This is a genomic window from Glaciimonas sp. GNP009 (assembly GCF_054343755.1).
This window is the reverse complement of the sequence record NZ_JBTGUV010000004.1, coordinates 3860897-3918567: the sequence shown is the minus strand read 5'-3', so window position 1 is coordinate 3918567 and position 57671 is coordinate 3860897. Positions and strand designations below refer to the sequence as shown.

43 protein-coding genes and 1 riboswitch (2 of these 44 running past the window's edge) are annotated in these 57671 nt (G+C 51.0%); of the genes, 8 read left to right on the top strand and 35 right to left on the bottom strand.

Annotation, left to right across the window (positions count from 1 at the left end; all coding sequences use genetic code 11):
• From ACXX82_RS18215 to ACXX82_RS18165, 11 genes are all read right to left on the bottom strand, one after another.
• On the bottom strand, window positions 1-48 hold the start of the coding sequence (locus ACXX82_RS18215; RefSeq protein ID WP_458563430.1) for an acyl carrier protein. Its footprint begins 261 nt before the window's first position; only the first 48 of its 309 coding nucleotides appear in the window; it begins with the start codon at window positions 46-48; the stop codon falls past the left edge of the window.
• Window positions 38-586, bottom strand: coding sequence for a hypothetical protein (locus ACXX82_RS18210; protein ID WP_458563429.1), 549 nt, complete (start codon window positions 584-586; stop codon window positions 38-40). The genes ACXX82_RS18215 and ACXX82_RS18210 overlap by 11 nt, the downstream gene beginning before the upstream one ends.
• Window positions 587-940: 354 nt before the next feature.
• Entirely contained in the window at window positions 941-1729 is a 789-nt protein-coding gene (locus ACXX82_RS18205; RefSeq protein ID WP_458563428.1) for an SDR family NAD(P)-dependent oxidoreductase, read from the bottom strand.
• Window positions 1730-1928: 199 nt separating this feature from the next.
• Window positions 1929-3506 (bottom strand): aldehyde dehydrogenase (NADP(+)), encoded by a 1578-nt coding sequence (locus ACXX82_RS18200; RefSeq protein WP_322237117.1) that lies wholly within the window; start codon window positions 3504-3506, stop codon window positions 1929-1931.
• A gap of 50 nt (window positions 3507-3556) precedes the next feature.
• Window positions 3557-4552, bottom strand: a complete 996-nt coding sequence (gene araD1, locus ACXX82_RS18195; RefSeq protein ID WP_322237115.1) for an AraD1 family protein — start codon at window positions 4550-4552, stop codon at window positions 3557-3559.
• A 104-nt stretch (window positions 4553-4656) separates the two neighbouring features.
• Window positions 4657-6405 carry an IlvD/Edd family dehydratase gene (locus ACXX82_RS18190; protein ID WP_322237114.1) on the bottom strand — a complete coding sequence of 583 codons (1749 nt, stop codon included), beginning with the start codon at window positions 6403-6405 and terminating at the stop codon, window positions 4657-4659.
• Window positions 6406-6565: 160 nt separating this feature from the next.
• Complete coding sequence (gene mmsB / locus ACXX82_RS18185) at window positions 6566-7771, bottom strand: multiple monosaccharide ABC transporter permease (protein WP_416186871.1); 1206 nt, start codon at window positions 7769-7771, stop codon at window positions 6566-6568.
• Window positions 7772-7784: 13 nt separating this feature from the next.
• Window positions 7785-9323 carry a multiple monosaccharide ABC transporter ATP-binding protein gene (mmsA, locus tag ACXX82_RS18180; RefSeq protein ID WP_458563427.1) on the bottom strand — a complete coding sequence of 513 codons (1539 nt, stop codon included), beginning with the start codon at window positions 9321-9323 and terminating at the stop codon, window positions 7785-7787.
• A 241-nt stretch (window positions 9324-9564) separates the two neighbouring features.
• Window positions 9565-10626 carry a multiple monosaccharide ABC transporter substrate-binding protein gene (chvE, locus tag ACXX82_RS18175; RefSeq protein ID WP_458564023.1) on the bottom strand — a complete coding sequence of 354 codons (1062 nt, stop codon included), beginning with the start codon at window positions 10624-10626 and terminating at the stop codon, window positions 9565-9567.
• Between the two features lie 929 nt (window positions 10627-11555).
• Entirely contained in the window at window positions 11556-13610 is a 2055-nt protein-coding gene (gene ppk1 / locus ACXX82_RS18170; protein ID WP_323506216.1) for a polyphosphate kinase 1, read from the bottom strand.
• A gap of 173 nt (window positions 13611-13783) precedes the next feature.
• Window positions 13784-14092 (bottom strand): DUF1272 domain-containing protein, encoded by a 309-nt coding sequence (locus tag ACXX82_RS18165; protein WP_322237105.1) that lies wholly within the window; start codon window positions 14090-14092, stop codon window positions 13784-13786.
• Between the two features lie 312 nt (window positions 14093-14404).
• Here ACXX82_RS18165 and ACXX82_RS18160 point away from each other — a divergent pair, with 312 nt between their 5' ends.
• Complete coding sequence (locus ACXX82_RS18160; RefSeq protein ID WP_323506215.1) at window positions 14405-14743, top strand: YnfA family protein; 339 nt, start codon at window positions 14405-14407, stop codon at window positions 14741-14743.
• 79 nt (window positions 14744-14822) lie between these two features.
• Entirely contained in the window at window positions 14823-15137 is a 315-nt protein-coding gene (locus tag ACXX82_RS18155) for a hypothetical protein (protein WP_458563426.1), read from the top strand.
• Between the two features lie 143 nt (window positions 15138-15280).
• Here ACXX82_RS18155 and ACXX82_RS18150 read toward each other — a convergent pair whose 3' ends face one another.
• Window positions 15281-16285 carry a sodium:calcium antiporter gene (locus ACXX82_RS18150; protein WP_323506213.1) on the bottom strand — a complete coding sequence of 335 codons (1005 nt, stop codon included), beginning with the start codon at window positions 16283-16285 and terminating at the stop codon, window positions 15281-15283.
• A gap of 107 nt (window positions 16286-16392) precedes the next feature.
• A riboswitch (yybP-ykoY riboswitch) is annotated at window positions 16393-16605 on the bottom strand.
• Between the two features lie 261 nt (window positions 16606-16866).
• Between ACXX82_RS18150 and lpxO the strand changes: the two genes are divergently transcribed.
• Entirely contained in the window at window positions 16867-17769 is a 903-nt protein-coding gene (lpxO, locus tag ACXX82_RS18145; protein WP_322237098.1) for a lipid A hydroxylase LpxO, read from the top strand.
• Window positions 17770-17832: 63 nt separating this feature from the next.
• Here lpxO and fahA read toward each other — a convergent pair whose 3' ends face one another.
• The 3 genes from fahA to ACXX82_RS18130 form a co-directional block, all read right to left on the bottom strand.
• Complete coding sequence (gene fahA, locus ACXX82_RS18140; RefSeq protein WP_323506212.1) at window positions 17833-19110, bottom strand: fumarylacetoacetase; 1278 nt, start codon at window positions 19108-19110, stop codon at window positions 17833-17835.
• Between the two features lie 83 nt (window positions 19111-19193).
• Window positions 19194-20567, bottom strand: a complete 1374-nt coding sequence (gene hmgA / locus ACXX82_RS18135) for a homogentisate 1,2-dioxygenase (RefSeq protein ID WP_458563425.1) — start codon at window positions 20565-20567, stop codon at window positions 19194-19196.
• A gap of 18 nt (window positions 20568-20585) precedes the next feature.
• On the bottom strand, window positions 20586-21974 hold the full coding sequence (locus ACXX82_RS18130; protein WP_322237092.1) for an MFS transporter: 1389 nt from the start codon (window positions 21972-21974) through the stop codon (window positions 20586-20588).
• Window positions 21975-22133: 159 nt separating this feature from the next.
• On the opposite strand from ACXX82_RS18130, the gene ACXX82_RS18125 reads away from it, so the two are divergent.
• On the top strand, window positions 22134-23051 hold the full coding sequence (locus tag ACXX82_RS18125; protein WP_458563424.1) for a LysR family transcriptional regulator: 918 nt from the start codon (window positions 22134-22136) through the stop codon (window positions 23049-23051).
• Window positions 23052-23152: 101 nt separating this feature from the next.
• Here ACXX82_RS18125 and ACXX82_RS18120 read toward each other — a convergent pair whose 3' ends face one another.
• The 7 genes from ACXX82_RS18120 to ACXX82_RS18090 all read right to left on the bottom strand — a co-directional run bounded on the left by ACXX82_RS18120 (window position 23153) and on the right by ACXX82_RS18090 (window position 44442).
• Window positions 23153-25363: a TonB-dependent siderophore receptor gene (locus ACXX82_RS18120; protein WP_323506209.1), complete on the bottom strand. Its 2211-nt coding sequence runs from the start codon at window positions 25361-25363 to the stop codon at window positions 23153-23155.
• A gap of 81 nt (window positions 25364-25444) precedes the next feature.
• A complete protein-coding gene (locus tag ACXX82_RS18115) occupies window positions 25445-26818 on the bottom strand; it encodes a lysine N(6)-hydroxylase/L-ornithine N(5)-oxygenase family protein (protein ID WP_323506208.1) in 1374 nt (457 codons plus the stop codon).
• A gap of 175 nt (window positions 26819-26993) precedes the next feature.
• On the bottom strand, window positions 26994-27389 hold the full coding sequence (locus ACXX82_RS18110; protein WP_458563423.1) for a hypothetical protein: 396 nt from the start codon (window positions 27387-27389) through the stop codon (window positions 26994-26996).
• Window positions 27390-27508: 119 nt separating this feature from the next.
• The gene (locus ACXX82_RS18105) at window positions 27509-28567 is read right to left on the bottom strand and encodes a GNAT family N-acetyltransferase (RefSeq protein ID WP_458563422.1); all 1059 of its coding nucleotides are present in this window, start codon (window positions 28565-28567) and stop codon (window positions 27509-27511) included.
• Window positions 28564-33603, bottom strand: a complete 5040-nt coding sequence (locus tag ACXX82_RS18100; protein ID WP_458563421.1) for a non-ribosomal peptide synthetase — start codon at window positions 33601-33603, stop codon at window positions 28564-28566. The genes ACXX82_RS18105 and ACXX82_RS18100 overlap by 4 nt, the downstream gene beginning before the upstream one ends.
• Complete coding sequence (locus tag ACXX82_RS18095; protein ID WP_458563420.1) at window positions 33600-41813, bottom strand: non-ribosomal peptide synthetase; 8214 nt, start codon at window positions 41811-41813, stop codon at window positions 33600-33602. The genes ACXX82_RS18100 and ACXX82_RS18095 overlap by 4 nt, the downstream gene beginning before the upstream one ends.
• Before the next feature lie 4 nt (window positions 41814-41817).
• A complete protein-coding gene (locus tag ACXX82_RS18090; RefSeq protein ID WP_458563419.1) occupies window positions 41818-44442 on the bottom strand; it encodes a non-ribosomal peptide synthetase in 2625 nt (874 codons plus the stop codon).
• 285 nt (window positions 44443-44727) lie between these two features.
• Between ACXX82_RS18090 and ACXX82_RS18085 the strand changes: the two genes are divergently transcribed.
• The 3 genes from ACXX82_RS18085 (at window position 44728) to ACXX82_RS18075 (ending at window position 47200) form a co-directional block, all read left to right on the top strand.
• Complete coding sequence (locus ACXX82_RS18085) at window positions 44728-46464, top strand: cyclic peptide export ABC transporter (protein ID WP_458563418.1); 1737 nt, start codon at window positions 44728-44730, stop codon at window positions 46462-46464.
• A gap of 224 nt (window positions 46465-46688) precedes the next feature.
• Window positions 46689-46949, top strand: a complete 261-nt coding sequence (locus tag ACXX82_RS18080) for a type II toxin-antitoxin system RelE/ParE family toxin (RefSeq protein WP_322237072.1) — start codon at window positions 46689-46691, stop codon at window positions 46947-46949.
• Window positions 46950-46960: 11 nt separating this feature from the next.
• Entirely contained in the window at window positions 46961-47200 is a 240-nt protein-coding gene (locus ACXX82_RS18075) for a HigA family addiction module antitoxin (protein ID WP_458563417.1), read from the top strand.
• Window positions 47201-47386: 186 nt separating this feature from the next.
• Here ACXX82_RS18075 and ACXX82_RS18070 read toward each other — a convergent pair whose 3' ends face one another.
• The 4 genes from ACXX82_RS18070 to ACXX82_RS18050 form a co-directional block, all read right to left on the bottom strand.
• Entirely contained in the window at window positions 47387-47707 is a 321-nt protein-coding gene (locus tag ACXX82_RS18070; protein ID WP_503421165.1) for an RHS repeat-associated core domain-containing protein, read from the bottom strand.
• Window positions 47708-47835: 128 nt separating this feature from the next.
• Complete coding sequence (locus ACXX82_RS18060) at window positions 47836-48018, bottom strand: hypothetical protein (RefSeq protein WP_458563416.1); 183 nt, start codon at window positions 48016-48018, stop codon at window positions 47836-47838.
• 43 nt (window positions 48019-48061) lie between these two features.
• A complete protein-coding gene (locus ACXX82_RS18055) occupies window positions 48062-48355 on the bottom strand; it encodes a hypothetical protein (protein WP_322237067.1) in 294 nt (97 codons plus the stop codon).
• Between the two features lie 433 nt (window positions 48356-48788).
• Entirely contained in the window at window positions 48789-49001 is a 213-nt protein-coding gene (locus ACXX82_RS18050) for a hypothetical protein (protein WP_458563415.1), read from the bottom strand.
• On the opposite strand from ACXX82_RS18050, the gene ACXX82_RS18045 reads away from it, so the two are divergent.
• Window positions 49000-49185 carry a hypothetical protein gene (locus ACXX82_RS18045; RefSeq protein ID WP_458563414.1) on the top strand — a complete coding sequence of 62 codons (186 nt, stop codon included), beginning with the start codon at window positions 49000-49002 and terminating at the stop codon, window positions 49183-49185. The two genes, ACXX82_RS18050 and ACXX82_RS18045, sit on opposite strands and share 2 nt — an antisense overlap.
• A gap of 376 nt (window positions 49186-49561) precedes the next feature.
• Here ACXX82_RS18045 and ACXX82_RS18040 read toward each other — a convergent pair whose 3' ends face one another.
• The 9 genes from ACXX82_RS18040 to ACXX82_RS18000 form a co-directional block, all read right to left on the bottom strand.
• Window positions 49562-50515: an ABC transporter substrate-binding protein gene (locus ACXX82_RS18040; protein ID WP_458563413.1), complete on the bottom strand. Its 954-nt coding sequence runs from the start codon at window positions 50513-50515 to the stop codon at window positions 49562-49564.
• Window positions 50515-51327, bottom strand: coding sequence for a siderophore-iron reductase FhuF (gene fhuF, locus ACXX82_RS18035; RefSeq protein ID WP_458563412.1), 813 nt, complete (start codon window positions 51325-51327; stop codon window positions 50515-50517). Before fhuF ends, ACXX82_RS18040 begins: the two co-directional genes overlap by 1 nt.
• Window positions 51324-53363, bottom strand: a complete 2040-nt coding sequence (locus tag ACXX82_RS18030) for an iron ABC transporter permease (protein ID WP_458563411.1) — start codon at window positions 53361-53363, stop codon at window positions 51324-51326. The genes fhuF and ACXX82_RS18030 overlap by 4 nt, the downstream gene beginning before the upstream one ends.
• A gap of 5 nt (window positions 53364-53368) precedes the next feature.
• Entirely contained in the window at window positions 53369-54319 is a 951-nt protein-coding gene (locus tag ACXX82_RS18025) for an ABC transporter ATP-binding protein (protein WP_322237059.1), read from the bottom strand.
• Between the two features lie 137 nt (window positions 54320-54456).
• The gene (locus tag ACXX82_RS18020) at window positions 54457-55428 is read right to left on the bottom strand and encodes a TauD/TfdA family dioxygenase (RefSeq protein WP_323507600.1); all 972 of its coding nucleotides are present in this window, start codon (window positions 55426-55428) and stop codon (window positions 54457-54459) included.
• Window positions 55429-55464: 36 nt separating this feature from the next.
• A complete protein-coding gene (locus ACXX82_RS18015) occupies window positions 55465-56139 on the bottom strand; it encodes a 4'-phosphopantetheinyl transferase family protein (protein ID WP_458563410.1) in 675 nt (224 codons plus the stop codon).
• Window positions 56140-56165: 26 nt separating this feature from the next.
• A complete protein-coding gene (locus tag ACXX82_RS18010) occupies window positions 56166-56900 on the bottom strand; it encodes a thioesterase II family protein (RefSeq protein WP_458563409.1) in 735 nt (244 codons plus the stop codon).
• 9 nt (window positions 56901-56909) lie between these two features.
• Window positions 56910-57122, bottom strand: coding sequence for an MbtH family protein (locus ACXX82_RS18005; RefSeq protein ID WP_458563408.1), 213 nt, complete (start codon window positions 57120-57122; stop codon window positions 56910-56912).
• Window positions 57123-57263: 141 nt separating this feature from the next.
• Window positions 57264-57671: the 3' portion of an RNA polymerase factor sigma-70 gene (locus ACXX82_RS18000; protein ID WP_322237049.1), read on the bottom strand. The gene runs 162 nt beyond the window's last position; only the last 408 of its 570 coding nucleotides appear in the window; its start codon lies beyond the right edge, outside the window; it ends in the stop codon at window positions 57264-57266.

Here is a 57671-nt window from a genome sequence, read left to right as displayed (position 1 = left end):
ATCCATGATTATTTCGAGGACTTCTTCACGGGTCTGATTATTTGCCATCACGTGCCTCCAGTGCGCACATCCCAATACTAACAACATCGTAAATGGCAAATCCCACTGCGACAAAGGGTAATGCCCTACCAATGACGCCAAAAATACGAACCGAGCCAAAAGTGGCTTTAGCTGATTTTCGAAAATTAGTAGGGACTTTTGCCATTGGAAAAAATTTAAGTCCGAAATGACTAACAAGATTAGTATTTTTGCTAGAGTCCCAATATTGGGTATAACCCAACATTGATTTAGGTACCGGCATCCCACCAATACCAGCGCTCACAGAAATAGCAGCCAGTCCGTAATGGTCTTTCGCACAATCCCATAGTTGGTCAAGTGATAGATCCGGGATTTTTACATCGGGCCTTGAAATTTTCGTAAGTTGATATTGACCGTCATCGCCGAGCATTGCTATTGCGCCGCTGTAACCCTCCAATGATGAAAAGTCGTTCGCCAATCTACCTGTGTGAAGATTGTTGGTCAGACTACGATTATTTATTTTTTGTACGCCTTCAAAAATAGCGGCGTCAATAGTACATTCTTTCATGAGGCTGATCCCGGTAGATGCATCTTTACGCGTTGTGCGTAAGAGCGATCTATTGTGCTTCAAAAAAATTGTAATTATTAATTGGCGAAAGAGTACTTAAGGTTTTGTCTTACCATTGAAAATCAAGCGAAAATGTTTCTGCCATGCGCTTATCAAAACGTATCGACGAAATCGGCGAGCGTGATCTGCCCGACAGAACGGTTTGTGTGGAGGACCTTGATATGGGAAGAAAATAGGGGATTTTTTAACTTGGGCTGCGGGCCAAGTTGAACAGATTACTCTGATCGGCGACACCGTCGGAGCAATTTTGCGCAATGACCATACCGCACGTTGCGGTATCATTTCAGAAAAAAATTAACTCCAACCAGCATCAACCACAAATTCCTGCGATGTACACATCACACTATCGTCCGATGCCAAAAACAGCACCATCCGCGCCAGGTGCCAGGGCAATAATTTTCCAGACAGACATTGGTTGCGTTTGATGTCAGCCTCGCCTTTTTCATCCAGCCACAAATTATTCTGTCGTTCAGTAATTACCCAACCCGGCGTGACAGTATTGACCCGAATATTATGTGGACCAAGTTCCCGCGCCAGTCCACGCGTTAATCCGATCACCGCCGACTTAGCCGTGACGTAAGCCGGATAGCCACCGTTTGCTATGTGCCAGCTAATCGAACTAAAATTAATAATTGAACCACCGCCTTTTTTCTTCATGCCAGCTAACACCGCCTGACAAGTAAAAAATAACGGTCTCTGATTAATCGCAATACTGTTATCCCAAAACTCTACACTGACATCTTCAACGGCGTGCCGTGTATCATTCGCAGCGTTATTCACCAGAACGTCAAAATCACCAATCTCTTTGGCCATTGCTGCCATCGTTGCCTGCAACAGGCCGATGTCGCGGATATCGCAATGCCGAAACAACGGTGCAGGGAAGCCCGCTGCAGCCAATCTAGCGCATAATGCCTCGCTCGCTTCCGTTGCGATATCGACGAAGGCAACCAACGCACCCTGCCCCGCAAATGCGCTGACCAGCGCCTCGCCAATTCCGGTACCGCCGCCGGTAATGAATATGCGCTTCCCCTTTAAGCTCGGATATTGTGCAAGACCCTTAATCGCTTTTTGACTCGCTGACATGCTTACTCCAAAGTGTGAGGATTTACGTAAAATCGCTCCGTTAGGATTGTACATTCCTGACGAACTGTCTTCATCGCCAGGTTTGACAACCGCGTATCCGGAGCGATTTTGTGTCAGTCTGATAGAACTGTTCCGTCATCTAACATAAATAAACCTCACCGACTGTTTAGGGATCGACCAAGTATCCACGGATTGAACGTTATTTTGATAGTTTGCCATCCACGCGCTGCCAGATTCCCAATGGATTGCTATCCTGAATAGCGCTTGGCAACAATTGCTGCGGCAGATTCTGATACGACACCGGGCGCAAGAAGCGCTCTATTGCAGCACTGCCAACGGATGTACTGCGACCATCGGAAGTCGATGGGAATGGTCCGCCATGCACCATCGAATAGGACACTTCCACGCCAGTTGGAAAACCATTTGCCAGAATACGGCCAACTTTTCGTTCGAGGATGGGAAGCAATGTTCCCACTGCTTCATAGTCGCCCTCATCCATTTGCAATGTTGCGGTCAACTGACCTTCAAGATGTTCTGCAACTTGCTGCATTTCGGCGATATCCGCACAACTGATCAATAACGATGTTGGGCCAAAAATCTCTTCCGACAAATGCGCATCGACCAAAAAATCTGCCGCGCTGGCAGAGAATAACGATGGCGTACCTTTACAAGCACCATCAACGGCAACACCGCGACTAAGATCGTGCACCTTAGTATTTGCTGCCAGGCGACTAACCCCTTTTTGATAGGAATCATGTATCCCTGCGGTCAACATCGTGGCCGCAGTGCGTTGCGATAATTGCTCGGCTGCGAGTGTCGTGAAGCGTTCGAAATCAGCGCCCGCTACACCCAGTACCAAACCAGGATTGGTACAAAACTGACCGACGCCCATCACCAGAGAATCGACGAAACTGGTCGCCAGCGTATCGCCGCGGGCGGACAATGCTTGGGGCATCATGAAGACCGGATTAATACTACTCATTTCGGCATATACAGGAATCGGTTGCGGACGCGCAGCCGCAACTGCCATCAACGCCAATCCGCCTTGTCGTGAGCCGGTAAAGCCAACAGCCTGAATGGCAGGATGACGGACCAGCGCAGTGCCAAGATCATTGCCAACACCTGTCAATAGAGAAAATACGCCTTCCGGCAAGTTGCACTCGGCGACCGCTTGTTGTACCGCACGCCCCACCAATTCGGAAGTACCAGGATGCGCAGGATGTGCCTTAACAACTACCGGGCAACCGGCTGCCAGCGCCGCGGCCGTATCGCCACCGGCGACGGAAAATGCCAGTGGAAAATTGCTAGCGCCAAACACCGCAACCGGACCCAATGCAATCATCCGCATGCGCAGATCAACACGCGCAAGCGGCTTACGTTCTGGCAATGCCGGATCAATGCGCGCATCCATCCATGAGCCTTCGCGCAACACCGCAGCAAATAACTTTAGTTGTCCGACGGTACGACCGCGCTCGCCTTCAAGACGCGCTTGCGGCAAACCGCTCTCGGCCATGGCGCGTAGGATCAACGGTTCGCCCAGATCAATAATTTTTTGGGCAATCGTTTCCAGAAAGCGTGCACGGGTCTCCGGATCGGTCGCCCGATAGGGATCAAAAGCTTTTTGGGCCAGAGTGCAAGCTTGGTCAATCTGTGCGCTATTGACCGTATGAAAAACTGGCGCGATGTCCGTGCCCGAGACCGGACTGAATGCCGAAAATACTTCACCGTCGCCGGTAACGCTTTTAGCGCCGATGAGCGCCTGACCTGTGATATTCAATGGAGATTCCTTGGCCGATAACGGCAGATGTTTAATGGCTTAGCGAAAGCTTAAAGAGAATGAATTATAGGACGCGATAGTTCTTCCACGGCAAGTCGATTGCGCAAAGGTGGTCCGAATGCGGCTACGTCGATCTCAAAGGTTTCGCCCGCTGATACTTCAATTCCATCCACGCAACTTAGTGTCGCTGTGCCGAAGAAATGCACGTGCACGTCACCTGGACGGCAAAATAATGGATATTTAAAGTGATGATATTCCAAATTGGCGATGGTATGCGACATGTTGTCCTCACCGCTGACGAATGGTTTCTCCCAGCGCACTGCGCCTGCGGTGTCGAGAATTCGTGACATCCCTTCTACGTGGGAGGGTAATTCTCCCAACAATAAAGCCGGTCCCAGTGAACACTGGCGTAACTTGGAATGCGCCAAGTAGAGGTAATTCTGGCGCTCAGTCACGTGGTCTGAAAATTCGTTACCAATTGCATAACCCAAACGATACGGGGAGCCATCGACACCGATCACGTACAAGGCCGCGATTTCAGGCTCTTCGCCGCCATCTAACGCAAAGTGCGGCATGGTTAACGCTTCGCCACTGGCGCGTACGATCGAGCCATCACCTTTGTAGAACCATTCTGGTTGAACGCCCAACTTTCCTGCTGCGGGTTTTCCACCGTCGAGTCCCATACGAAACATTTTCATGCTATCGGTGAGCGTATCGATAGCGCTGACTTTTTTATGCATGGCGTCACGGCCATCAGCGCTGCCGAGATGCGTTAAGCCAGTGCCAGTAACAAAACAATGCGCGTGATCGGAATGATCCAACGGCGCTAAAAGTCGACCTTGTTCAGCGACGGTTACATAATCCACAACAGTCTCACCCAATGCACTGGTGGCGAGATCTTTTAGGGATGTTTTTTTGGCGATAGCTGCTTGCGCCAACGCATAAGTCGTCGCGTAACCGTCAATCAGGCGAATGGTCTCACTGTCGCTATCTAAAACGCCGATATGGCGGCTGTTGTCTGGTTGCTTGAATTGAACTAATAACATGGCTGTTCCGATTAAAAAATGCTTTTTAAAACGGTACAAACCTCGCCAAAACCACATAGTTCTTTTGATTAAAACAGCGAGACCTGACCGATTACGTTCATTGGTTAGTGTGAGTGCTTTGGCACTGCCGACCCCCGACAACCAACCAGGAAATCGAAGTCGCAACCTTCATCTGCTTGCAGCACACGGTCAATGTAAAGCTGTTGATAGCCACCTTTCATGGTCGGCGCATTGGTATCCACTGCTGCCGCCCGTGCGGTCTGGCGCTCCGCCATTTCTGCGTCGCTGATATCCAGATGCAAGCGTCCTGCATGACAATCCAGCTCGATCCAGTCGCCATCCTGTACGATGCCCAGCGGGCCACCGGCGGCTGCCTCCGGCGCTACGTGCAACACCACTGTGCCGTACGCAGTACCGCTCATTCTTGCGTCCGAAATTCGCACCATATCTTTGACCCCTTGCGCTAACAATTTTGGTGGAAGCCCCATATTGCCGACTTCAGCCATGCCCGGATACCCTTTAGGGCCGCAGTTTTTCATCACCAGCACCGAGCTTGCATCGACGTCCAGATCAGGATCGTTGATACGGATCTTATAGTGATCGAAATCCTCAAAAACAACAGCGCGACCACGGTGCTGCATCAATTCCGGCGAGGCAGCTGAAGGCTTTAGTACTGCCCCGCGTGGGGCCAGATTACCGCGTAGAATACAAATTCCGCCATCAGCAATCAGCGGATTATCCAACGTTCGAATCACCTCATCGTTGTACACCGGCGCACTTAATGTGTTTTCCCAGATCGATTTGCCATTCACCGTTAATGCATCCTTGTGCGGCAGCAGATTGCCATCACCAAGTCGACGCAAAACACCGGGTAAGCCACCAGCGTAATAGAACTCTTCCATCAAGAAGCGGCCGGACGGTTGCAAATCAACGATCGTGGGTGTGCCGCGGCCAATGTTAGTCCAATCTTCCAACTCCAGATTGACCCCGATACGGCCCGCAATCGCTTTCAAATGAATCACCGCGTTGGTGGAACCACCGATGGCGGCATTCACACGGATCGCATTTTCGAACGCTTCACGCGTTAGAATTTTGGATAGGCGCAGATCTTCCCATACCATCTCCACAATCCGCATTCCCGACATATGTGCCAGCACATAGCGTCGCGCATCAACAGCGGGAATGGCAGCATTGTGTGGCAATGACGTACCTAGTGCTTCGGCCATACAGGCCATGGTCGACGCCGTTCCCATAGTGTTGCAGGTGCCGGCCGACCGCGACATACCTGCTTCTGCCGACATAAATTCGTGCATGGTAATCTGGCCTGCCTTGACGGCTTCGCTCAACTGCCAAACCGCCGTGCCGGAACCAATATCTTTGCCATTATGTTTGCCATTCAGCATCGGGCCACCCGTGACGACGATGGCGGGAATATCGCAGCTGGCCGCGCCCATTAGCAAAGCGGGCGTGGTTTTATCGCAGCCGACCAACAACACCACCGCATCCATCGGATTGCCACGGATCGACTCCTCTACATCAATACTTGCCAGATTACGGGTTAGCATTGCCGTAGGACGCAGATTGGATTCGCCGCTGGAGAAAACCGGAAACTCAACCGGGAATCCGCCCGCCTCTAAAATCCCGTTTTTTACGTGTTCCGCAATTTTGCGAAAATGGGCATTACATGGCGTTAGCTCGGACCAGGTGTTGCAAATCCCGATGATGGGCTTTCCTTGAAACTCATGATCAGGAATGCCTTGATTTTTCATCCAGCTACGATACATGAAGCCGTTTTTGTCATTGGTGCCAAACCATTCGGCGGAGCGTAATGGACGTTTTTTGTCGATAGTCATGGTTGGCCTTCTTTTAAAAGATGAGCAGCATCCACTGGATCGCCGGGATACAGGATGCAAATGAAAAAATTGATCTAGGTTGTAAAGCGACCTCAGGTCTTGAAACGTAAGACCTGGCGCTTAAAAGGTCTTGCAATAATTCTTACAATAAGCGTTGCGCTTATTTGTTCTTGTTGTAGACATCGACACAAACAGCAGCTAGCAATACAAGACCTTTAATGACTTGCTGATAGTCAATTCCGATACCCATTATCGACATGCCGTTGTTCATCACACCCATCACAAACGCGCCGATCACAGCGCCCATAACTTTGCCGACACCGCCGGATGCCGAAGCGCCACCGATGAAACAGGCAGCAATTACATCTAGTTCAAATCCGGTACCGGCTTTTGGTGTCGCAGTATTCAGGCGTGCGGCAAAAATGAGTCCCGCCAAAGCAGCCAGCAAGCCCATGTTGACGAAGGTATAAAACGATACACGTGTTGTTTTGATACCAGATAATTTTGCGGCCTTTTCGTTACCACCGACAGCGTAGACGCGGCGACCTAGCGTCGTGCGATTAGCGATAAAGGTGTACACGACCATCAATGCAAACATGATGATCAATACGTTTGGCATCCCTTTGTAAGTCGAAAGCAAGTAGCTGAAATAAATGATGATGGACACAAACACGATATTTTTAATGATAAAAAACGTCAGCGGTTCGTCCTCCATTCCATGCTTGGTTTGGCTTAACCGCCCCCGAATTTTGACAATGATCAAGATTGCAGCAACAGCAACGCCTGCAAGCAACGATGTAGTGCGCAAGTCGACACCGTTTAGTGGATCAGGGATAAATCCTGAGCTGAGTCGCTGAAATGTATCAGGAAACGGTCCTACCGACTGTCCGTCCAGCAACGCCAGTGTTAATCCTTTAAATACCAACATCCCGGCAAGCGTAACGATAAACGACGGTATCCGAAAAAATGCCACAAAATAACCTTGCGCGCCACCGATAACAGCGCCAGCAATCAGGCAAATTACGATAGTAAGAATAAAGTTAAGGTGAAAATTCACCATCAGAACAGCCGCCAGCGCACCAACAAAACCGACTACCGAACCCACCGATAAATCGATGTGTCCCGCGACAATCACCATCAACATCCCAAGAGCCATGATGACAATATAACTATTCTGCAACACCAGATTGGTGAGGTTCAATGGCCGCATCAGCGTGCCATTTGTCATGTATTGGAAGAACGCCATGATCGCTATCAACGACAGCAACATCCCGTACTCACGCATATTCTTTTTGAGAAAACCTGCGTAGTCTTTGGTTTCCGCGATTGGTATAGGGCCAGGAAGTTGTGTCTCTGCTGCTGCCATTTTTGAGTTCATATTAGTTATCTCCGATCTTCGCGTTTTTTACAATCGCGCGCATAATTTTTTCTTGAGACGCTTCTGCCGCCAAAAACTCACCAACGAAGTTTCCTTCGTTCATGACATAAGTACGGTCACACATTCCCAGCAATTCGGGCATTTCCGATGAGATCATGATGATGCATTTTCCCTCAGCAGCCAATTGACTGATGATGTTGTAAATCTCGTACTTTGCACCGACGTCAATCCCGCGCGTCGGCTCATCGAGAATTAGCACATCAGGGTGGGAGAACAGCCACTTACTCAGCACCACTTTTTGCTGATTTCCACCCGATAAATTCAACACTTTTTGAAACACACTGGCGCAGCGAATCCGTAATTTGTTGCGGTAATCGGCAGCGACTTTATATTCCTGCCCTTCATCAATCACCAGCATCTTAGACACGCCGTCAAGATTCGCCAGAGTGATATTTTTTTGTATATCCTCATCCAGAATCAGACCGTAACCTTTTCGGTCTTCGGTGACATACGCGATGCCGTGGTTAATTGCTTTTTGGACTGTGCCGACATCAATTTCTTTGCCACGCAAAAAAACCTTGCCACTGATACGCTTGCCGTAAGTCCGTCCAAAAATACTCATCGCCAGCTCGGTACGACCCGCGCCCATCAATCCGGCGATGCCGACAATTTCGCCTTTTTTTACATGAAAATCGACGCCTTTGATCACTTCCCGATCAGGGTGCAACGGATGATGCACGCGCCATTGCTTTACTTCAAATATGGTTTCGCCAATGTCAGGTGTGCGCTTCGGATAACGATCAGCCATTTCACGACCAACCATGTTCTGGATGATGCGATCTTCGCTGATCACTTCTTTGTGGCAATCCAGCGTATCGACTGTCGTGCCGTCGCGCAAGATCGTAATCGAGTCCGCTACCTTCGAAATTTCGTTGAGTTTATGTGAAATAAGGATCGAAGAAATTCCCTCAGCCTTGAGTTCCAGCAACAGTTCGAGCAATGCGTCGCTGTCGCTTTCATTCAGGCTGGCGGTTGGCTCATCCAAAATCAGCAATTTGACTTTTTTAGAGAGCGCTTTGGCAATTTCAATCAACTGCTGCTTACCAACACCCAAGTTCGTGATCAACGTACTCGGCGATTCTTTCAGCCCGACTTTTTGCAGGAGTTCTTTGGCTTTGTTGTACGACAAAGCCGTATCGATAATACCGTTAGTGGCCTGCTCGTTGCCAAGAAAAATATTTTCTGTAATCGACAACAACGGCACTAATGCCAACTCTTGATGGATGATGATGATGCCGATCTTTTCGCTATCGGCAATATCTTTAAATTGGCGTTCCTGACCTTGAAAATGTATTTCACCTGAATAGGTGCCGTAGGGAAACACACCACTCAACACTTTCATCAAGGTTGATTTTCCGGCCCCGTTTTCGCCCACGAGAGCATGAATTTCGCCACTGCGGACTACCAGGTTCACATTGTCCAGCGCTTTAACGCCAGGGAATGTTTTCTGGATTCCTCGCATCTCAAGGATCGTTTCCATCTTATAACCTCTTATCGTCACCAGAGCGCCGCAATGTTGCAACTTTCAGCACTTGATTGACAACCAAATTTCGACTGAATATTAATAACAGGGTTTCGTTAACACCTTCGCTGATCGTACGAATCGGCACTTGCGACGGGTTCAGTACCGACATCAATACCGCATCCATTCAGCACCGCAGAATCGAATGGAGAAGCAACTCTCCTATCGAAACCACGGTTCTTCGCGCAGGTTTATTACTTTATTTAATTTGCGCTTCGGTGTAATAACCGCTGCCAGTGACCAATACTTGCTTCCAGTTAGACGCATCAACAACGACCGGCTTCAACAGGAACGCAGGAACAACCTTCACGCCATTGTTATAGGTTTTGGTATCGTTGATTGCCGGTGTCTTACCGCTTAACACAGCATCAACCATGCCGACCGTCACCTTGGCGAGTTCACGCGTATCTTTAAAGACCGTTGAGCGTTGCTCGCCGCGGATAATTGATTTCACCGATGGGATCTCGGCATCTTGTCCGGTGACGACAGGCATTGGTAGTTTTGGCGTGCCATATCCGACACCTTTCAACGATGAAATGATACCGATACTCAAGCCATCATATGGCGACAAAACCGCATCTACCCGTGCGTTTGTGTAATACGCGCTCAACAGATTATCCATACGCGCCTGTGCAACTGCACCATCCCAACGTAGCGTGGAAACCTTTTCCATGCCCAGCTGTTTGCTGCGAACAACCAGCTTGCCGCTATCGATATATGGTTTCAAGACTGACATCGCGCCATTGTAGAAAAAGAAGGCATTGTTATCATCTGCCGAACCGCCGAAAAGCTCAATATTGAATGGACCCTTGCCATCTTTTAAATCGAGCGCTTTGACGATATAACCGGCTTGCAGTACGCCAACCTGAAAGTTGTCGAAAGTGGCGTAGTAATTAACGTTTTTGGAATTGCGGATCAAACGATCATACGCAATAATCTTGACGCCCTTGTCGGCGGCTTTTTGCAGTACGTCGGACAGCGTTGTGCCGTCAATTGATGCGATCACCAGGACTTTTGCGCCTTTGGTTACCATGTTTTCAATTTGCGCCAACTGATTCGGGATGTCATCTTCAGCGTATTGCAAATCGGTCTTGTAACCTTTTTCTTTGAAGACCTTGACCATATTGTCACCATCAGCGATCCAGCGCGCTGAGGATTTTGTCGGCATTGAAATACCGACCAATGCTTTTTCCTGCGCGCTGGCCTGCGATGCAACGCCAATTAGGCCTATCATCAATCCTAGAATCGTGGATTTAATCATCTTCACAACTTGTCTCCTTTAGTTATTGTGGTGCTGCGAGTATTAAGTACGACGAACCTGCTAGTGTTAGGTCAAACGACAACGGTGATGTGCTTTCTACAGCAACCTCGCCCGGCGCCAATCAGCACACTTTTTTTATTATCGCAAAATAAGGTAGCACGGCTTTGATGGAATACCTTTCCCAAACGCATCTTAACCTTTTCAATGCCAACCTTTTTAACAACTTCACCCGTTATAGTACGAATGTTAGCGATATCAAACAAATGAATTTTTTTACAAATTCAATATTCATTTTGATATCCAGGGCTCAGTTCGCCCCCAGAGATATAGTGCAACTGTGAGCGACCTGATTACTCTAGCCAAAAGAAAAAATACGCGCTTATTGGCTAAATCTTGGCATAGTGTAAAAATTCCTGGGCGCTATGACCAATCACTTTTTATTCATAAGTGATATCTATTTTGGTATCACTAGATTGCGCGCTGACTGAATAAAATCAACGGCAGAGTGACATCCGAGCCATTAATTTATTCACGGGGTAACGAACGTATGGAAAACGTCGCCGATTAGGAGTTGCTGGAACACGAATAGACACGCGGTATGAATGGCGCTAGCGATGGTAAGGAATATTCCTATCCATCCAAGCTTGCTCTCAAAGGTGGCGTGGGTGTTGTTGCGATTTTTTGATACGTAATATTTCGTGTTTCTCAGTTACGCGATACGTAGACTTTCAGAATATAGATAGAGTCGCGCAGGTATTTGACACGATCAACCGCAGAACGCGGCGCTAAGTCAGGCGGACTACGCAATATATCTCTTAATACCTGACGATAAAGAGAGATTCCTCTCCATCAATTTGACATCGCATGGAAACGAACTAGACTTGACTCAAGCAATGAATGCGCTTTTTACGCAACTAATTGAAGCGCGCTCAAAACCGCGCCAACAAATCAATCTGACTCACTAATGGCTCTGCATCACCCGGCTTCACTTTTTTGTAAGAGCCATCACTCGTCATATCCCATGCTGAGGCATTATCTTGCAGATGTATCAGCAAACTTTCTTCAATGACCCGGCGCTTCAACTTACTGTCAAGAATCGGAAATGCGGTTTCAATGCGGCGGAATAAATTGCGATCCATCCAGTCGGCGCTGGACAGTGTCACGTTTTCCTCACCGTCTGCATAAAAATAGAAGACCCGATGATGCTCTAAAAAACGGCCAATAACGGAACGCACGGTGATGTTATCCGACAAGCCGGGAACACCGGCTTGCAGCGCACATACGCCGCGAATAATCAGCTGGATTCTTACCCCAGCTTGTGAGGCCTCGTACAAAGCGGCGATGACGGTTGGTTCCAGTAATGCGTTCATCTTGGCAATGATGTAGCCCTGCCGTCCGGCTTTGGCAGCGTCGACTTCCTTCTGAATGGCCTTGAGAATATTCGCGTGTAACGTAAAAGGCGATTGCCACAAACGCTTAAGCTGAACTTGCTTGCCGAATCCTGTCAGTTGCTGAAACACGTTATGGACGTCTTCGCACATTTTGTCATCACTGGTCATCAGACCGAAGTCCGTGTACAAACGCGCAGTCCGGGAGTGATAGTTGCCTGTACCAAGATGCACGTAGCGCTTGAGTTTGGTGTGCTTGGCATGTTGTTTTCGGCGTACGATCAACAGCATCTTGGCGTGGGTTTTATAACCGAAGACCCCATATACAACATGTGCGCCGACTGCTTCCAGTTTGGCAGCCCAGCCGATATTGGTTTCTTCATCAAAGCGCGCCATTAGTTCCAGCACGACAGTCACTTCCTTACCGTTTTTTGCTGCTTGCATCAACGCATTCATCAGCGCCGATTCATTACCGGTACGATAAATAGTTTGCTTGATGGCCAGCACATCGGGATCAATTGCTGCCTGCTGTAACAGTTCCAGAACCGGCTGAAAACTCTCGTAGGGATGATGCAACAAAACATCATCCTGATCAATGACATCAAACACCGACGATCCGGTAAAGAACGACTTTGGCAGCACTGGTGTGTGCGGTACAAACTTCAAATCGGGGCGATCAACCAAATCCGGTAATGGCATCAACCGGACCAGATTGACCGAACCATTGACGCGATAACAATCGGCTTGCTGCAAACCGTTTTGGTTCAGTAACCGTAATACTAACGATGCGGGGATATCATCCCCAACCTCCAGACGCACCGCATTGCCAAGTTGGCGAGTTGGGAGTTCGCCCTGCAATGCCAGCCGTAAATCGGTGACTTCATCTTCATCCACAAACAGATCGCTGTTACGGGTCACGCGGAATTGATAGCATCCGCCGATAGATAAGCCGGGGAATAATTCACCCACGAAGCATTGCATGAAGCTGCTTAACAGAACGAAGCCATAAGGATGACGCGACAACTCTTCCGGCATGCGCACCAATCGCGGTAACGCGCGCGGTGCCTGAACGATGGCAAGTTCCGGTTCGCGACCAAAGGCATCTTTGCCGCTCAATTTGACGGCAAAATTTAAACTCTTGTTGAGTACTTTGGGAAAAGGATGCGCTGGGTCAAGACCAATCGGTGTCAATACCGGCAGCAGTTCCGTTTTAAAAAATTCGTGCGCCCAGGCGCGCTGCTTTTCGTCCCAATCCGACTCTGCGTAAAAAACGATTCCCTCAGCATTGAGCGCAGGCAATAGCACATCGTTAAATAGCGCATATTGGCGAGCGACCAGTTTTTGGGCGCGCTCGCTGATGACCGTGTAAGCCTGTTGTAGCGACATTCCGTCTGGCGTCACGCCATCGATCGATTCGCGCATTTGTTCCTGCAAACCCGACATACGAATTTCAGAAAATTCATCAAGGTTGCTGCTGGTAATGCATACAAAGCGCACGCGCTCGAGCAAAGGCACGTTTGAATCTTCCGCTTGGGCCAACACCCGCTCATTGAAGGCAAGGACGCCGAGTTCGCGATTTAGTAGAGGAAAGGTCATATTTTTCAATAAATCGTCATCGGGTGGTGGACCAGCAATCTGCCTGAATCGCTAGTCGGAGGTATTGCTCATCATAATCGGGCAGATTGTAATGTTCGATTGTGACGAACCAATGACACGTAAAAAAGGAGCCCGCGCCCATACATGCCTGTCCATGTTATCCCTGTTTAGGACTAACGTTGCTCCGGTGGGATTGCTTTGATTGTAGCGGCAAAGCGCGCATGCACCTCAGCATCGACCGGCCTGTGCTTAACCTCGGTTTTTGCCGGATCGGTCCCGAGGAAATTACCGCCCTTGCGGTTTGTTGCCGGTCTGATCGGTCGATGAACAAAGCCGCCGCCACAATTTGGACAGACATTCTCCAGAACGTTATCGACGCAGGATGCACAAAAGGTACATTCATAGGAGCAAATACGTGCGTCAAGTGAAGCCGGAGGTAATGCTTTGTTGCAGTGTTCACAGGTGGGTCTGAGTTCCAGCATCGTATCTCCTTTTGTTATTAAAGAGCAGTTGAGGGGTAACCAAGAGGTGATTAAGAGGCTAGTAAGAAGCACTTAAAGCGTAATTTTTATTAGTGTATGCCGTTCAACACCCACCAAGAATATACCGAAACTGTGCAGGTTAAGCCACAGGATAAGTTACTCCGCTTTGGTCAGCGAAACGACACCGTGCGTGTGCCAATAGATTGGCTTAAATCGGCAAAAAACAAAATACACCCTTAAAAATTTGCCGTACCGTATACTCCTCCCCTACCATATAAATAACGCCAATCCTGGTCAGGGAAATTTTCCACCATGCTTTTGACTGCATTCGTAAAAACGTTTGGATTATTTTTTTTAACCGCCGTTGCCGAGATACTCGGCTGCTATCTGCCAATGCTATGGCTCAATGGCAAAGGTTCAGCGTGGTTGCTACTTCCAGCGGTCGTTAGTCTGGTCGCGTTCGTCTGGTTGCTTACACTCCATCCCGTTGCCAGTGGTCGCGTCTACGCTACCTATGGCGCGGTATATATTTCCACAGCTATAGTTTGGTTATGGAGTATAGATGGCATTACGCCACGTTGGAGTGATGTACTGGGTGCCGGACTAGCATTGAGCGGCGCAGCCATCATAGCCATGGGGTCGCGCGCCTAGTTCGTATGTCCTTGGAAAACGGTCAAAATCAGTTCATCACAGTTTTCCGAAAAATCAAAAATTCACCAAGAAAATTCACATGAAAAAACAAATTATCCGTATCGCCCCGCTGCAAACCGCCAAGATATTAGCTGTTCTTTATTTTGCCATCACCTTACTGCTCATGATTGTGTCGGCTCTAATTACGTGGATCGAGCTGGATTTCCGCGCATTCCAATTGTCCGGATTGATCCTTTCGACACCGATTCTGTACGCGCTATGTGGTTTTGGTTGTACGCTGTTTGGCGCGTGGGTGTACAACACGGCCGCGCAACGCATAGGTGGAATTGAATTTGAAACCAAAGAGATTAACGTGGCGCGAGATGAAATCAATACCGGAGTGTCGGAAATCTGAAGCACCGATGATGCGAGGATCATAACGCGCCTCAAGACCACGGGCCTGAACAGAGCGAGGCCCCTCAAGTCCCTAGCGCTCACCCCCCTGTAAATAGTCAACATTTAACGACGGCTCAAACTAGCTTAGACAAATTATGACCATTAACGTACACCAATAATCGCCAGGCCCGCTGCAAATATCAGATACAGTCCGCCAAACATTGCCAGCCGACCACCCGTCAACACCTGTTTGCGCAACAGCACATACAATCCTGCGATTGACACCATGGTGATCGTTCCGGCCCAAATAAGCGCGGTATCCAGCATCCATGGCGTGAAGATTAATACCAATGCGGTGGGAATCGTCGCTTGAATCATCATTGCACCACTAATATTACTCAGCGCTAATGTCTGTTTACCTTGTCGCACCCAGATCACCGCATTTAGAATCTCTGGCAGTTCAGTCGCAATCGGGCTCAGCAATAAAGCCACCAAATGGGGGGAAATACCAAGCCATGGCGCCATTGCCTCAAGCTGCGCCACAAATAGCTGTGAACTCAAAAAAATGACGACGAGCGCAACTATTGTCTGCAATGCAGCCCAGCCAAGTCCCGGTTGTGGATCGTTTGGGCGAAATTTCAGCGGATCAAGATCGTGAATCTCCACATCGGCGCTATCCTCTTTGCGGATCTCGCCCCAAATATAAGTGCCGTATGCCAGCAGAAACAACAAACCGAGCCACGGCTTGAAGGTGAACGCGAACAAACCAAGCAAGACCTTCAGGACAAAAATTCCCATGAACCAGGCTTGGTCGCGACTTAATCGGGCGCCATCGGCTGCGGAAAGTAAGATACCTCCAATTTTTTTGCGGTTCAGAATAAACATCAAGCCGACGACTGCATAAGCAATCGTGCTCAGCGCCAACGGGCCACCAAGGGCAGCGCCAACGCCGATATCTTTATGCGCCGCATCGCGACCAAACACCACCGCTACAAAAGTAACGACAGTTTCTGGTAATGCCGTGCCGAACGCAGCCAGCACAGTACCGACAGCGCTTTGGGCAACACCCAAACGACGTCCTACCCATTCGATACTATTGACGAAATACTCACATGACAAATAAATAACAATTGCTGAGCCCAGCAACAACGCAATGGTTAATATCATGCCGTTACTCCTTGCCAGACGATAGCCTGATCAGCGGAGAGTGAAATGCGTGATAAATTGGAATGACCAACAGGAAAATAACGAGACTTGCACATAAAGGAGTTCCTGAGGGCTGGGCGCTGACAAATGGCGCAGCGCCCCCGCCCAGCCGGGTAAGGACATTGCACCAAAGGTCTTGCCACACCTGACGGTCTCGTATGCCATGACGATAAGCGTCAAGTATGTTGACATACGCTCATTGCAACAATGACTCGCTCTACGCTAACTTTAAGTCAGGCACGGCAGCGTCAATCTATCGCAAGAAGGCTACTCCCCAAAGGAAGCGCCGATATTATCATTAAAATTCGCGGTCTGGCAATCGTCCAAATAGGTTTGCCGCCATTCATTGCCATTCTATTTGCCCATAAATGGTCATAAACGAGGAAAAATAGTCACAAACGGCTAAAATGTCGACTAAATGCATTTCAGGCTGACTTCTTATTGTTTTTTTGCTCATTGATACTTAACGTTAGCGCGCCTTCCTGAGTGCCTCCGACGTTGAATAATCGTGAAGCAGTTTTTTTTGATTGGAGCACATTGTCATGAAATGGGCAGTGATTAGCATTTTTCTTTTATCCATTATTTACGTCCACTTCCGCGGCAAGGTACGGTTACCGTTTTTTCGTCAGTTGTTCGACCATTCGTCGATCATGGCACCGTTGAATATTTTGATGTACATGTTTTCCAAAGTGCCGACCAACACGGCTTATCTGCCAACCAGCGCTTTCAGTGACTTGAAAATTCTGGAAGACAATTGGGAAACTATTCGCGACGAAGCGCAAGCCCTGATCGGAATGGAAAAAATCCGCGCTGCGGCGAAGAACGACGACGCCGGTTTTAACTCATTTTTTAAAGCTGGCTGGAAACGTTTCTATCTGAAATGGTATGACGCCAGCCATCCATCGGCTGAACAGTTTTGTCCGAAAACGGTCGCGTTACTGCGCCGGACACCAAGCGTAAAAGCTGCCATGTTTGCAGAACTTGGACCGGGCGGAAAACTGAATTTGCATCGCGATCCATTTGCTGGATCGATGCGCTATCATCTTGGTCTTATTACGCCGAATGATGATCGCTGTTTTATTGAGGTCAATGGCGAACGCCATAGCTGGCGTGATGGTCAGGGTGTCGTATTTGACGAAACATTCATGCACTGGGCGCATAACGGCACCGACGTCAATCGCATCATCATCTTCTGCGATATCGAACGCCCGATGAAGTATGCGTGGGCGCAGGCTGTCAACCGCTGGCTTGGCCGCCACATGATGAGCGCAGCTGCATCACCGAATGACACAGGAGATGAAACCGGCGGCATTAACAAGCTGTTTCGCTTTGTCTGGGCTGCCGGACAATACCGCAGAGCGCTCAAAAAGTTTAGCAAGCCGCTCTATTACGTGATCAAATTTGGTTTAATAATCGGCGTCATCGCTGCCATCATCTGGTTATAAAAGATCCTCACATAAATGTTTGTTTGGGCACGAAGCATCGTGCCCAAGCCTCCCAAATCCGCTTTACCGCGCTGGCAATATCTTGCCGGTGACCTGACCAAAACCAACGCGATAGCCGTCACCCTGACACCATCCGGTCATGCTGATTTCATCGCCATCCTGAATAAAACCGCGTTGCATGCCATTTGCCAAGATCAACGGCTTCTGCCCGTTCCGCGTCAATTCCAGCAGACTACCGAACGCGCCTGATGCGCTGCCACTGATGGTGCCAGAGCCCATCAAGTCGCCGACTTTAGTATTACAGCCGGATACAGTGTGATGCGCCAGTTGTTGCGCCATGGTCCAATACATCGCCTTAAAATTGGTCTTACAAATTGTTTGTCCCGAACCAGGCTTCCCCTCGTCCTCTATGGGCGTCAACGTCACTTCGAGAGCAATGTTATAGGCATTATCGGTCTGTTGCTGCAAGTACGGCAATGGTGTCGGTTGCTGCACAGGACTGGCAACACGGAACGGCTCCAGCGCTTCCATCGTCACCACCCAAGGTGAAATCGAGGTGCCGAATGATTTACTATTGAACGGTCCCAGCGGGACATATTCCCACTGCTGTAAATCGCGGGCGCTCCAATCATTAAGCAATACCATGCCAAAAATATGTTGCTCCGCCACGTTGATATCAATCGGTTCGCCCAAAGCATTTGGCTGCCCGATCAAGAAACCGGTTTCCAGCTCAAAATCCAGCTTGCGGGATGGTGCAAAAATCGGGGCATCAACATCTGGCAGTTTTAATTGTCCTTTTGGGCGATGCAATGCGGTTCCACTCACCACCACTGAACTGGCGCGCCCGTTGTAGCCAATCGGGATATGCAGCCAGTTTGGTAACAAGGCATTTTCTGGATCACGGAACATTGATCCGACATTGGTAGCGTGTTCTTTCGACGAATAGAAATCGGTGTAACCGGCGATTTCCATCGGCAAATGTAAAGTAACCGCATCTTGCCGCAGGAATGCAGCAGTGCGCAATATTTGATCATCACGCAATAGCGGATTATCGTCACGCAACAAGTGACTAATCAGCTCGCGCGTCGCACGCCAGGTAGCATGCCCTAGCGCCACAAACTGATTCAAGCTACCGCTAAGAAAAATTTCCGATGGCAAAGGCAGGAGATCGGCGTCTGCCAACATTGCCAGATCCAGCACTTGATCGCCAATGGCGACGCCGACGCGTAAGGTCGGATCTTCGACACTGCTGAAGATACCAAAAGGCAAATTTTGAATAGGGAAATGGCATTCTGGTGATGTCTCAATAAAAGACTTCAGCGTTGGGTCATTGGGTTGCATAAGAACTCCCGTTTAAATTTATATAGTGCATTTCGTCATACCGTCACCCACATTAAGCATGACTGTCAGTCCGTAAAAAAAACTCAAGGCAGTCCATTAAAATTCTTTTTCAGACCATCCCAGCAAGCCAGATAATCTTTCTGTAAAAGTGGCGACTCTAGCGCAAAATGCGTCGGATGAATCACGTATCGACTTTCAAACATAAAGGCCAACGTATTGTCGATTCGATGCGGCATCAGTGTCGCGTTGCTAGCGTTCTCAAAAGTTGTGGCATCGGGGCCGTGGCCACTCATGCAATTGTGCAGACTACCGCCGCCCGGGGCGAAGCCTTCGGCCTTGGCATCATAAGCGCCGTGCACCAATCCCATGTATTCGCTCATGACATTACGATGAAACCAAGGTGGCCGGAAAGTATTTTCGGCCACCATCCAGCGCGGGGGAAAGATTACAAAGTCCACATTAGCGGTTCCTCCAGTATCCGATGGCGAGGTCAAGACCGTAAAAATAGAAGGATCAGGATGATCGAAACTGACCGTATTAATCGTATTAAAGCGACTCAGGTCATACTTGTAAGGCGAATAATTGCCATGCCACGCGACCACGTCCAGCGGTGAATGGTCAATCGCGGCAGACCAACATTGCCCGCCAAATTTTGCCACTAACTGAAAATCGCCTTCCCTGTCTTCATAGGCGGCCACTGGCGTCTGAAAGTCACGGGTATTGGCTAATCCATTTGATCCAATCGGGCCTAATTCGGGCAACTCAAATTGCGCGCCATAATTCTCACAAATGTAACCACGCGCTGCGCCATCCGGCAGCACCATACGAAAGCGCACACCACGCGGGATCACCAAAATCTCACCCGGCTTGACATCCACTATGCCGAACTCGGTATGCGCCAGCAAACGGCCTTGCTGCGGCACGATCAACAATTCGCCATCAGCATCATAAAAAAATCGATCGTACATCGAACGATTCGCGACGTATATATGGATTCCCATACCCGCTTGCATCGACGTATCCCCGTTTCCGGCAATGGTCACCAAGCCATCAATAAAATCGGCCGGTTGGTCGGACGCTGGCAACGGTAAAGGGTCCCAGCGCAGCTGGTTGGGCGACGCCGCCACCTGGTTAAAAGGCCCACTGCGCAATAAGGGATGATCACACGGCTCAAAGGCATGATGCATCACGCCCGGCCGAATGCGATACAACCAGGAACGACGATTACGCGCGCGCGGTGCGGTAAACGCCGTGCCGGATAATTGCTCGGCATAGAGGCCGTACGCTACTTTTTGTGGTGAATTTTGGCTGGCGGGCAACGCGCCGGGTAAAGCCTCTGTAGCGAAGTCATTACAAAATCCGGATTGATACCTGAGCACGCCGGCATCTTCAGAATCTGTTTTGTGAATTGCGTCCTGCGTAGATGCGCGCAATGGCTCGGCAATTGGTGTTGACATGCGTACTCTCCTTACGATTTATGTGGCGCGACTAGTGGATTGCCCCGCATTGGCGCTGGTTGATTGACGAAGGGAGTTGTTTCCCATCAATATCAGCATCAGCGCCGAAACGAGTGCCGGTACTGCCAAGACGATAAAAATCGTGCTGTTCGGCCAGTTAAGGCGTATCAATTCACCACCCAATACCGGACCCACAATCGAGCCAATCCTTCCGATTCCGAGACTCCAACCGATACCAGTCGAACGCAATGTGGTCGGGTAATACGTGCCAGCCAACGCATTTACCGCAGGTTGACCGCCAACAATACAAAAGCCAGCAACAAAAATACTTCCAAATAAGAAAATCAACGATGCCTCGGGACGTCCAATCAAGGCCACGGCGATACCGGCAACGACGAACACTGGAATCAACACCCGGCGAAAACTCGAACGGTCAATTAGTTGTCCCATAATCAGCGTCCCGAACGTGCCACCGATCTGTAGCGCGGTGCCAGCCAATACCGCGTTCGCCGTCGATAATCCAGCGTCTTTTGCGATGGTGGGCAACCAGTTTGACAGAAAATACAAATTCACGAGATTCATGAAGTTGATTACCCATAGCAGGATCGTGACCTTTGCCCTGCCCTCCTGAAAAAGTTGCAGCATCGGTGCGCCTTTACCTGCTTTTTCGTTCACCACGTAACGGGTATCAGCATCTATGTGGATGTTTGGATCAATCCGACGCAACCACTTGCCGACCTGATCTAGCTTCTTACCGCGCAGCACCAAAAACTGCATTGATTCTGGCAGCAGAAAAATCATCAGCGCACCAATAACCAACGGCACAACGCCGCCAACATGGAACACCGATTGCCATCCGAAACGCGGAATCAGGTATGCCGACAACAGCCCGCCCAGCACCGCACCCAACGTAAAGCCGCAAGATACCAGCATCATCAATGTCACACGTTTGCGTAGTGGACTGTATTCACCCGCCAGCGCCATCGCGTTCGGCATAATCGCGCCCAGCCCCAAACCGGTGACGAAGCGGATGATTTCCAACTGACCGATGGAAGTTGCCATCGGCGTCACTAGCATGCAGATGGCAAAAAATAACGTCGCTGCGATCAATACCGGGCGCCTGCCAATCCGATCGGCCAAAATACTAAACGTCAACGAACCGACTAGCATTCCGAACAAACCAGCCCCAAAAACCGGTCCAAGATGCGATTTCGCAATACCCCAATCCTGAATAATCGCGGGCGCTACGTAGCCCATGGCCTGCACATCAAAACCATCAACGATCAGACACAAGCCGCACAAAATTAACATAATCGTTTGAGGAACGCCGATTTTGCTGCGGTCGATTAAGGCAGGAATGTCTAACTGGCGGTGGACGCCATCAGGCGATGATGAGGCTAATGTCATGAATACGGTCTCCGAAAAAGTGTTGTCTGTCGGATCATTAGCGCCCGACCTACCCATATTATGCACATTTTTCATTTACAAAATAATAGGAAATATTTAAAATCATTATTTAGATTTATTAAATAATTCCTAATCAGTCACCAACCAATTACGCTTCCCATGGACCGACTCGAATCATTGCGAATATTCTGTCACGTCGTTGAGCTCAATAGCTTCAGTCGTGCAGCACAGCAACTAGAACTCTCAAACGGCTCAATTACCAATCATATCGCCAGTCTTGAACGGCATTTTGGCGTCCGCTTGTTAAATAGGACTACGCGTAAAATTTCTCTGACCGATGACGGACATCGCTGCTATCAAAGTGCGCAACGATTGCTGGGCGACATGATGGAGCTGGAAGACGCATTACAAGGTTCCAGGGCGACACCACAAGGCGTGCTGCGGATTGACGTGCCAACCGTGATCAGTCGCATTTATCTTGCGCCAGCGCTATCGCGCTTTACCGCGCTCTACCCCGATCTAACGGTGCGCATGAACGTCAGCGACCGGATGGTCGATATGGTGGAAGGCCGGGGCGATGTCTGGATGCGGATTGGTGAATTAAAAGATTCCAGTATGGTGGCGAGACGGATCTATCAAACAAAAAATATGTGCTGTGCGTCGCCGGATTATCTTTCACAGCATGGCACGCCCGAGACACCACAAGATTTGGCGCGCTTCAACTGCCTATCCTTTATTCATCCAAATACCGGCCTGAACGTTCCATGGACCTTTAACAAAGGCAAGCAACACGTTGAATTGAATCCGCAAACAAGTATTTCAATCAATCACGCTGAGTCGCTGATTCATGCAGCAACCAGCGGTGCGGGTATTGTTCAGTTACTTTCGCTGTCGCTACACCCGCAGATACGAAGCGGACTGTTGACCCCGATTCTCACCGACTGGAATACGTCTGGCCCGCCGGTATCGGTCGTGTATCACCACAGTCATCAGCTATCGGTAAAAGTCCGGGTGTTTGTCGATTTTGTGACGGCGCTATTTGCAGAAGTTGAAGCGGCTGATTTAGCTTGTGCATAGATCACTCATCGTGACCTTCTACGCATCATGGCGATTAACATAAAAAATAGCGATGCCGGAAGCATCGCTATTTAATTTTATTCACACCCTACCGTTTTAGATCAGAAATTAAATTCCGCACTAGCCCGCAACGTCCGCGGCGCGCCCTGAATCAGGAAGCCATTCCAGCTACCTAACCAATATTTCTCATTGGTCAGGTTATCCAGATTCGCCCTGAAAACAACATCCTTGCCGCCGACTTTTACCTTGTAGCGTGCGCCAATATCAACCAGTTGATAACTACCGATTATGTGCGCGTTATCGCTTTCCAGCGCTTGATTGCCGACATAGCGCGTTCCACCCGATAAAGTCAGACCAGTCAACGTTGGTACTTTGTATTCGGCTTGTAAGGCGGCTGTGAAGTTGGCGACATTGTTTGCACGTTTGCCATCAACCGTTGGATCATCACTCTTATTTTTGCTGGTCATCCATACCGCACTAGCCATCAAGCCCCAATCGCGACCCAATTCCATCCGACCCGCGACATCCAGCCCCTGATAGCTTAATGCCCCTTCCTGGATATAGACGTTACTGCTGTTCGTGAACTCCAGCCCGCGTTCGATACGGAATAAGGCCGCTTCGGCAGACCAGCCTTTTCCTTCTTTTTTGACGCCCGCTTCATACTGCTTACTCTTCAACGGTCCAAATGTATCGCCATAGTTGACTGTGCTCAGCGGTGCGGAGCCGCCCTGTTCCAGTGATTCAACGTAACTGACATAGTAGGAGACCGATGGAGCAGGCTTCCAGATCATGGCAAGCGTCGGCGACAAAGCAGTTTTGGTATAGGTGTCCGATGTGGAACCGTCCAAATTGTACGAGTGCTGCGTGTAGTTGCTATGACGCAAACCGATGATAGAACTCCACTGCGGCGTCCAATGAACCGTGTCACTCACAAACACGCCCACATTGCGCGTATCGGACGCTTTGAAGAGCGCCTGATCTACCGGCAAACCAGGATTGGCAAGCACAGTATCACGATACAGATTACCGGTACCAAGGAAGTCTTCACCCAAATTGCCGTTGATACGTTCCGCCCTTTGCATATCGGTACCGAAGGTGACGTCATGGTTAATTGAGCCTGTCTGTAATTGACCAGAAAACAATAAATTTGCTGAGTCGCTGTTCTGCTTGCTATACCAACGATAAAGGTTTTCGTTATAGTTGCCGACGTTGTCAGTCACCGTCAGAGCACTATCATAGTTGGTACGTGTCTGGCGCATGCTGCGATAGCCCAAACGCATGTCCCAACTTCCCGCAATGTTCCAGCGCAATTCTGTTCCGACGGTGGCGATCGTTGTTTCGTGATAAGTGAAATCCTGACTAAGACGATGGCTTCCATCTACTGGACTAGGCAACGCCACGCCATCAGCCAAGGTCAGCGCAAAGAGCGAACCATTCACTTTACGTTTTTGATACAGTCCGTCTAACGTCCAGACTAAACCTGGTGCGAGGCGCACATCAAAAGCCGCCGATACCGAATCGCGCTTAATCGGCGCATCAAGATAAGTCGTACCGCCTTCGTGCACCGCATTGACGCGTAAACCATAGCGATCATTTTCACCGAAACGTCGGCTAATATCGGCCTGTGCCTTGTATTGTGATTGGGTGCCATAACCCACTGTCACCATCGATATTGGCGCTTGGGTAGCGCGCTTGGTCTGGAAGTTAGCAATCCCACCCGGCGAACTGAAGCCGTACATAAAGCCGGACAATCCCTTCAGAATTTCAATCTGCTCAAAATGCTCTAATGGCAAATCAGCTTGCCATAGGACTGTGTTGAGGCCATCAACTTTAAATCCATTCAGTGTATCGAGTGCCAGCCCGCGAATGGCTATCTGAGAGTTTTCACCAGAAATATTATTATTCAGCGCTGTCACAGCGGCGTCACCCTTGAATGCATCCGCAATGGTAGTCGCCTGCTGGTTGGCGATATATTCCTTGGTTGCGACGCTCACCGAGAACGGGGTATCAAGCAACTCTTTCGTTCCCAAAGCGCCGGCACTCCCGATGTAGGCGCGATAACTGGATAATGCACTTTCATCACCCTGCTGGGCAGTGACGTTGACAGTTGGCAATTCAGCTTCGGCATGAGACGGGGCCGACAAAGTCAATAACGCTAACGCAAGCGGCGTCATACGCACAGTCCCAAGCAGAAAATTACGGCTGTGTTTATTATTTAGTTTGCGGCCAGGACTGCGGCCACTATGACCATCAACAGTATTGCGAGCACCAATATTATTGCGCGCACCATTACGACTACATATTTTCTGCATACTTCAACTCCCCTGGGGTCAAACTAACAATTAAGCCACATGGCATCAAAGCAAAAGGATCTCCCAATCCCCAACCTTGATTTAAATCGCGACGCGAAATGCCGGACTTAACTTTTCGACCGGGCAGCAACGTTGGCCGCCGGTATTTTGTTGAATACTTTTATTCTGTTTATTTAAAAGAATCCGATCATCTCGAAGAGATTCCAGAATTTCGACTGATCGCACGGCCAGTACCGACAGCAAGGTATCGCTTAGACCATGGCTATCTTCGCAACATCCTTGCAGATAAATTTTGGGTAAGAAATCACCCTTGGTACGCAAGCGATAATCACGCTCCACGTCATATCCATCGATATAGCTTTCCAAGCTGCCGAGAAGCCGTTTGTGATCGTCGCGACGATATCCTGTTGCCATCACTACCGCGTCAAATTGAATTGGCTCAGTCTCGCTGCTATCCCGTTTACATAGGGCTAACTCGACGCCACTACTACCGAGGCGCACCTCGCTCACATCACGGCCCGGCAACAGCGCATGACGCTTATTGCCGCTTACCTGCTGTTGATAGAGCAACATGTAAATTTTTTCGATTAAATCGAGATCAACCACCGAATAATTTGTACTGCGGTATTTTTCAAGGGTGGCGCGGCGTAACTCCTCCGGCTGGTGATAGATAAGATCGGTGAATTCCGGACTGAAAATTTCATTCACAAAAGGGCTATCATCGGAAGGCATCAACGCCTCGCCACGCGTGATCAGCGTGACCTCGACATCGCTAAAGCGCGACACCAGATCCATGAATATTTCAGCGCCGCTCTGACCACCACCGATCACCGCGATTCGGCGTGGTGTGGCGTTACGCTGAACTAGTGCCTCGATTCGCTCAAGATAATACGCCGCATGAAATACCCGATCATCGCGCACACCATCAAAAGCCTCAGGAATACTTGGTACGCCGCCAATGCCAAATACTACATTTCTCGCCAACCGCGTATGCGCGCGACCGCTGGCATCCAGCGAATGGACCTGCAACCGCGTTACCTTTCCGCCCTCTTTCACGGGTTCAATATCCACCACTTCCTCGCCGTAACGGCACCGATGATCAAAGTGACTTGCCGCCCAGCGGAGGTAATCGTTATATTCAATACGCGACGGGAAAAAACTCTTGAGGTTGATAAATTCCCTCAATCTGCCTTTTTCATGCAAGTAGTTAATAAAAGTAAAACGACTGGTCGGATCGCGCAATGTCGCCAGATCTTTTAGGAAAGATATCTGCATATCACTGCCTTCCAGCAACATGCTGCCATGCCAGATAAACGCAGGCTTTTTCTCAATGCAGCAATAATCCAGAGCCTTCTTACCGTGTTGTATTTGTTCCTCGATGGCGACTGCAATTGCCAAATTTGACGGGCCGAAACCAACGCCGATAAAGTCGTGCTCAATAGCAGAAATACGCATGTTCAACCTCTTGCCGGAAATGGGAGAAAGACGCACGTTATGCCACGTACATCCTGCCGATATCAAACATGACGAACGAACGATGCAAATATTTATAGACGAGAGTGAGATTCATTCACATTGAGGTTGGGTTGGGTGTTATTTCTGCGGTTCGGTTCATCAATATCTGGAACGGTTAGTGCTCCGTGGATGCTGGTCGGGGGTGGCCCGACAGCCAGTCACTTTTTCTTGCTTCGCCAAGTAAAAGTAACCAAAAAGAAGGCGACCGCAGAGGCGCTGCCCTCCCTTTGGTCGGGTCCCCAAGCATTTCAGTTGTCAGTCGGGTTGAGAAACCAACTCGCCTGCGGCTCAAACATGTTTCCCAACCCGACTGACAACTGAAAAGCTTGGCAGTGCCAATGACGGGGTAGGTCAAAAAAAAAAATACAACAGCAACAGCAACAGCAACAGCAACAGCAACAGCAACAGCAACAGCAACAGCAACAGCAACAGCAACAGCAACAGCAACAGCAACAGCAACAGCAACAGCAACAGCAACAGCAACAGCAACAGCAACAGCAACAGCATTCATAGTGGATGTGATTCAGTTTGCACTAACCTGATCTACTGGCCTCACATCTCAACACACACTAAGACTTGCCCAGAACTACTATTAATCTCTGCTAACGCCTTACTGTGAACAACCTCAAGTCAGTCCGTTATCCACGGTCCTTGAGAGAATACCTCGCGTTCAAGTATTAACAACGCGGCACGTTTATGTGGAAAGTCGAACTCACGATGAAAAGCGAAACCGGTTTGCCGTAGATAGTCGATCATGCGAACGTTGTCGGCGCGGGGTTCGCACACTATTAATTGCGTACGTGGATCGTCCAGCATCACATAATGTACGAGCGAGTTCAGCCATGCCGAAATGAAGTGCGGACCACGCGCCCATTCCTCACCAACCAGCATATGTAAGCCACGGTCATAATCTGTCGCATTATAAAAGGGCGCAATACGATCCTCTTTTGCCCAATACACTTCAAAATAGCCAAAGGGCTTATCGTCCAGACAACCAATCAGCGGATGTACGTGCGGATCAGCCAATGCGTTGATGATAAACGCACGGTGCTTTTCAATTGCACCATCCTCTTCCCAAAATTTTGCCACACGCGGATTATTCATCCAGGCGTGAAAACTATCGAGATCGGTATCAAGATCCAAAGTACGCAATGTTAGCCATTGATTCAGCCAAGGAATAAAGCGTCGATAAACCGTTTTTGGATTGTTCGGTGGACGGCGTGGATGACGTTTGCCGTTGCTGATCACATAAGCAAGTGGATACGCCGCACTGGATTCAACTTGAAGCCACAAATCCGGCTGCTGAACAAACGCGTCTCGTGTGAACAAAACCTGCCCGTTGAGATCAACGACGGCAAGACCACTTCGCAACAGCGACGACAAGACTTGCTGATAATCCGAGAAATCCAGCTTCAATGTGTCAACCATTACATCTGTCGCGAACAGAAAATTTAACGCACCAAGTATTGCCAGCCGCAATCCCACCGCATCCGTGGTATTCAAACCAATAATAATTGCACTGCGCGTGGCACTGTCTGTTCCGCCTAGCAAAAGTCGCAACGAAGACGCATCGTCAAGCCATACTTCAAGCGCCTGTCCGTCAAGTACGACTTTCACACGCGGCCCATCATTCAAAACAATGTCGAAACAGTCAGCACTGCGGGGTATGGTTGCGTTGTTTTTGTTCAAGACATTTCCTTAGATGTTTGGCGCGGCACAATAGTGCGAGTGTGCGGTTTGGTAGCACACGGAAGCGATGCTCCCTTTGCCGCTGCAAGTTGTGCAATCGTCTGATGAAGAAATAAATCGGCAAGTCCAAGTCCAAGTCCAAACCGATTTGATTGCGCCAACACTGTGAGGCAAAGCAATGAACTTCCCCCCAAAGCAAAAAAATTATCATCTCGCGCGACTGCGGCGACACCCAGCGTTTCAATCCACACTTGTGTCAATATGGATTCCCATTCGGGATACAAAGGCAGAACGATAGGCGCTATGGAGACATCAATAACGGGGGTGATTTTTTGACCGTTCGCAGGATTCATGATGGGCTTTACGATCCCGGCAATTGGCAAGTCGGGCGCATCCAGCAGCGCGGCAAGCAAAGTGGAATAATCATCCCGCAGCGCTGTTACAAACGTTGCATCGATCCGTTCAACTGCGTACGAAAAAGCCCCACACACTGCGCCATGCACATCCTCGACGACATCCAATTCGAGATCAAAAACCACCGTCCGCCGTGGTACGGGAAAGTCATCAATCTGCATTCCCGGCAAACCGGAAAGACTCTCAAAATCAGGACGTAGAAAATTGTAAAGAACCTGAAATAATGGATTTCTACCGGCCTCCCGAACTGGCGATAAGTCTTCTACCAATGAGGAAAAAGGCAGACCAACGTGCATTTGTGCCGCTAAATGTGTTTCTTTCACTGCGCCCAATAAGCTAGAAAACCCGAGCTTCGGATCAATTTGTGCGCGCAGCGTCAGAGCGTTAAGAAACAGGCCGACTACCGGCTCAATGTCGATACGATCACGATTGGCTGCAAGAATACCGATGCAATGATCTGCCTGACCGGTATGCCGATATAACAAGGCATGAAATGTCGCCTGTAACAGCATCGACAAAGTCGCACCGTTGCGTTGCGCCACATCGCGTGCACGGCTAATCAGATTAGATTCCAACGTAAATAAAAGCTGCTCGCCACGCATCCCGGGCAATTGCACCCTCTTTTGTGGGCGTGGTAAGTTAAGCGGCTTTATAGCATTGAGTTGTTGCCGCCAATAAGCGCGGTCAGTCGCATCCCGTGTCGCAGCGTCGGAATTGGCGACGGTTGGCAGCCGTTGCCAAAAAGCGTAGTCAGCATAATCAAGTTTCATTGGCGGCAGTGCGATGCTTTGGTGATCATGAAAACCACGATAAAGCGCCATCAACTCATTGAAAATTAACCCTATCGACCAACCGTCAGCAACAATGTGATGGATCGACAACAGCAAGATATGATCAGCCGCCGCCATCTGTATTAATTGCACTCGCAATAGTGGTTCATTTTCTAAATGAAATGGCCGCAAAGATTCGACTTCAGCTAACCGCTGTGCTTCTGTCTCGCGCTCAGCATCTGCCCAATGCGAGAGATCAACCAGCGTCATCTGAACCGGCGCAGGCGGATGAATCCGCTGCAACACAGAATCATTTTTTCCTTGCATGAACGTGGTCCGTAGCACCACATGGCGTGCGACTAATGCATCAAAACTGGCCTGCAATGTATCGTAGTCAAGCGCACCACGGAATCGCAGCGCACTATAAATGTTGTAGCCCGCATCTTCTGGATCAGCAAGCCAGAGCAACCACAACCCTTGCTGCGCAAATGATAAAGGCACCGACGCTTCGGGAGGACGCTTGGGTATCAGCGCTAACTCGGCACTTCTGCATTCGGTCGCTACACGCGCTGAAAATTCGCTTAAGACTGGCGTTTGAAAAAGGTATCTGAGCGGCACGACCAAACCCAGCCGACGCTGAATGCGCGCGCACATCTGAGTCGCCAACAATGAATGCCCGCCCAGTTCAAAGAAATGATCATCAAGGCCGACGCGATCCAGTTTTAATACCTCGGCCCAGATCGCGCCCAGACTGATCTCAACAACGCTTTCCGGCGCACGATAAGCGCGACCTTTCCACGTTGGCGCAGGTAACGCGCGACGATCCAGCTTGCCGTTGGCCGTCACCGGCAAGCGGTCCAGCAGCATGAATTGGGCCGGTACCATGTAATCCGGTAAACGTTGCTGAAGCTGAGATTTCAGTAACGTCCGATCCAATGGTGCACCGCTTTCTTCCGCCACCAGATAAGCCACCAGTTGCCCATCGCCCCCGTCGCCGTGGACCAATACCGCCGTTTCCCGCACACCCAAACAAGACAGCAATTGCGCTTCAATCTCGCCCGGTTCGATCCGCACACCACGCAATTTAACCTGATGATCCAGACGCCCCAAATAATCCACGCTGCCGTCGCTGCGCCAACGGGCGCGGTCACCGGTACGGTACAGTCGACCGCCCGCACAGAACGGATCGGGGATAAACCGTTCCGCAGTCATGCCAGCACGCGCATGATAGCCACGCGCCAGTTCCGCACCGCCCAGATAGAGTTCACCGGCGACGCCAACCGGCAGCGCATTGAGCGCCACATCCAGCACATACGCGGAGCGTGCGCCCACGGGCGTACCAATCGGTAAATAAGCGTTATGTTGCCATTCGGCTGGATCGGTCTCCGGCTGCGTGATCCAGAGCATCGGCGAAATCACGGTTTCGGTCGGACCGTAGCCATTGATCAGGGTCGCGGGGGCAAACACGGTGCGCACCAGTTCGAAGTGTTCACGCGAGAGCGCTTCACCGCCAAAGGCAAGTACCCGCAAAGCCAGCTTAGCCTGACGCGCTTGCGCGGCTTCGGCCAGTTGCACCAGATAACTCGGTGGAAACGCGGCCACGGTCACACCGTGATGCGCGAGTTGTGCGCAGGTCTCCGCCGGACTCCATAAGACGTTGTCGGTGATCACTAGCCGTGCGCCAAATAGCAACGGCATCAACCAGTACTCATGCGCCAGATCAAAGTTGATCGAGGCAAAATGCAAGACCCGATCTGCGGTGCTCATCTGATAACGTTCGCCGATGGCCTGACAATGCCGTGCCAGCGGTCCGTGTTCGACCGTGACCCCTTTCGGTTGGCCGGTCGAACCGGAGGTATAAATTAAATAGGCGCTTTGCGACGGATGAATGACCACGGCGGGCGGATGATCATATTCCGTGGAATCCTCATTTTGCACGTCCTCCACGTACAAGGTGGTCATCGAGTCGGGCGTGATTGCTACAGTCGATAATCCGCGCTGCGTGACCAGATGTTGCACACCAGCATCACTGAGCATGTAGGACAAACGTGCAGCCGGATAACGCGGATCAAGCGGCACAAACGCGCCACCGGCTTTGAGAATCGCCAGCAACGCGATGATCATCTCGGCAGAACGTTCGATGCTGACACCGACCCGTACCTCGGCTTTTACCCCGCTGGCGATCAGACGATGCGCCAGCCTATTTGAGCGAACATTCAATTCATCGCAACTCACAGTCGTTACGCCATGGCATAGAGCAATGCGGTCTCCGTACATCTCGGCTTGCGCAGTCAACGCCGTATGGATGGGCACAAATAGTTTTTCAACTGTTTGATCTGCTGCCGCATTCCAGCGCGTAATTTGCGCTTGTTCTGCATCGCTTAACAATGCCAATTGATTAAGGGTAATACTCGGATTTTGGGCAACTTGCTCCAACAACGCCAGATAATGGCCGGTCAATCGGGTAATCGTTGACGGCAAAAACAACTCTGCCGCGTACACGAACGCACCGCTTAACACGCCATCTGCACTTTCCTCGGTTGTCAACGTTAGGTCAAATTTGGCAACTGGATTACCTTCCGACACCTCATCGACAACCAAGCCATCCCACTGCGGCGTTGCACCACGAGTCTGGTGATTCGCCATTACCTGGAATAACGGATGATGGCTTGTACTACGCACATCCTGCAGCGCTTCGACCAATTGCTCGAATGGCAAATCCTGATGCGCCTCAGCACCCAGCAATGCGTCCTTCAGTTCCAACAGCAACTCCGCAAACGTTTTTTGTCCCGATGGACGAGACCGCACCACTAAAGTGTTAATAAAAAACCCAATCAATCCCTCGGTTTCAATCCGGTTTCGTCCAGCAGCGGGTACGCCAACGCGGATATCATCCTGCCCACTATAGCGGTACAAAAGCGCTTTAAAGCTGGCAAGCAATACCATGAATAACGTTACACCCTGCCCTCGGGCGAGCGTCCGTAACTGCTCTGTTACCTGCGGTGTTAACGTAAAAAATTGGCGCGCACCTTGTGACGACGGGATTGCCGGACGTTGCCGATCTGTTGGCAAAGCCAGCACCGGATGATCATCTCCCAAAGTCTTACGCCACCAATTACGCTGACGCTCGGCTTCTCCCGCTTCCAGCCAGCGCCGCTGCCAGAGTGCAAAATCGGGATATTGAATGAATAATTTCTCGGGTAAAGCTATTGCAACAGCAACGTCAAAATCAACACTGACATTAAGCCGATAGCCTTCAGCCAATTCACGCAACATCACTTCAGCAGACCAGCCATCGGAAACAATATGGTGAACCGTCAGTAATAAACAGTGGGTGTTGCTATTGCATCGAATCAGCATCACGCGCAAGAGTGGCCCGCTTGCCAGATCAAACGGACGCAAGGCCTCAGCCTTGGCTGCGCTTTCCCGCTCCGCATCAGACAAATGCTGCAAATCGACATAGCGCAGTTCCAGCGACACTATCGGATGCACCTTTTGTAGCGCTGCACCGTCAGATCCAGCTAGAAACGTGGTGCGCAATCCCTCATGCCGCGCCAGTAAGGACTGCACGCTGGCGGTCAGCGCCTCCACGTTTAATTCGCCGACAAGTCGAAGCCGTCCAGCCATATTATAAGCCGGGCTTTCAGGGTCCATTTGCCACAAGAACCACAACCGCGCCTGTGCGAAAGAGGCCGGTAAAGCGATGCCCGCTTCGGCCTGGGTACGGGGCGGAATTGGCAACAGACTAAAGTCAATATTTTGATCCGCTAACCGCTGCAAAAATACCGAGCGCTGCGCCGGGGCGAGATCAGCGAACCGGCGTGCAAGTGCCAGTAAGCGGTCCTGATTCATAGTCCCTCCATTTCGCCAAACAGTGCATCCAGTGCATCCAGCTTGCTATCATTCAATGCACCATTCCGGGCCTGATCTACCACCTCGGCAAAACCCGCCAGTGTCGCGGCTTCGAATACGCGACGTAACGGCACGCTGACCTGAAGCTCTGCCTTGAGTCGTGATATCACTTGCGTCGCCAACAACGAATGTCCACCCAGACCAAAGAAATTATCAGCTCGCCCGATTGCCTTAACACCCAACACATCACGCCAGATCGCGGCGATGTGTTGCTCGATTTCAGAGATCGGCGCTTCGTCATCAACACTCTGCCAGATTGGATCCGGTAGCGCTTTACGGTCTAACTTACCGTTTGGTGTCAGCGGCATCTTTGCCAGCGTCACCAGTTGTGCTGGCACCATAAATGCAGGCAGATGCTGTCCCAGATATTCCAGGAGCGCGATCGACGCTATTTCCTCACGGAGCACGCCATCATGGCGTACGACATACCCAATCAACTGCTCACCGCCATGCGCCACCACTACCGCTTCTGCCACAGAAGAATGCATTAACAACAGCGCCTCAATTTCGCCCAATTCAATCCGCAAGCCCCGCAACTTCACCTGATGGTCAAGTCGACCGAGATACTCGATTACCCCATCATCCCGCCAACGCGCAAGGTCGCCGGACCGATACAGGCGCGCACCAATTCGAAAAGGATCTGGTACAAAACGCTCTGCCGTGAGCGCAGGACGTGCGTGATAACCGCGCGCCAAACCGACGCCACCAATATAGAGTTCTCCAGCAACACCGGGCGGAAGCGGGTTAAGTGCATCATCCAGAATATGAATTTGCGTATTCGCGATAGGACGTCCAATGGGGACCGATGCACCGTGTTCGCTCACACAAAGATGATGCGTGACATCGATGGATGCCTCGGTTGGACCATACAAGTTAACCAACGTTGCGTGCGGCAAATATTCTTGCGTGCGCACAGCCAGTTCAGCCGATAGCGCTTCGCCACTAGCAACGATACGCCGCAGAGTCGCACAGTTCGACACACACACCGGCCCACTCTCCAGCGCAATGTGCGTCACAAAAGCTTGTAGCATCGACGGCACAAAATGTAAGGTCGTGACGGCATGTTGCGCAATCCGCGCAACCAGCTTAGCCGGATCGCGATGTTCGCCCGGGGCCGCGATAGCAAGACGCGCACCGGTCATGAGCGGCCAAAAAAATTCCCATACTGATACGTCAAAGCTAAAAGGCGTCTTTTGCAACACTGTATCGGTAGCATTCAAACCATAGGAGTCCTGCATCCACGATAAACGATTGCACAAAGCGCCATGACTGTTGCCCACCCCCTTGGGCTGTCCGGTCGATCCTGAAGTATAAATCAGGTAAGCCAGTTGCTCTGCATGCACGTCCACATCGGGTCGGTGGGTCGGCTCGTTCGACACATCCTCGACATCGACATAAAACAGGTGAGCAGCAGTCTGCGCAATTTGCGGTACATCGATAATCGCAACTTCGGCATCACTTTGTGCCTCGCTCCATTGATGCTGGGTCAATACCAAAGTCGGCGCGGCATCCTCCAACATATATGTACGCCGCTCAGCCGGATAATCCGGATCAATCGGCACGTACGCCGCACCCGCTTTCAGCACCGCCAGTAATGCAACAACCAATCCAAACGAGCGCTCAAGGCAAACGGCAACGCGATCATCTGGTCGCACACCCAAGCTAATTAATCGATGCGCCAGTTGATTGGCCTGTTGATCCAGCGCACGATAATCCATCGTTGCATCGCCAAACAATAACGCGATAGCCGCCGGTTGCAATGCAGCCTGCTGTTCGAACAAACGATGCACCGGCGTTGCGTCAGCGTATTCTGTATCAGTTGCATTCCATGCGACTAATTGTTTGTGCTCGGCATAAGTTGGCATGGTCACTCTGCCCAAAGGCCGCTTGGCATCTTGCATCAAATTATCCAGCAGCACGACAAAGTGCACATGTAACTGACGTATCTCATTCTCTCCAAACATCGTGCGATCAAAACCATATTCGACCGACAGCGTTTGCGCATTATTGACCACTAAGGTGAGCGGATAGCTGGTTGATTCGACATTCACCAAATCACTAAAGCGTAACGAAGGAAAACGTGAATTAACATCCTGCTCGGTCCACTCTCGCGCTACGGGATAGTTCTCGAACACGATCAGACTATCGAACAATGCTTGTCCCGCCCATCCCGCCCATCGCTGAATGTCAAACAAAGGCGTGTGCTGATGTTCACGCATCACCAGATTATCGGCCTGTAAAGCAGCTAACCAATCCTCCACCGATACGGCTGCGGACGGCGTAACAACCAACGGCAGCGTATTAATGAACAAACCAAGGACCCGATCTACATCAACCAATTCAGCCGGACGACCGGCGACAGTTACGCCAAAAGCGACCGTAGACTTACCGGTGTAACGTTGCAGCAACAAACTCCACGCGCCTTGAATGAGCGTATTAAATGTAATCCGGGTTTCACGTGCAAACTGTTGTAAACGTGTGGTATCGGTAGCGCTCCAATCAAGTGATAACGTGCCGTAACCGAGGCCAGAAGCTTTAGCAGAAAAAGCGCCAGCCAAACGCGTCGGCTCATCGAGCGTAACAAAACGGCTTTGCCAAAACTCGCGGGTGGCGGCGATATCTTGTCCCGCTAAGTAAGCGATATAATCCCGATAGTTGGATCGCCCTGCGCCTTGTACTGGCGAACCAGCGTAGTGACGCACCACTTCTGCCCATAATTGCGCTGTACTCCAACCATCCAGTAATAAATGGTGGCGGGTCCAGATTAACCGATACTGGCTGTCGGTCAACCGCACCAAAGCCAGTCGCATCAGCGGAGGACGCGCCAGATCGAACGGTTGCTGACGCTCGCGCTCGCTTAAACCGGCCAGCGCCGCCTTTTGATCCGCGTTATCTGTTCGCCAGTCATAGCGATCCATCACCAAACGCGCGGTGCGGTGCACTACCTGTTGCGGCTTCTCAATACCATCATGCCAGAATCCCGTTCGTAAAATAGCGTGGTTATCTACCGCCGACTGCCACGCCGCGGCCAGTCGGTCAGCATCTGGATCCGTCAGGGTCATGGATAACTGATTCACGTAAGCCAATTCTTCCGGGGCTAACAATGCGTGGAATAACAGCCCTTGTTGCAACGGTGTCGCCGGATAAATGTCGTCGATTTCTCGCGCTAATCCGGGAAGGTGTTTCAACTCGCTCGGTGTCAAAGCAGCTAACGGAAAGTCAGACACCGTGATACCGCCCGATGCTGGCAGGCAACAGTGTTCAATCAATGCAATCAGTTCGACGCGATAATCCTCGGCTAAACGATCAATCGTCGCGGCATCGAACATCTCTCGGCTGAAGACCCACGTAAGAGCCAGTTCACCATCCGAAACCTGTCCATGAATTGCCAGCCAGTTGGTTAAGGGCCCACTACCGTCGCGCTCCATTCCCGATTTGCCAAATACCGGCCGAAGCAGCGCGTCTTGCACAGCGCCGGAGTCAAACTGTCCAAGATAATTGAAGGTGACACGCGGCTTTGGCAGTGCCGCGATCTGTGCGCGGTCGTCGGGGCTTGACAGGCTTTTTAGCAGTCCAAAACCGATTCCTTTATTTGGCACATTGCGCAAAGTTTCTTTGACCGAACGAATCGCTACGTCAGTATCCCCTTCTGCCATCAAGCGCACCGGAAAGTGACTAGAAAACCATCCCACAGACCGCGACAAATCCACGTCATCAAATAGCGCTTCACGCCCATGTCCTTCCAGCTCAACTAACACCTCGGGCGCGCCGGTAAAGCGACACAACACCCGACCAAGCGCGGTCAATAAAAGATCATTCACCTGTGTCCGATAAGCGGCTGGCGCATCCTTTAATAGCTTGCGCGTCAGTTCGCGGTTAAGTGTCACCACGCTCTGCGCGCCATCGGCCACGCGGCTTGCGCCATTGACCTTATCTTGCGGCAATGCAATACCAGAACAATCGGCCAGCGCCAGCCAGTAGGGCAACTCGGCCGCCAATTCTTTACCCTGCGCATAATCGGTCAGGCGCTCGGCCCATTCGGCGCCGGAGGTTTCCGGCGGAGTCAGTCGAACCGACTCACCGGCAACCAGTTGTCGGTAAGCGACATTAATATCTTCCAGCAGAATACGCCAGGACACGCCATCCACAGCCAAGTGATGAATCGCCATAAACACTGTTTGTGTACCGTCGGAATGCTCGGCAAGCATCGACCGAAACAGTTGTCCGGCATGGATATCCAGACTCTTATTGACTTGATCGCAGAGAGATTCAAGCTGCGCGTCATCGGTAAAATGACGCAACCATAGCGCGTCATCCATCACACCATCCGATACTAATTTTGCGCGCCATTTACCATCTACCGTGCGTTCATAGGCACAACGCAAGGAAGCATGCAGCGCAAGGACCGATTTTAACGCCTGATTAAACAGATTTGGATTGAGCACTTCACTCACATTAAAACGTAGCGCCTGATTCCAGTGATTGGCGTTTGCGATGTTCAGTGTGAAAAAATGTTCTTGTACCGGCGTCAGCAGCAAACTTCGACCCGCAACTGGCGCGGCCTCAGCCAGGGACACAGGCGCCGCAGCGATCGCCACCAGCGGCAAAGCTGCGCGTGCCAACGTCGCCACAGTTTGATTTGCAAACAACTGCTTCGGTGTCAATTTCAGGCCCTGTTTTCGCGCCCTTGCAATGATCTGCAAACTGAGAATAGAATCGCCGCCCAGCGCGAAGAAATTATCATCCAGTCGCACCTGATCAATCCCAAGAACTGTCTTCCAGATAGCAATCAGGGCTTGTTCGTTATCACTCATCAATGGTGACGGCGGTGGCGGCGCTGACAACTGTATCTGCGCAGCGAGTCTTCCGATTGTCTGATGTTCGAATAGCTGCTTAGGGGTTAACCGTATGCCTTGCTTTCGTGCGCGAGCGATGATCTGCAAGCTCAGAATCGAATCGCCACCAAGCGCAAAAAAATTATCATTTAATCCGACTTCTTCAATGTTTAATACTGCCTTCCAGATCGCTGCCAGCATACCTTCGGCCGTGGACATGGCTGACGTTTCAGAACTATTCTGAGGGTTTATTTTCGGCAGCGCTTTACGATCGAACTTACCGTTAGCCGTCAGCGGCATGCGCTCCAATATGACCAGATGCGCCGGAACCATATAGTCAGGAAGACGTTGCGCCAATAGAGTTTTGATCGCAGCGATATCTAGCGCTTTGCCTTCATCGGCGACCAGATAGCCAACCAACTGATGCCGACTTTCATCATCGTTAATCGCCGTGACAATCACTTCGGCAGCCGCGACATTTAACAATGAGCGCAACGCTTCTGCAACTTCCGACAGCTCGATCCGATACCCACGAATTTTGACCTGATCATCGATACGACCAAGAAACTCAATTACACCGCTCGCCAATAAACGGACCCGGTCGCCGGATCGATAAAGCCGTGCGCCATCGGCGAATGGATGCGGTACAAAGCGTTCTGCGGTCAAGTCTGCACGACCTAGATAGCCGCGCGCCAGTCCTGCGCCACCGAGATAAAGTTCACCGACTGAACCCAACGGAACAGGATTAAGATTAACGTCGAGCACCAAAGCCTCGGCATTTGGCAACGGAACGCCGATGGGGACATTGATGGACGCCGCCGGTCTGGCCGCCTGTTCGAATGACACTTCTTGCGTCAGAATACCAACAGTCGTTTCAGTCGGACCATAATGATTAATCACGCGGCAAGTCGGCTGCAATCGATGCACCGTCTCGCATAAACTCCAGGACAACGCTTCGCCACCCAGAATCAGCGCATGGCGTGGCAAAACATCAGCTGATGTAGCCGCTTGCAACAGGCCTTGCAGATGACCCGGCACAATCTTTAACACGCCAACCTGATGCGTAGCCATGTAAGCGGCAAAGTGGTCGGGATCGGCCACACAATCCGTTGAAATCAGATGCAACAATCGTCCTGAACACAGTGCGCCAAACAGCACGGTATGACCAAGATCGGCAGCGACCGTCGATATCATCGCCATGCTTTCCCCCTGCAACAACGTTAAACGAGAAAGCATCCCGCACACGTAATCGGCCAACGCACCGTGGGTAACTATGACGCCTTTCGGACGACCGGTAGAACCGGAGGTATAGATCAAATAAGCAGCGGCAAGCGGGTCTGGACGATAGGTTAATGGCGTCGCATCAAATGTCGACCATACCGCGTCGGCGCTGAGAGAAATGACACTCGCCCCAGTTGCGCCCGCGGCAATAGCACCGTCGATATCACCCAGCACGCACTGCACGCCGGCGTCTGCCAGCAAAAAGGCGATCCGTTCGGTTGGCAAAGTCGGATCAATGGGGAGGTACGCCCCACCGGCCTTCAATACCGCCAGCAAACCGAGTACCAGTTCAGGTGAGCGCGCTGCGCATACTGCCACGCGCAACTCGGCTCCATGGACCGTTATCTGGCTTATCAAATAATGCGCCAGACGGTTAGACGCTGCATTCAATTCAGAAAAGCTGATGCCTTCGCTTGTGTGCTGGTCGCTTGTTTGCTGACCGATCTTTTGTTGAACCTGATATTGCAAAGCCCGTGCATCCGGGTTAACCGCTACGCTGTGCGCCCACGCATCCAGAATATTAAAATCTTGTGTATCAAGCCGCTCGCCTTGTAAAGAAAAATCGGCTGCATCGGTCGGCAATCCCAGCGTCGCCAAATGAGATGCTGGCGTGGCGACGATCTCGCTCAACAAATGGACGTAGGCGTCAGCAAAGCCAAGCACGCGTGCCGCATCAAACATATCGGTCGCGTAGCTGAATGTCGCCTCAACGCCTTGCACGCCATCCGTCACATCCAGCGACAGATCAAAACGCGCCGCATGATCCGGTAACGGCAGCAATTGCACCGTCAATCCCGGCAAGGCGATGGCCTCTGGCAACGCAATCTGCTGGGTAAATTTCACCTGCACCAAAGGATTGTGGCTCAGACTGCGCTCTACCTTCAATGCATCCACCAGCACATCAAATGGCAAATCCTGATGCGCCTGTGCGCCCAGCGTGGCGCTCTTTACCTGCGCCAAAAAATCATCAAACCGCTGCCCACCATCGACTGTTGTACCTAAAACCTGGGTATTCACAAAGAAGCCGACCACGCCTTCGATTTCGCGCCGCGTACGTCCAGCCGTTGACACGCCAACACGAATCTCAGACTGACCACTCAGACGCGACAGCAACAATTGGAACGCTGCAAGCAACACCATAAAAAGGGTCGCGCCACTGCGCTGTGCGAGCAAATGCAAGTCGACCGACAGCGCCTCGCCTATCGCAAAGGAATGGCGTGCGCCGTGTAAATTACGCGTAGCTGGACGTGGCCGGTCGGATGGCAACGTCAGCACCGGATGCTCGGTACCGAGCGTTGCACGCCACCAGTCCAGTTGACGTTCGCGCTCACCGGCTTCCAGCCAGTGCCGTTGCCACAATGCATAGTCAGGATAGTGCACCGTCAACGTTGGCAAAACAGGGTTTTCTCCCGCGCAAAAGGCGCGGTAACAGACAGCGAATTCTCGCAGCAACAACTCCACCGACCAGCCATCGGAAATGATGTGATGCTGGATGAATAGCAAACGATGCTCGCCATCGGAAAGACGAATCAGTCGCACGCGTAATAGCGGTCCTGCTGTCAAATTAAATGGCCTTAATGTCTCTTCTTTAGCTACGCGATTCGTCTCGACGATCCGCTCCGATGGAGCAAGTGCTGAAAAATCTGACTCCGTAATAATGACTGCTGATGGAGAGTGGATTATTTGCTCGGGCTGCGCGTCGCCCACTGCGGTGTTGCCAAACGTTGTGCGCAAGGCCACATGGCGCGCAACCAAAGCATTAAGACTAGCTTGCAATGCCGCCCGATCCAGTCGTCCGTTCAAGCGCAGCATCGCGGGGATATGATAGGCAGTGTTACCCGGCTCCATTTGATCGAGAAACCATAAACGCTGCTGTGCAAACGAGAGCGGCAACATACCCTCCGTCGGCGCTGGTACGATAGGAAGACGAGAAAAATCAATGCCTTTAGCTGCGAGGGCTTGCAAAAATTTACTGCGTGCGGCAACTGGTAGCGCGATAAAACGGCGCGCAATATCGACTTTATCAAATGACATAAAATTAGTTCTCCAAGGCTTGCAACAACGCGTCCATATCGGACAAATCGTCCGCTTCAGTCAATCGCGCCGCGCCAACATGTCGGGACAGATGTGCGGCGCACTGCGTAAGGGTAGGATGTTCAAAAAAATCAGCTAACGACATATCAATTAACAGTCGTTGGCGTATGAGCGCAGTCGCTTGAGTCGCCAACAATGAATGCCCGCCCAGTTCAAAGAAATGATCATCAAGGCCGACGCGATCCAGTTTTAATACCTCGGCCCAGATCGCGCCCAGACTGATCTCAACAACGCTTTCCGGCGCACGATAAGCGCGACCTTTCCACGTTGGCGCAGGTAACGCGCGACGATCCAGCTTGCCGTTGGCCGTCACCGGCAAGCGGTCCAGCAGCATGAATTGGGCCGGTACCATGTAATCCGGCAAACGTTGCTGAAGCTGAGATTTCAGTAACGTCCGATCCAATGGTGCACCGCTTTCTTCCGCCACCAGATAAGCCACCAGTTGCCCATCGCCCCCGTCGCCGTGGACCAATACCGCCGCTTCCCGCACACCCAAACATGCTAGCAATTGCGCCTCAATTTCGCCCGGTTCGATGCGCACACCACGCAATTTAACCTGATGATCCAATCGCCCCAAATAATCCACACTGCCGTCGCTGCGCCAACGGGCGCGGTCGCCGGTACGATACAGTCGACCGCCAGCGCAGAATGGATCAGGGATAAACCGCTCGGCGGTCATCCCTGCGCGCGCGTGATACCCACGCGCCAGTTCCGCGCCGCCCAGATAGAGTTCGCCTGCGACACCGACCGGCAGCGCATTGAGCGCGGCATCCAGCACATACGCCGAGCGTGCACCGACCGGCGTGCCTATCGGTAGATAGGCGTTATGTTGCCATTCGGCAGGATCGGTATCCGGTTGCGTGATCCAGAGCATCGGCGAAATCACGGTTTCGGTCGGACCGTAGCCATTGATCAGGGTCGCGGGGGCAAACACGGTGCGCACCAGTTCGAAGTGTTCACGCGAGAGCGCTTCACCGCCAAAGGCAAGTACCCGCAAAGCCAGCTTATCCTGACGTGCTTGCGCCGCTTCGGCCAGTTGCACCAGATAACTCGGTGGAAACGCAGCCACGGTCACGCCGTGATGCGCCAGTTGTGCGCAGGTCTCAGCCGGACTCCATAACACGTTGTCGGTAATCACCAGGCGTGCGCCAAACAGTAACGGCATCAACCAGTACTCATGCGCCAGATCAAAGTTGATCGAGGCAAAATGCAAGACCCGATCTTCGACACTCATCTGATAACGTTCACCGATGGCCTGACAATGCCGTGCCAGCGGTCCGTGTTCGACCGTGACCCCTTTCGGCTGACCGGTCGAACCGGAGGTATAAATTAAATAGGCGCTTTGCGACGGATGAATGACCACGGCGGGCGGATGATCATATTCCGTGGAATCCTCATTTTGCACGTCCTCCACGTACAAGGTGGTCATCGAGTCGGGCGTGATTGCGCTCGTCGATAATCCGCGCTGCATCACCAGATGTTGCACACCAGCATCACTGAGCATGTAGGACAAACGTGCAGCCGGATAACGCGGATCAAGCGGCACAAACGCGCCACCGGCTTTGAGAATCGCCAGCAACGCGATGATCATCTCGGCAGAACGTTCGATGCTGACACCGACCCGTACCTCGGCTTTTACCCCGCTGGCGATCAGACGATGCGCCAGCCTATTTGAGCGAACATTCAATTCATCGCAACTCACAGTCGTTACGCCATGGCATAGGGCAATGCGGTCTCCGTACATCTCGGCTTGCGCAGTCAACGCCGTATGGATGGGCACAAATAGTTTTTCAACTGTTTGATCTGCTGCCGCATTCCAGCACGTAATTTGCGCTTGTTCTGCATCGCCTAACAATGCCAATTGATTAAGGGTAATACTCGGATTTTGGGCAACTTGCTCCAACAACGCCAGATAATGGCCGGTCAATCGGGTAATCGTTGACGGCAAAAACAACTCTGCCGCGTACACGAACGCACCGCTTAACACGCCATCTGCACTTTCCTCGGTTGTCAAAGTTAGGTCAAAAAAAGGCGCACCCTCAAGTTGTGGCGCGTTGTTCGAATACCACATTTCCTCGCCGAAAGGATGGTGAAAAGCAGCGACCCGACACAAGTCTTCATCACCATCCAACCCATCTGCAAAGCATTTTTTTTGCTGTAAAGCGAGCAACGATAATGGCAACGGATGCGCCCGCGCATCGTTTAATGCTGCGTCAACATCGGCCAATAATGATGATACCGGCTGCCGTCCGAGTGGCTGAATTAATGATAAATATGCATCTTCCGCGCCCGACACCGCCACCCGCAACGCCGACTCGCCGCTATATCGATGCAGCAGCGCAGCAAATGCGGATAAAAATGTACCTTCCAGGCTGTGTCGCCCATCTCGCTGGCAATGACGCAACCGACTAGTTAACAGATCGGTCAGCGTAAAAGGATGGCGCACAACCTGATGCGAACGCGGAAAACGCCGCGGCCGGTCATAAGGCAATACTAATTGCGCGTCGGCATCCCCTAATTTTGCTTGCCAATACGGAAGATGGCGCTCAACGCCTGTCGCATTTCTCATTTCTTACCGTCTTTTCTTCTCGTCATTTCATTCGTCAATAACCGTCAAACCTCGCGGTTGTAATGGGATGACGAATGGGGTCAGCACTTTTTAAGCATGACCTTCACCCGAAAAAAAAAGACGCTAATAAGATTTACGCAAAACCTTCTCAACAAGGCGCGCCGACGACAGTACGTTAGTCCAGCCAGGAGAGCGCAACGCAGTTGGGGCGATTTTGCGACAGTCCTGGCTAATTATTCTCGCCTCCCAATCGTCTAATCAATGACACCCACTTTTGCGAATACGATGAAGACTCCACCGCGCCAAAAAAATCGACCGGCAACCCGGCTTTTACTGTCACTCCTATATCGTTCGCGCTGGCCGCTCGCTATAGCGTTAATTGCCTGCGTCGTCAATGGACTTTCCAGCGTGTCGCTGGTCGCGCTCATCAACCATGCGCTGACAGCCACACCCGAGGCGCTCACGCCGCTGGCCTGGAAATTTGCGGGGCTGGCCGTGCTGACGCTGGTAAGCCGGATTCTGGGTGGCGTACTGTTTGCACAACTCAGTCAAGGCACGATGAGTAAAATGCGCGAACATATTTCCCAACGCGTCGCCAGCGCGTCCTATCGCGATGTCGAAAAATTGGGTGCAGCGCGTGCACAATCGATCGTTACCGAAGATGCGACCAATGTGTCGATGCTTTTCTTCGCCCTACCCAATCTGCTTATGCACGGCTCCATCGTCGCCGGTTGCCTTGGATATCTGGCCTATTTGTCATGGCCAGTATTCTTCCTGGCAAGCGCAGTCGTCGTCATCGGTTCGCTAGGCTATCGACTCGGCGATGCCCGTGCCATCAAGGCGCTAGAAGCTGCTGGCGTGGCGCAAGACAAACTGTTCGGCTACTTCAACGCCTTATTCGCCGGTGCTAAAGAGCTAAAATTACATCGCGAACGCGCCCGCAGTTTTATGCACGAATCACTGAATCCAGAGATTGACGCAGTGCGCTTGCATCGTACCAAGGCGTTCGTATCGTATGCCGTCGGAGTCGGCTGGATTTTGTTTCTATTCTACGTATTCCTCGGCGTAGTGATTTTTCTACCAAGTCAAATTGCCGTCATCGATTTCAGGGTTCTGGCCGGTTATGTGATCGTATTTCTATTCATGCTGGTGCCGCTGGATGGTGTACTCAACAACCTGCCAACACTCAACGCCGCCCGCGTCTCGCTCGGCCGTATAGAGAACGTTTTGCAGGAACTCCAAGACGTTGAAAACGACACTACGTCCACGACATTTGACGACTTCCAACAACTATCCATCAGAGGACTGACGCATCGCTACTATCGCGAAAAAGAAGACGGCATGTTCCAGTTCGGCCCCATGGACCTGACCTTCAAACCCGGTGAATTAACATTTTTAGTCGGTGGAAATGGTAGTGGAAAAACCACCCTGGCAAAGTTATTAGTAGGTCTTTATACGCCAGAAGGTGCCGATGTACGCGTCAACGGACACATCATTAACGACGTCAATCGGCCGCAATACCGTCAACTTTTCTCAGCGGTATTCTCAGACTTTCATTTGTTTGAATCGCTGCTTGGTATCAGTTCCAACGCCAACGGAAAACCAGGTGATTCAAGCGATCTGGACGCCCGTGCCAATGCACTGCTGGCAAAACTCCATCTAGATCACAAAGTAAAAATCGTCAACGGCGCCTTTTCAACACGAGAACTATCGCAAGGCCAACGCAAGCGCCTAGCGCTGGTTGTCGCCTATCTCGAAGACAGACCGTTTTATCTGTTCGATGAATGGGCAGCAGATCAAGACCCCATGTTCAAAGCCGTGTTCTATCAGGAATTATTGCCAGAGTTGGCAGCACGCGGCAAAGCCGTACTCGCCATCACCCACGACGACCGCTATTTCCACCTGGCGGATCGCTGTATCAAGCTGGAAAATGGGATGATTGTTGATGAAGAGGTGCAATCGAACGGGGGAACAAACCAATGCTTAACATCAACTTTACCCCTGCAGGTAAAAACGTATTAGCGCGCATTGAACTGATGCACAACATACGCAAAGGACGGCCCAAAATGGAAATATCCGATGAAATGTCTTTTACCAACCAATTTTATAGTTTGGCGCGATAAATCCGTTCAGTTTAAAGGTTGATCAAAGTCTGCTAGCAGTCTGATCTGTCTCTGCTAACGCGACAGAATCCTATTTTTCCAGTGTTATTAATTACCTGATTAATGGAAAAATAGTAGTCCATATTGACTGTTAACTGTAGTAACACTGAAGCCCTGTTCACCACGGGCAAGAGTCGCCGGTTTGCCAACATAAAGAGTGTAGCCGAGCGTAAGCTGGCCCTACTCAATTCAGCACCCTCAGTGAATTTTATGAAAGTCCCGCCAGGCAACGACCTGAAAGAGTACAACGGCGCTTGGCATGCGCGGATCAACGACCAGTGGCGTCTAACCTTTAAGTGGGGTGAAAGTGGACCCTACGACGTATTGATGAAAGACCCACACTGAGCCTGAAGCCTATGGGTGTCGGCGTGCGGGCTGTGGCTTTGGCTCTGCATGTTCCTTACTCGCGTCTTAGCGAGATCACCCAAGGAGTACGTGGCGTGTCTGCTGATACAGCCCTGCGCCTCGAACGGTATTTTGGTAGCGAGGCGCAAGGCTGGTTGAACCTCCAAAGCGCCTACGATCTTCGTATTGCCGAGATATCTGCTGGAAAGGCCATCGCCCAAGCGATTAAGCCGCTCGCGCTGGCTAGCTAAGGAAAATCTCTCAAAACAGATTGGAAATTAATGAAACTGTATAGACATTTATTGTCGATAGCCTTATTCGGCACGATGAGTTGCATCGCGAATGTTTCTTGGCATTCTTGCTTACATCGTATTAGACCAATATAACTATCGTCGAGAGCATAGCGACCGTAAGCATTTAATCCAATATTATTGGTTTTAATCCAATATTATTGGTGTTGCGGCATTCTGCCCCGTAGGATCCGTGTAAGTTAAAGGGTTATTCAATCCGTAAGTGCACGTATTAATCCCACCCGCCAACCCAATCGGGTCGCTCTGCAAATACCGTCCCAACTGCGGATCATAATCCCGATAGTAATTATAAAAGTGATCCGTCTCCCGATCATACAACTGGCCGGGGAAGCGCGGGTTGTAGGTGAAGTTGCCGAGTCCGCGTGGATTCTCACTTGGTGGCAAGATGCCGAACGGATCGCCAAGATCCCAGCGCCAGACCATCTGGTTATTGCTGGCGTCGGTGATGACGCGGGGTGTATTGCTGTGGTCGGCATAAATGTAAAAAATATCGGTGACGGTCGTTGGTTCGCCGCCCTTGGTCGGAAGGGGCCGCCAGACCGCGATCAGAAAATTATCAATGGCTCATGATGAATTCACGGTTTAATTGGTGATGGCTTGGCATTGTTTCCATGGGGTGGATTTTGCGCAAAATAAGCTTCGGCCAAAGCATAATCTTCAGGCCGCCAGTTTAAAGTAGTTAAGGCCGCCGCTTTTTTTCGACGTCTCTCAAAGACCAAACGTACTGCATCAACTCGTAATGATTTTGACTCAACCATAAGCACAGTTTTTGCTGTAGCTTTGATTACAGAATAGATTGCTCTATGTAGATCGCGCCATATTTTTTTCAAAGCGCACACAAGCTGACGACGCCTCATCCGGGTTATCGTGGCGGTCAGTGATAACAAAACTCGTAGTATCGCCCGGTGTATTTGGCACCATTTTTTTACTGATTAATTTCGCGCTGACCTTATTGCTAAGTAAAATCATGCTAACGAAAGCACTAAGAATCGCCACACTCAACCCGCGAAATACGCCACGCACTGGATCGTATTGCTGCAGCGCCGATGCCTCTTTCTGCGTCTTAACAACTACCGCCGATGTCGATACGCGCACGTGAAATCAACACGGGCGAGACACGACATGGCGCTTCTGTCTGTTTGGTATAAGAAAAATGCTCAAGAATTTGTTAGATTTTTATTCAGCGCAATGGCGGATAAAAAGTGTGTAAGTGCGCAATACTAGATCGGATTAGGCGCAATAAAAAAGGGGTGATTGTGAACAATAAGGAATTTCTTACGTGTCGTCTGATACTAAATTGCACCGAATTAAATAGTAAATTAACCTGAAAAATAGAGTTGGTATAGACGTGCGAATGCGCTAGCCAGAAAACTAAATCGACATGAAAATCGTACGGAGTGAGTATTGTTTTATGGCCGCTATGCGCCAGATTCATGCGGGCACGTCGTGCCAGTTTGGTGCGTTTAATTATTTAACATCGGGGCAAAAATCTGTCCGCCAGCATTGACGCTAGAGGCTTTTAGGTCGGTTATTCCGTTTGCTGATCAGGTTGACGCTTCAGTCGATCAATCCGACTCTCTGCCACATCCGCCAGCATTTGTGATGACATTGAAGCCATGCGTAACAAGCGGTCGGTGTCGGCGGTATCCAGCACGGGTTTTGTATCGCTGCCTCGGTCCATGGTGCTGAAATGGGCCAGATCGATACAGGTTTGTACGCCAAGGCAGATGTCATTGGTCATGGCAATAAATTACGCATGTGGATCTGTTCTATGTTCAAGCGGCAGCCATGAAAAGGCTTGGTGGATTGACGCTGGTTCCGGTTGCGTTGTTGGTCCGGGCGAGTTATTGGGGATATTTGGTTTGGTCATGATGGCATCACCTTGGCAGCGTGCCGGGCAACATCGGATACTTCTTCGACTTTGACGTAACCAGGAATGCGGTGGATGGTGTGTAAACAGGATTGGTAAAACAAGATGTGAGGCATTGTATTTGTCTTGATAGAATTAAAACGCTTAACCGTCACCGCTGCCTAAAGAGGACGCACGAAGACGAGCGCAAATAAAAAAACCGCATTTCGCGGCACGCTCTTTGGATATGTCAAGTCGTCAAACCAGTTCCCTTTTTTCTCAGGGACAAAAAGAGTATAGAGCATCAAGGCGATTTTTGTGCAGACCTGATTACGCATTGATGAGTACTTTTAAGCTTTTTGGTGCAGTGGCTAATATTTGATTCTGTATCCGACGTTTATAAGTTAAATGCAGCGATTTATCCTTAAATTGAAAAAACACCAAAATCGCCCTTACCTATTCAACGCGCCATCACCCCGCCCCGCCGCGAGCATTGCATCCGTCAACTGACGCGACAATTTAGCCGCTGACATCGGGCCGCCGAATCCCCATATATTGCGTGGTACTAACGCTACGTGTCCGGCAATGCGTGCTGGCACATAGCGCCAGATTGGTGAATGGAGCTTTTGTGCTAATCCGACTTCTGGACCGGTTGCGCTGATCATCAAGACGTGCAATTCTTTCTGCTTAAGAAGGTCTTCAGATGATACAAACGTTGTTCCTTCTTTTGTCGGCCAGTTGGGCCAAAGGGAGAGTCCTAATACCTGGGCAATACCACCGGCCATGCTGTTGGTGGCGTAAGCCCAGTACATGTCTTGCAGACCAAGTTCTTGCAATACGGCTAAGCGCTTGCCGGATAATCCGGCAGCAGTGAGACGTGCGCGGTCGGCTGCCAGTGATATTTCCAAGTTCTGCTCTACTTTTTTACCAGCCGCGCTACGACCAGCGAGTTTTGCAAATACGTCAAACACCTTGAGTGCGTGGTCGAGCTGATTTACTTTGATGTCAATTGCGTTGAAGTTGAAAAGTACAGTGGGAGCGATTCGCTCAAAGGCATCAAACAATGCCGCGTGCCTGAACGTGACGCCAACGATGAGATCAGGTTTAAGTCTGGCGATGGCTTCCAGACTGGGTTGCTGGCGTGTGCCGATATCAATAACGTTGCTAAAGCGCGCATTGTCGTAACCGATCCATTCACGGTAGCGATCTGGGTCGACCATGCCAACTGGTGTCAGGTCAAGCGCGGCGAGCGACTCGGCGAACAAAAATTCTAGCACTACTATGCGCTTTGGATGGTCGGGTAATACGGCGCTACGCATACCGATCTCATCCGAGGCCATGGCCTGTGTTGCCGTTAGGATCAAAAAGCAACAAATGGCTAACATCATTTTTTGAAAGAATTGCATCACGCGTCGTCACCTTGGTTCATCAATTGCAACTGGATCGCGAGTAACGGTTCTTTGAGGTTTACTAGTAAAGGACAGCTTGAGCACAACATTTGTTCGCCGGGTAATTGGTTGCGAAGACAGCAAATGCGTCTGATACGCATTGGGTTGGGCAACTGTGCCGATACCGCTCGCACATAACGAATCGCCCTGTATAAGGGGTTGGGTTGACTGGTATCGAAGAAGGCCTGACGCTCGAATAGGTAGGCGATATCGTGCGCTGTGCTTTCATCCACGGCGAGCGTAGAGAGTGCATATTCTAATGAATTGCCAACGTTACTCCACAGCACACGAGCGGGAATTTTTGCGGCTGCTGAAATGGCGGCTATTTGTGGCGCAAGGTGTTCTACACATAGTGAGTGATAGCGCGCAAGAGGATCATCCGTAATGGCGCCAAGCGCGTCGGCAGGCAACCACAGCGTATGGGGCATGCCGTTGCGTAGTACTAACGTACTTGCTTCCAACGCCATGTGGAGCGGACGGCGTAAGACGCGGGCGGCGACCACAGCGGCGGGAATGATCAGACTGAAATAATATTTACTCCATTGCGATAATAGTGCGCGGATATCGTCGCCAGCGTAATGCTGTTGCATCGCGGTGATTAATGACGCCACATGCTCCGTCAGCCGGTTAGCTGGTACTAACAGGCTGGCTCCTTTGATGACTGGATGTCGGCCAAGCCAGACACTTCGACACTGCGCTGCGAATTCTGCTGGTACGGATGCGGCCAGGCAGATTGAATTGCCAAAATGGTCTATCGCGACGGCATTCATTGACGACCTCGCGCTGAGCGTTTACGGCGACTGAACGCTAACATGCCAAGCAGATACGGCGCGCCAATCAGCGCTGTCATGACGCCAGCCGGTATTTCGATCGGTGCCAAGATAGTGCGTCCCAAAATGTCGGCGAGTCCTAACAAAATGGCACCGAGAAGCATGGCAATTGGCAGCCGACGACGATGCGGATGAAAGCCGAGCATGCGCGCCAGATGCGGCGTCATCAAACCTACAAATGCGACTGGCCCTACAACCGCAACGGCGGCGCATGCTAAGAGCGTGGCTAGTCCCAGAGCGACCAGTCGCAAACGTGTCACTGGAACGCCGAGTGCCGCGGCACTTTGCTCGCCGAGTGCCAGCAGATCGAGTGGGCGCGCGAGCCAGTAAATCATCGGTATAGTCAGCACCAGCCATGGCAATAATGATGCCGCATCAGTGGCGCTCCGACCATACGTGCCGCCGACCAGCCAGACCAAAAAGCGAGCTTGCTGAACGCTGTTTTCAACGATCAGCCATTGAGAGAGCGCGGCACACATCGCGCCTAAAGCTATGCCGGTTAGTGCGACTGGCAAAGGTGCCAGACGATGGCGACGGTTAAGAAACAATATGATGAGCAAGATAGTTGTGCCACCTAGTAACGAAGCCCCGAACATGGCGGGACGCGAGACCAACGGCGATACGACTAACGCTAACAACACTGCTAAACCCGCCCCTTGGGTAATGCCTAACACTTCCGGCCCCGCGAGAGGGTTGCGCACGACGCTTTGCAATAAAGTCCCGCTGCCCGCTAGCAATGCACCGGCCAACATGGCTGTCAACACGCGTGAAAGTCGCAAGTCAATTATTAGCCGTGCCACCGCATCGTTGCCTATTGCTGCTTCCCACCAACTTAGCGGACTAAGCCAAGTATCGCCGCACGCGACGGCAAAGGCAGCCAACGCAATGAGCACACTGACACAGAGCAATAGACAGGTCTGAAAAGATAAATTGACACGCAGCGCGGCACGCACTTCGGTTTCTGCGCCTGCCAGCATGCGCTTGCGATGAATCAGCAGTAGTAAAACGGGTGTACCGATAACGGCAATCATGACGCCGGTGGAAACGGTGGCATCCAATTTCAACGCTAGTACGAGGCTATCCGCGGCGAGCAGAATACATCCGCCCCATAAGGCCGATAGTGGCACAAGAGCACGGAGTCTGTGCACACCCGCGGCGCGGATAAGATTAGGTGCGATCAGTCCGACAAAACCCATTGGTCCCGCCACGCTCACCGCTGCGGCAGCAAACATGGTTGCGGTGACCATCGTCACTAACCGCATTGGTCTCAATGGTACGCCGAGCATCCGCGCACCGTCATCGCCGAGCGCACTGACTTCTAACGGACGAATTAACCACGGTAATACTAAGAGTGGCGCAATCAACCATTTCATGACAGTAATGAGCCCCGCCGCACCGGGTTGATATAGCACGCCGTTACTCCACAACGCAACGCTCGCAATATCATCTTCAAATATCGTCAGCAGCATCATGGTGATGGCCGAAAACAGTAGCGAGCAGGCAGTTCCGGCGATAATCAATTGCAACGCAGATACGCGCCAGCCGCCCGCTGTCACCATCGCTAACAGCGCGGCCAATAATCCGCAGCCAAACAATAACGGCACATTGGCGACGCCGCCCAAGGCAGGCAACATGATCGCGGCGAATACGCCAAGTTGCGCACCGCCGGTGACGCCTAATAAATCAGGTGCGGCTAACGGATTGCGGGTAAGGGCCTGAAACAGTGCACCGGACAAACCAAGCGCCGCACCTGAAACCAGTGCTGCCAAGACACGCGGCAATCGCAATTCGTATAGGAGTAGACGCGCAACCTGACCATCTGGCATGGTCGCATCTGATTGCGATAGCGCATTGATATCCGGCCACAGGCGCAGCGCGGCTAACATAATCAGGAAAAGTGTGCCGCCAATGGCAAGCTGGTTTGTCCTTGATCCCTGGAAAAGAAAAGGCGAGAAAAGAGAAGTTTTGGCCGTCATAACATTCATGCCGCGTACGCTGATGTGCTGTCTTTGATGCGGTTTTTGAGGCCGCTTTTAAGTTTGTCCTTGGGAGCGTTAACAGCAACGGTGGCAGTACTGATCGGACGGGTTTCTTCAGTAGAACGATAAGACGGCAAACACACTGGCTCGCCGCTTTCGGGATGGTTGAGGCGCATCATCGGCAAACCGAATGTTTCCGACAGACAGACTGGATCGATCATGGCATCGGGCGTGCCTTGATGCAAAATGCGTCCTCCGCGCATCAGGACGATATGATCGCTAAAGGCAGCCGCTTGATTGAGCTCATGCAATACCCACACAATCGTCAGTCCACGTTCGCGGTTAAGGCGGCGTAACTCTCGCAATACATCAATCTGATGATGAATATCGAGATAAGTCGTCGGTTCATCAAGGAGCAATATTTCACACTCTTGCGCTAACGCCATGGCGACCCAGGCCCGCTGCCGCTCTCCGCCGGACAGCGCAGTCACCTGACGATCTGCATAATCCTGAAGTCCGGTCGCGATCAAGGCATCCATCACGGCAGCACGGTCGGCATTGGACGGACCTGAAAAAATCGATCCAAACGCATAACGACCGTAAGCCACAAGTTCGGCGACCGTTAATCCTTCAGGAATCTGATTAAACTGGGCCAGCATGGTGAGCGTCTGAGCGAGTTCGCGCCGCTTATAGGATGCTAGTGGTCGCCCTTTGACTGAGATCGTGCCTTCTGTAATCGGTTGCAAGCCAGCGAGACTGCGTAGCAGTGTGCTCTTGCCACAGCCGTTCGGCCCGCACAATGCAGTGATTTGTCCGGGGGCGATATCCAGACTCAATCCTTTGAACACTGCGTGATCTTGATACGAAACCGAAATGTCGTGCGCTGACAACGCTGGCGCAGAAGTCAGTGATTTGGCAGGATCATGCAAAGAAGCGATTGTTGAGGAGGTCATGCCGTTCCTATTGTTGAAACTAAACTCAAACTAAACTGAAACTAAATTCATACTAAATAAGCAGCGCCTGAAGCAATGACAAGTAAGGAGTAATGCAAAAGGAATAATGCGATAAACCTTGACCGCTTGAAACGCGCTTAACGATCACCATGGCTTTCCGCCATCGCCACCATGACTTTGCGCGAACCGGTGAATGGCGCACGCGCATGTGCGGACAACATATTGTCCAGCATCAGGACGTCACCTTGTTGCCATGGAAACGCTACTTTGTGCGTCTCTAACACCGTCCGAACGTGATCCAATTCTGCATCGGTTATTACACTGCCGTCACCGTAATACACATTCCGCGGCAAGTTTTCTTCGCCCACGCTATCTAATAATATTTCGCGCATATCGGGATCCAGCGTAGAAATATGAAACAAATGCGCCTGATTGAACCACACGGCATCGCCCGTGACCGGATGTTGGCCGACGCCTTTACAGCGTTGACTAGTGCGCAAATCGCCCTCCTCCGACCACTCAAACGCAATCGCGTGCTGATTGCAATAGGCCTCTACTTCCGCCGTATTCTCGGTGTTAAAAACCCGTTGCCACGGCAAATCCAGTCCGTTGCCATAATTGCGCACGTACATCAAGCCTTTGTCAATGAAGCGCTGGCGAATCTCTGGTGCGATGTCGCGATACACCGCACGGCTATCGGCAATTGGCGTCTCGCCACCGACCTGTGCGGCAATATCGCAATAGAACCAGATCTTCATCGGCCATTCGCTGGTGTAAGCTTGCTCGTTATGTAGCGGAATATGTTGATGTGCCGGATATTCGGTCGAGGTGTAAATGCCGCCACTGACCTTGCTGCGTGGCGTCGAGCCAAATTCATAGTTCAGTAGCGGATACCCAAACGATGCCGCAAATTGTTGGAAGGCTTCGGCCCCGCCAACAGCGAATCCGGTAAATAAAATCGCTCCGACTTCTGGCAACCGTGATGTCACGAGTGCATGCAATTGCGGTAAAAGACTCATCACGCTGGCACCCGACTCAAGTGGACTGACTTTCAGCGGAAAGCCAAACTCGACACAGAGGCCGGTCGTATCAATTGATTGTATTTGCATGTTGAAACTCTCCAGATAAACGGCTGCACCAAGACCTCATGGCGCGAAATATAAAGCGACTGCTGCACAATAGCCGTCAGTAGTTACTATTGGCTGCACTGAGATCAATGCGGGATCAAATGGCGGAGCCGCATCCGGCGCGCATACGCGTCCGTCATCTTGTAATGCAATGGTCCGCATATGATCCCCGCCAATCCCTACGCCGACCGCCTTGAGTGCCGCTTCCTTACCGACCCATAAACGGTAGAAGGCATCCTGTGCTGCTGCGGCACTCAATGCCGCAAGCCTGGCGCAGGCTGATGGCGTACAAATAAGCGGCGCTAAACCCGCAACATTTATCGGTGATAATTTTTCAATATCAACACCGACTTGCCCCGACTGAGATACAGCGATTAAGCCACACGCGCCTGAATGCGATACGTTGAACGGAAGCGATGCACCTAGTGGCGTAACTAATTCCGGTTTTCCGAAATGATCGCGTTGGATCAATGCCATCGGATCTACGTGGTACACAGTTCCTAATATTTTTCTCAATGCAGCGCGCACACCGGCAAAACGAACCCGATCTTCGCGCTGGCGGAAACGCAACATTTCCTGCTGCTCTTGCGGTAATAGTGCTTGTAACGTAGCGATGTCCGGCTCTTGCGTCAGATTCAGATGTACTTGCCAGTAGCGAACCTTTTCCGAAAAAATGTGTGTGGCTGACGACAATTCGAAGCAGCTCGTTGCGTTGATCGTCAAGCTGCCTCAACTACTGATTGTGCGGAGAGCGCTTCCAATCGCCCTAACAAAACACGCTCGTGGTCACGAATAAAGAAATGATCGCCATCGAACATCTGAGTCTTAAATTCTGCCGTTGTTTCACACTGCCATGCATGCAGCGCTGCAGTCGATACGACTGGGTCACGCGTTCCGCCGAATGCGTAAATCGGGCAACGCAGTGGCGTGCGTTCACGTCGAACAAAACTGGCACCCAAACGAAAATCTCCAGCCATTACGGGCAATACCATTTCCATCAATTCGGCGTTTTGCAGAAGTTCTGTCGGCATGCCATTTAGGCGGCGCAACTCTTCCATCAATTGTGCATCTGTTGGCCACGTGCTAGAGAAATCATCTCTGGCAATATCGCGCCAAATCGGCCCCGGCGCTCCTGAAACGAATAGTGCCGCAGGCATCGATACGCCAAGCTCTGCTAACGCATAAGCTAACTCAAAAGCAAGCAAACTGCCCAGACTGTGACCAAACAATGCATATCGCGGCGTGCTATGCGCTGCGGCTGATAGTTCATCAGCTAATTGCGCGACCAACACGTCAAAGTCCTTAACCAACGGTTGGTTCAATCGGTTGCCACGCCCTGGCAATTCGACCGGATGCACCGTCATCCAATGCGGTAATAATCGACGCCAGGGCGCGTAGACATTCGCGCTAGCGCCAGCATGCGGCAAACAGAACAGCGTCATTGATGACTTCATCTGTCGTTACTAGATCGATTGCGCAGCCAAATGTCGGCGCAGGCTTAACGGGCGCAGATCAACCCAGACTTCTTCAATGTGCGCGAGACACGCCTGCTTGTTACCGATGAAGCCGGTTTCGCGCCAACCCAATGGCATATCCTTGTAGTCGGGCCAAATCGAGTATTGCTCTTCGTGATTCGCTACGACTCTAAAAACTGTATCTATGCTATCAAAACTCATGTCGTTACTCCTTGAACCATGGTGGGAAATGGCCACCCATTTTCTTATAGACGGATGAGCACGGGTTTTATTTACCCTTAGTTTACATGTGGGATCAGCCGTGTAATCGTTGGCCTGAACAGGTTTTGTTCAGTCTTTGATTTAGCCTCTGCATGCAACCGATGGCTCACGCAATAATGCATGCGCACCCTGCACGCAATTTAGACAATGGGTGGTGGCATCACGGACCATAAAGTGGACCAAGGTTTGTGATACTTTGAGTTCACGCGCTGTTTCTTGTAATGTGCAATCGCCAATGCGCACCATCTCAAAAGCAGTCCGCGTGCGCTTGGGCAATGTCGACAACGCATCCGACACGTGTTGCAACATGTCGCGGAGAATCACGCTCGCCTCAGGCCCCGCATGCGGAGACGGCACGTCATAGCCTTCTTCTTCATTGGTGGTGTGACGACGCTCAAAGGTCCTGCGACGGTAATGATCAATCGCCAGATTACGCACCATTCGCATGAGATAAGCTAATGGTTGACGCACTGATGCGAGCGCAACGCC

Coding starts and splice junctions, on each gene's coding strand:
- hmgA (WP_458563425.1), bottom strand. CDS start 20,567: ATGTCAACACCAATTGCCGAGCCATTGCGCGCATCTACGCAGGACGCA.
- ACXX82_RS18020 (WP_323507600.1), bottom strand. CDS start 55,428: ATGCAAATACAATCAATTGATACGACCGGCCTCTGTGTCGAGTTTGGC.
- ACXX82_RS18010 (WP_458563409.1), bottom strand. CDS start 56,900: ATGAAGTCATCAATGACGCTGTTCTGTTTGCCGCATGCTGGCGCTAGC.
- fahA (WP_323506212.1), bottom strand. CDS start 19,110: ATGCAACCCAATGACCCAACGCTGAAGTCTTTTATTGAGACATCACCA.
- lpxO (WP_322237098.1), top strand. CDS start 16,867: ATGAAATGGGCAGTGATTAGCATTTTTCTTTTATCCATTATTTACGTC.
- mmsA (WP_458563427.1), bottom strand. CDS start 9,323: ATGGAAACGATCCTTGAGATGCGAGGAATCCAGAAAACATTCCCTGGC.
- ACXX82_RS18205 (WP_458563428.1), bottom strand. CDS start 1,729: ATGTCAGCGAGTCAAAAAGCGATTAAGGGTCTTGCACAATATCCGAGC.
- ACXX82_RS18210 (WP_458563429.1), bottom strand. CDS start 586: ATGAAAGAATGTACTATTGACGCCGCTATTTTTGAAGGCGTACAAAAA.
- ACXX82_RS18040 (WP_458563413.1), bottom strand. CDS start 50,515: ATGCAATTCTTTCAAAAAATGATGTTAGCCATTTGTTGCTTTTTGATC.
- ACXX82_RS18155 (WP_458563426.1), top strand. CDS start 14,823: ATGAAAAAACAAATTATCCGTATCGCCCCGCTGCAAACCGCCAAGATA.
- ACXX82_RS18100 (WP_458563421.1), bottom strand. CDS start 33,603: ATGAATCAGGACCGCTTACTGGCACTTGCACGCCGGTTCGCTGATCTC.
- ACXX82_RS18165 (WP_322237105.1), bottom strand. CDS start 14,092: ATGCTGGAACTCAGACCCACCTGTGAACACTGCAACAAAGCATTACCT.
- ACXX82_RS18150 (WP_323506213.1), bottom strand. CDS start 16,285: ATGATATTAACCATTGCGTTGTTGCTGGGCTCAGCAATTGTTATTTAT.
- ppk1 (WP_323506216.1), bottom strand. CDS start 13,610: ATGACCTTTCCTCTACTAAATCGCGAACTCGGCGTCCTTGCCTTCAAT.
- ACXX82_RS18085 (WP_458563418.1), top strand. CDS start 44,728: ATGAAGACTCCACCGCGCCAAAAAAATCGACCGGCAACCCGGCTTTTA.
- ACXX82_RS18110 (WP_458563423.1), bottom strand. CDS start 27,389: ATGAATGCTGTTGCTGTTGCTGTTGCTGTTGCTGTTGCTGTTGCTGTT.
- ACXX82_RS18120 (WP_323506209.1), bottom strand. CDS start 25,363: ATGCAGAAAATATGTAGTCGTAATGGTGCGCGCAATAATATTGGTGCT.
- mmsB (WP_416186871.1), bottom strand. CDS start 7,771: ATGGCAGCAGCAGAGACACAACTTCCTGGCCCTATACCAATCGCGGAA.
- ACXX82_RS18115 (WP_323506208.1), bottom strand. CDS start 26,818: ATGCGTATTTCTGCTATTGAGCACGACTTTATCGGCGTTGGTTTCGGC.
- ACXX82_RS18190 (WP_322237114.1), bottom strand. CDS start 6,405: ATGACTATCGACAAAAAACGTCCATTACGCTCCGCCGAATGGTTTGGC.
- chvE (WP_458564023.1), bottom strand. CDS start 10,626: ATGATTAAATCCACGATTCTAGGATTGATGATAGGCCTAATTGGCGTT.
- ACXX82_RS18075 (WP_458563417.1), top strand. CDS start 46,961: ATGGGTGTCGGCGTGCGGGCTGTGGCTTTGGCTCTGCATGTTCCTTAC.
- ACXX82_RS18045 (WP_458563414.1), top strand. CDS start 49,000: ATGGCAATAAATTACGCATGTGGATCTGTTCTATGTTCAAGCGGCAGC.
- ACXX82_RS18090 (WP_458563419.1), bottom strand. CDS start 44,442: ATGAGAAATGCGACAGGCGTTGAGCGCCATCTTCCGTATTGGCAAGCA.
- ACXX82_RS18125 (WP_458563424.1), top strand. CDS start 22,134: ATGGACCGACTCGAATCATTGCGAATATTCTGTCACGTCGTTGAGCTC.
- ACXX82_RS18160 (WP_323506215.1), top strand. CDS start 14,405: ATGCTTTTGACTGCATTCGTAAAAACGTTTGGATTATTTTTTTTAACC.
- ACXX82_RS18030 (WP_458563411.1), bottom strand. CDS start 53,363: ATGACGGCCAAAACTTCTCTTTTCTCGCCTTTTCTTTTCCAGGGATCA.
- ACXX82_RS18095 (WP_458563420.1), bottom strand. CDS start 41,813: ATGTCATTTGATAAAGTCGATATTGCGCGCCGTTTTATCGCGCTACCA.
- ACXX82_RS18050 (WP_458563415.1), bottom strand. CDS start 49,001: ATGACCAATGACATCTGCCTTGGCGTACAAACCTGTATCGATCTGGCC.
- ACXX82_RS18025 (WP_322237059.1), bottom strand. CDS start 54,319: ATGACCTCCTCAACAATCGCTTCTTTGCATGATCCTGCCAAATCACTG.
- araD1 (WP_322237115.1), bottom strand. CDS start 4,552: ATGTTATTAGTTCAATTCAAGCAACCAGACAACAGCCGCCATATCGGC.
- fhuF (WP_458563412.1), bottom strand. CDS start 51,327: ATGAATGCCGTCGCGATAGACCATTTTGGCAATTCAATCTGCCTGGCC.
- ACXX82_RS18130 (WP_322237092.1), bottom strand. CDS start 21,974: ATGACATTAGCCTCATCATCGCCTGATGGCGTCCACCGCCAGTTAGAC.
- ACXX82_RS18005 (WP_458563408.1), bottom strand. CDS start 57,122: ATGAGTTTTGATAGCATAGATACAGTTTTTAGAGTCGTAGCGAATCAC.
- ACXX82_RS18060 (WP_458563416.1), bottom strand. CDS start 48,018: ATGGTTGAGTCAAAATCATTACGAGTTGATGCAGTACGTTTGGTCTTT.